The sequence below is a fragment of the Streptomyces sp. NBC_00237 genome (assembly GCF_026342435.1).
Lineage (GTDB): Bacteria > Actinomycetota > Actinomycetes > Streptomycetales > Streptomycetaceae > Streptomyces.
Genome location: NZ_JAPEMT010000001.1, coordinates 1,749,216 through 1,805,235, shown reverse-complemented (window position 1 = coordinate 1,805,235; position 56,020 = coordinate 1,749,216). Strand labels below are relative to the sequence as shown.

53 protein-coding genes, 3 tRNA genes and 2 pseudogenes (1 of these 58 running past the window's edge) are annotated in these 56,020 nt (G+C 71.3%); 26 read left to right on the top strand and 32 right to left on the bottom strand.

Going from position 1 to position 56,020, the window contains the following annotated elements; translation table 11 throughout:
• The 3 genes and pseudogenes from OG897_RS07960 to OG897_RS07950 all read left to right on the top strand — a co-directional run.
• Window positions 1-824: pseudogene (locus OG897_RS07960) on the top strand (rod shape-determining protein) (its annotated part extends 208 nt beyond the left edge of the window); the annotation flags it as partial.
• Window positions 825-1,104: 280 nt separating this feature from the next.
• A complete protein-coding gene (locus OG897_RS07955; protein ID WP_266654209.1) occupies window positions 1,105-2,685 on the top strand; it encodes a GAF domain-containing protein in 1,581 nt (526 codons plus the stop codon).
• 44 nt (window positions 2,686-2,729) lie between these two features.
• A complete protein-coding gene (locus OG897_RS07950; protein ID WP_266654207.1) occupies window positions 2,730-3,356 on the top strand; it encodes a LysE family transporter in 627 nt (208 codons plus the stop codon).
• Between the two features lie 187 nt (window positions 3,357-3,543).
• Here OG897_RS07950 and OG897_RS07945 read toward each other — a convergent pair whose 3' ends face one another.
• From OG897_RS07945 to OG897_RS07910, 8 genes are read right to left on the bottom strand one after another with little or no spacing between them, the layout of a single operon-like run.
• Window positions 3,544-4,401, bottom strand: a complete 858-nt coding sequence (locus OG897_RS07945; protein WP_266654205.1) for an amidohydrolase — start codon at window positions 4,399-4,401, stop codon at window positions 3,544-3,546.
• Window positions 4,398-5,366, bottom strand: coding sequence for an aldo/keto reductase (locus OG897_RS07940; RefSeq protein WP_266654203.1), 969 nt, complete (start codon window positions 5,364-5,366; stop codon window positions 4,398-4,400). Before OG897_RS07940 ends, OG897_RS07945 begins: the two co-directional genes overlap by 4 nt.
• Window positions 5,363-6,139, bottom strand: a complete 777-nt coding sequence (locus OG897_RS07935; RefSeq protein ID WP_266654201.1) for an SDR family NAD(P)-dependent oxidoreductase — start codon at window positions 6,137-6,139, stop codon at window positions 5,363-5,365. Before OG897_RS07935 ends, OG897_RS07940 begins: the two co-directional genes overlap by 4 nt.
• On the bottom strand, window positions 6,136-7,503 hold the full coding sequence (locus OG897_RS07930; RefSeq protein WP_266654199.1) for an L-fuconate dehydratase: 1,368 nt from the start codon (window positions 7,501-7,503) through the stop codon (window positions 6,136-6,138). Before OG897_RS07930 ends, OG897_RS07935 begins: the two co-directional genes overlap by 4 nt.
• An 18-nt stretch (window positions 7,504-7,521) precedes the next feature.
• Window positions 7,522-8,376, bottom strand: coding sequence for a fumarylacetoacetate hydrolase family protein (locus tag OG897_RS07925; protein ID WP_266654197.1), 855 nt, complete (start codon window positions 8,374-8,376; stop codon window positions 7,522-7,524).
• 50 nt (window positions 8,377-8,426) lie between these two features.
• Window positions 8,427-9,431, bottom strand: a complete 1,005-nt coding sequence (locus OG897_RS07920) for an ABC transporter permease (RefSeq protein WP_266656663.1) — start codon at window positions 9,429-9,431, stop codon at window positions 8,427-8,429.
• A gap of 31 nt (window positions 9,432-9,462) precedes the next feature.
• A complete protein-coding gene (locus OG897_RS07915; protein ID WP_266654195.1) occupies window positions 9,463-10,989 on the bottom strand; it encodes a sugar ABC transporter ATP-binding protein in 1,527 nt (508 codons plus the stop codon).
• On the bottom strand, window positions 10,986-12,068 hold the full coding sequence (locus OG897_RS07910; RefSeq protein WP_266654193.1) for a sugar ABC transporter substrate-binding protein: 1,083 nt from the start codon (window positions 12,066-12,068) through the stop codon (window positions 10,986-10,988). Before OG897_RS07910 ends, OG897_RS07915 begins: the two co-directional genes overlap by 4 nt.
• Before the next feature lie 198 nt (window positions 12,069-12,266).
• Here OG897_RS07910 and OG897_RS07905 point away from each other — a divergent pair, with 198 nt between their 5' ends.
• On the top strand, window positions 12,267-13,007 hold the full coding sequence (locus OG897_RS07905; RefSeq protein ID WP_266654191.1) for a FadR/GntR family transcriptional regulator: 741 nt from the start codon (window positions 12,267-12,269) through the stop codon (window positions 13,005-13,007).
• A 154-nt stretch (window positions 13,008-13,161) separates the two neighbouring features.
• Here the strand turns inward: OG897_RS07905 and OG897_RS07900 are convergent, their stop codons facing one another.
• Window positions 13,162-13,833: a DUF4097 family beta strand repeat-containing protein gene (locus OG897_RS07900; RefSeq protein ID WP_266654189.1), complete on the bottom strand. Its 672-nt coding sequence runs from the start codon at window positions 13,831-13,833 to the stop codon at window positions 13,162-13,164.
• 269 nt (window positions 13,834-14,102) lie between these two features.
• Here OG897_RS07900 and OG897_RS07895 point away from each other — a divergent pair, with 269 nt between their 5' ends.
• On the top strand, window positions 14,103-14,837 hold the full coding sequence (locus OG897_RS07895; RefSeq protein WP_266654187.1) for a helix-turn-helix domain-containing protein: 735 nt from the start codon (window positions 14,103-14,105) through the stop codon (window positions 14,835-14,837).
• 65 nt (window positions 14,838-14,902) lie between these two features.
• Here OG897_RS07895 and sigJ read toward each other — a convergent pair whose 3' ends face one another.
• The gene (sigJ, locus tag OG897_RS07890) at window positions 14,903-15,811 is read right to left on the bottom strand and encodes an RNA polymerase sigma factor SigJ (protein ID WP_266654185.1); all 909 of its coding nucleotides are present in this window, start codon (window positions 15,809-15,811) and stop codon (window positions 14,903-14,905) included.
• 99 nt (window positions 15,812-15,910) lie between these two features.
• On the opposite strand from sigJ, the gene OG897_RS07885 reads away from it, so the two are divergent.
• Window positions 15,911-16,348 carry a hypothetical protein gene (locus OG897_RS07885; RefSeq protein ID WP_266654183.1) on the top strand — a complete coding sequence of 146 codons (438 nt, stop codon included), beginning with the start codon at window positions 15,911-15,913 and terminating at the stop codon, window positions 16,346-16,348.
• Window positions 16,349-16,373: 25 nt separating this feature from the next.
• On the opposite strand, the gene OG897_RS07880 is transcribed toward OG897_RS07885, so the two are convergent.
• Window positions 16,374-16,853 (bottom strand): DinB family protein, encoded by a 480-nt coding sequence (locus OG897_RS07880; protein ID WP_266656661.1) that lies wholly within the window; start codon window positions 16,851-16,853, stop codon window positions 16,374-16,376.
• A gap of 257 nt (window positions 16,854-17,110) precedes the next feature.
• Here OG897_RS07880 and OG897_RS07875 point away from each other — a divergent pair, with 257 nt between their 5' ends.
• Window positions 17,111-17,617 (top strand): DinB family protein, encoded by a 507-nt coding sequence (locus tag OG897_RS07875; protein WP_266654181.1) that lies wholly within the window; start codon window positions 17,111-17,113, stop codon window positions 17,615-17,617.
• A 67-nt stretch (window positions 17,618-17,684) separates the two neighbouring features.
• The gene (locus OG897_RS07870; protein ID WP_266654179.1) at window positions 17,685-17,930 is read left to right on the top strand and encodes a hypothetical protein; all 246 of its coding nucleotides are present in this window, start codon (window positions 17,685-17,687) and stop codon (window positions 17,928-17,930) included.
• A gap of 142 nt (window positions 17,931-18,072) precedes the next feature.
• On the opposite strand, the gene OG897_RS07865 is transcribed toward OG897_RS07870, so the two are convergent.
• The 4 genes from OG897_RS07865 to OG897_RS07850 all read right to left on the bottom strand — a co-directional run bounded on the left by OG897_RS07865 (window position 18,073) and on the right by OG897_RS07850 (window position 19,106).
• The gene (locus OG897_RS07865; RefSeq protein WP_266654177.1) at window positions 18,073-18,327 is read right to left on the bottom strand and encodes a hypothetical protein; all 255 of its coding nucleotides are present in this window, start codon (window positions 18,325-18,327) and stop codon (window positions 18,073-18,075) included.
• A 329-nt stretch (window positions 18,328-18,656) separates the two neighbouring features.
• Window positions 18,657-18,730: transfer RNA gene (locus tag OG897_RS07860), tRNA-Ile, on the bottom strand.
• A 225-nt stretch (window positions 18,731-18,955) separates the two neighbouring features.
• Window positions 18,956-19,028: transfer RNA gene (locus OG897_RS07855), tRNA-Asn, on the bottom strand.
• Between the two features lie 5 nt (window positions 19,029-19,033).
• A tRNA-Asn gene (locus OG897_RS07850) sits at window positions 19,034-19,106 on the bottom strand.
• A gap of 181 nt (window positions 19,107-19,287) precedes the next feature.
• Here OG897_RS07850 and OG897_RS07845 point away from each other — a divergent pair.
• From OG897_RS07845 to OG897_RS07830, 4 genes are all read left to right on the top strand, one after another.
• On the top strand, window positions 19,288-19,602 hold the full coding sequence (locus OG897_RS07845) for a YtxH domain-containing protein (RefSeq protein WP_266654175.1): 315 nt from the start codon (window positions 19,288-19,290) through the stop codon (window positions 19,600-19,602).
• Window positions 19,603-19,720: 118 nt separating this feature from the next.
• Complete coding sequence (locus OG897_RS07840) at window positions 19,721-21,175, top strand: FGGY family carbohydrate kinase (protein WP_266654173.1); 1,455 nt, start codon at window positions 19,721-19,723, stop codon at window positions 21,173-21,175.
• Window positions 21,176-21,742: 567 nt separating this feature from the next.
• On the top strand, window positions 21,743-23,476 hold the full coding sequence (locus OG897_RS07835; protein ID WP_266654171.1) for an ABC transporter ATP-binding protein: 1,734 nt from the start codon (window positions 21,743-21,745) through the stop codon (window positions 23,474-23,476).
• Complete coding sequence (locus tag OG897_RS07830; protein ID WP_266654169.1) at window positions 23,473-25,410, top strand: ABC transporter ATP-binding protein; 1,938 nt, start codon at window positions 23,473-23,475, stop codon at window positions 25,408-25,410. Before OG897_RS07835 ends, OG897_RS07830 begins: the two co-directional genes overlap by 4 nt.
• A gap of 207 nt (window positions 25,411-25,617) precedes the next feature.
• On the opposite strand, the gene OG897_RS07825 is transcribed toward OG897_RS07830, so the two are convergent.
• The 5 genes from OG897_RS07825 to OG897_RS07805 form a co-directional block, all read right to left on the bottom strand.
• Window positions 25,618-26,787 carry an RNA polymerase sigma factor gene (locus OG897_RS07825; protein ID WP_266656659.1) on the bottom strand — a complete coding sequence of 390 codons (1,170 nt, stop codon included), beginning with the start codon at window positions 26,785-26,787 and terminating at the stop codon, window positions 25,618-25,620.
• A 215-nt stretch (window positions 26,788-27,002) separates the two neighbouring features.
• Window positions 27,003-28,910, bottom strand: a complete 1,908-nt coding sequence (gene dnaG, locus OG897_RS07820) for a DNA primase (RefSeq protein ID WP_266654167.1) — start codon at window positions 28,908-28,910, stop codon at window positions 27,003-27,005.
• Window positions 28,911-28,952: 42 nt separating this feature from the next.
• Window positions 28,953-30,233 carry an NAD(P)/FAD-dependent oxidoreductase gene (locus tag OG897_RS07815; protein ID WP_266654164.1) on the bottom strand — a complete coding sequence of 427 codons (1,281 nt, stop codon included), beginning with the start codon at window positions 30,231-30,233 and terminating at the stop codon, window positions 28,953-28,955.
• Between the two features lie 115 nt (window positions 30,234-30,348).
• Window positions 30,349-31,632, bottom strand: a complete 1,284-nt coding sequence (locus OG897_RS07810) for a deoxyguanosinetriphosphate triphosphohydrolase (protein WP_266654162.1) — start codon at window positions 31,630-31,632, stop codon at window positions 30,349-30,351.
• A 55-nt stretch (window positions 31,633-31,687) separates the two neighbouring features.
• A complete protein-coding gene (locus OG897_RS07805; protein ID WP_266654160.1) occupies window positions 31,688-31,939 on the bottom strand; it encodes a hypothetical protein in 252 nt (83 codons plus the stop codon).
• A gap of 280 nt (window positions 31,940-32,219) precedes the next feature.
• On the opposite strand from OG897_RS07805, the gene OG897_RS07800 reads away from it, so the two are divergent.
• Window positions 32,220-32,930 (top strand): vancomycin high temperature exclusion protein, encoded by a 711-nt coding sequence (locus OG897_RS07800; protein ID WP_266654158.1) that lies wholly within the window; start codon window positions 32,220-32,222, stop codon window positions 32,928-32,930.
• 75 nt (window positions 32,931-33,005) lie between these two features.
• Here the strand turns inward: OG897_RS07800 and OG897_RS07795 are convergent, their stop codons facing one another.
• On the bottom strand, window positions 33,006-33,335 hold the full coding sequence (locus tag OG897_RS07795) for an I78 family peptidase inhibitor (protein WP_266654156.1): 330 nt from the start codon (window positions 33,333-33,335) through the stop codon (window positions 33,006-33,008).
• A 443-nt stretch (window positions 33,336-33,778) separates the two neighbouring features.
• Between OG897_RS07795 and OG897_RS07790 the strand changes: the two genes are divergently transcribed.
• Together OG897_RS07790 and OG897_RS07785 are read left to right on the top strand one after the other, a co-directional pair.
• Complete coding sequence (locus OG897_RS07790) at window positions 33,779-34,531, top strand: hypothetical protein (protein WP_266654154.1); 753 nt, start codon at window positions 33,779-33,781, stop codon at window positions 34,529-34,531.
• The gene (locus OG897_RS07785; protein WP_266654152.1) at window positions 34,528-35,817 is read left to right on the top strand and encodes a HAMP domain-containing sensor histidine kinase; all 1,290 of its coding nucleotides are present in this window, start codon (window positions 34,528-34,530) and stop codon (window positions 35,815-35,817) included. Before OG897_RS07790 ends, OG897_RS07785 begins: the two co-directional genes overlap by 4 nt.
• Before the next feature lie 49 nt (window positions 35,818-35,866).
• On the opposite strand, the gene OG897_RS07780 is transcribed toward OG897_RS07785, so the two are convergent.
• From OG897_RS07780 to OG897_RS07770, 3 genes are read right to left on the bottom strand one after another with little or no spacing between them, the layout of a single operon-like run.
• Entirely contained in the window at window positions 35,867-37,762 is a 1,896-nt protein-coding gene (locus OG897_RS07780) for an ABC transporter ATP-binding protein (protein ID WP_266654150.1), read from the bottom strand.
• Window positions 37,759-39,510: an ABC transporter ATP-binding protein gene (locus OG897_RS07775; RefSeq protein ID WP_266654148.1), complete on the bottom strand. Its 1,752-nt coding sequence runs from the start codon at window positions 39,508-39,510 to the stop codon at window positions 37,759-37,761. Before OG897_RS07775 ends, OG897_RS07780 begins: the two co-directional genes overlap by 4 nt.
• A 45-nt stretch (window positions 39,511-39,555) precedes the next feature.
• Window positions 39,556-40,158, bottom strand: a complete 603-nt coding sequence (locus OG897_RS07770) for an NADPH-dependent FMN reductase (RefSeq protein ID WP_266654146.1) — start codon at window positions 40,156-40,158, stop codon at window positions 39,556-39,558.
• A gap of 169 nt (window positions 40,159-40,327) precedes the next feature.
• Here OG897_RS07770 and OG897_RS07765 point away from each other — a divergent pair, with 169 nt between their 5' ends.
• From OG897_RS07765 to OG897_RS07755, 3 genes and pseudogenes are all read left to right on the top strand, one after another.
• Window positions 40,328-41,116, top strand: a complete 789-nt coding sequence (locus OG897_RS07765; protein WP_266654144.1) for an aminotransferase class IV — start codon at window positions 40,328-40,330, stop codon at window positions 41,114-41,116.
• Between the two features lie 318 nt (window positions 41,117-41,434).
• Window positions 41,435-42,193 (top strand): hypothetical protein, encoded by a 759-nt coding sequence (locus OG897_RS07760; protein WP_266654142.1) that lies wholly within the window; start codon window positions 41,435-41,437, stop codon window positions 42,191-42,193.
• Between the two features lie 361 nt (window positions 42,194-42,554).
• A pseudogene (locus OG897_RS07755) lies at window positions 42,555-43,151 on the top strand (class F sortase); the annotation flags it as partial.
• Window positions 43,152-43,206: 55 nt separating this feature from the next.
• Here OG897_RS07755 and OG897_RS07750 read toward each other — a convergent pair.
• Complete coding sequence (locus OG897_RS07750; protein WP_266654140.1) at window positions 43,207-43,989, bottom strand: TSUP family transporter; 783 nt, start codon at window positions 43,987-43,989, stop codon at window positions 43,207-43,209.
• Between the two features lie 142 nt (window positions 43,990-44,131).
• Here OG897_RS07750 and OG897_RS07745 point away from each other — a divergent pair, with 142 nt between their 5' ends.
• Window positions 44,132-44,452, top strand: a complete 321-nt coding sequence (locus tag OG897_RS07745) for a putative quinol monooxygenase (protein ID WP_266654138.1) — start codon at window positions 44,132-44,134, stop codon at window positions 44,450-44,452.
• Between the two features lie 120 nt (window positions 44,453-44,572).
• Here OG897_RS07745 and OG897_RS07740 read toward each other — a convergent pair whose 3' ends face one another.
• The 6 genes from OG897_RS07740 to OG897_RS07715 all read right to left on the bottom strand — a co-directional run bounded on the left by OG897_RS07740 (window position 44,573) and on the right by OG897_RS07715 (window position 48,003).
• Window positions 44,573-45,235, bottom strand: a complete 663-nt coding sequence (locus OG897_RS07740; protein WP_266656657.1) for a response regulator transcription factor — start codon at window positions 45,233-45,235, stop codon at window positions 44,573-44,575.
• 60 nt (window positions 45,236-45,295) lie between these two features.
• Entirely contained in the window at window positions 45,296-46,543 is a 1,248-nt protein-coding gene (locus tag OG897_RS07735) for a sensor histidine kinase (protein WP_266654136.1), read from the bottom strand.
• Between the two features lie 8 nt (window positions 46,544-46,551).
• Window positions 46,552-47,199: a sensor domain-containing protein gene (locus tag OG897_RS07730; RefSeq protein ID WP_266654134.1), complete on the bottom strand. Its 648-nt coding sequence runs from the start codon at window positions 47,197-47,199 to the stop codon at window positions 46,552-46,554.
• Window positions 47,200-47,336: 137 nt separating this feature from the next.
• Window positions 47,337-47,558 (bottom strand): hypothetical protein, encoded by a 222-nt coding sequence (locus tag OG897_RS07725; RefSeq protein ID WP_266654132.1) that lies wholly within the window; start codon window positions 47,556-47,558, stop codon window positions 47,337-47,339.
• Window positions 47,555-47,758, bottom strand: coding sequence for a hypothetical protein (locus tag OG897_RS07720; RefSeq protein WP_266654130.1), 204 nt, complete (start codon window positions 47,756-47,758; stop codon window positions 47,555-47,557). Before OG897_RS07720 ends, OG897_RS07725 begins: the two co-directional genes overlap by 4 nt.
• Complete coding sequence (locus OG897_RS07715) at window positions 47,749-48,003, bottom strand: hypothetical protein (RefSeq protein WP_266654128.1); 255 nt, start codon at window positions 48,001-48,003, stop codon at window positions 47,749-47,751. Before OG897_RS07715 ends, OG897_RS07720 begins: the two co-directional genes overlap by 10 nt.
• A gap of 151 nt (window positions 48,004-48,154) precedes the next feature.
• Between OG897_RS07715 and OG897_RS07710 the strand changes: the two genes are divergently transcribed.
• From OG897_RS07710 to OG897_RS07680, 7 genes are all read left to right on the top strand, one after another.
• Window positions 48,155-49,006: a helix-turn-helix transcriptional regulator gene (locus tag OG897_RS07710; RefSeq protein ID WP_266654126.1), complete on the top strand. Its 852-nt coding sequence runs from the start codon at window positions 48,155-48,157 to the stop codon at window positions 49,004-49,006.
• Window positions 48,982-49,197 carry a DUF397 domain-containing protein gene (locus OG897_RS07705; protein WP_266654124.1) on the top strand — a complete coding sequence of 72 codons (216 nt, stop codon included), beginning with the start codon at window positions 48,982-48,984 and terminating at the stop codon, window positions 49,195-49,197. Before OG897_RS07710 ends, OG897_RS07705 begins: the two co-directional genes overlap by 25 nt.
• 22 nt (window positions 49,198-49,219) lie before the next feature.
• Window positions 49,220-49,435, top strand: a complete 216-nt coding sequence (locus OG897_RS07700) for a DUF397 domain-containing protein (protein WP_266654122.1) — start codon at window positions 49,220-49,222, stop codon at window positions 49,433-49,435.
• Window positions 49,436-49,663: 228 nt separating this feature from the next.
• Window positions 49,664-50,842, top strand: a complete 1,179-nt coding sequence (locus OG897_RS07695) for an FAD-dependent monooxygenase (protein ID WP_266654120.1) — start codon at window positions 49,664-49,666, stop codon at window positions 50,840-50,842.
• A gap of 146 nt (window positions 50,843-50,988) precedes the next feature.
• On the top strand, window positions 50,989-52,281 hold the full coding sequence (locus OG897_RS07690) for an ABC transporter substrate-binding protein (protein ID WP_266654118.1): 1,293 nt from the start codon (window positions 50,989-50,991) through the stop codon (window positions 52,279-52,281).
• Window positions 52,282-52,487: 206 nt separating this feature from the next.
• Entirely contained in the window at window positions 52,488-53,390 is a 903-nt protein-coding gene (locus OG897_RS07685) for a carbohydrate ABC transporter permease (RefSeq protein ID WP_266654116.1), read from the top strand.
• Between the two features lie 147 nt (window positions 53,391-53,537).
• A complete protein-coding gene (locus OG897_RS07680; RefSeq protein ID WP_266654114.1) occupies window positions 53,538-54,359 on the top strand; it encodes a carbohydrate ABC transporter permease in 822 nt (273 codons plus the stop codon).
• A 130-nt stretch (window positions 54,360-54,489) separates the two neighbouring features.
• Here OG897_RS07680 and OG897_RS07675 read toward each other — a convergent pair whose 3' ends face one another.
• Entirely contained in the window at window positions 54,490-55,464 is a 975-nt protein-coding gene (locus OG897_RS07675) for a helix-turn-helix domain-containing protein (RefSeq protein ID WP_266656655.1), read from the bottom strand.
• Between the last annotated feature and the right edge of the window lie 556 nt (window positions 55,465-56,020).

Here is a 56,020-nt window from a genome sequence, read left to right as displayed (position 1 = left end):
GCCCCGTCTCCGGCGGCACCGTCGTCGACATCGAGATGGCGCAGCGCATGCTCCGCAGCCTCCTGGGCGACAAGCTCCGCCGCCAGCTGCGCCGCAAGCCCGGCCTGCGGGCCGCCGCCTGCACCCCGCACGACGCCGACCCGCTCGCCCAGCGTGCGGCCGTCGAGACGCTGGTCGGGATCGGGGCCCGCCGGGTGGAGCTGGTGGACACCCTCATCGCGGCGGCCGTCGGCTGCGGCCTCCCCGTGGAGCAGCCGTCCGCCACCATGATCATGGTGTGCGGGGCGGCGACCACCCAGGTGGCGGTGCTCTCGCTGGGGTCCATCGTGGCGGCGGAGCGCATCCCGGTCGGCGGCAACGCCATCGACCACGCCGTCGTGCAGCACCTGCGCCAGGCGCACGAGCTGATGCTGCCGTCGCAGTCGGTACGTCCCCTCCAGCTCGCGCTGCGCTCCAGCGGGCTCGCGGCGGGCGGTCCCGTGTCGACCGAGATCCACGGCCGGGACGTGGCGACGGGCCTGGCCCGCTCCGTGCACGTGGACACCGCCGCCGTGCAGCGGGCCATCCACACCCCGCTGACCGCCGTCCTCGACGGCATCGGGAAGATCCTGCGGACCTGCCCGCCGGACCTGGTCGCCGACCTCGGCGAGGCCGGAATCATGATGGTCGGCGGGAGCGCACTGCTGCCGGGCCTGGACCAGATGCTGCGGGACGCGACGGGCATGCCGGTGCGGATCGCCGAGCGGCCCGACGTGTGCGCGGTGCTGGGGCTCGGGGCCATGCTGGAGGGCCACATCGAACCGCTGGCGCTGGACCCGATGGCGGAGTCGCGGGCGGCCAGGAAGGCGGACTCCCGGGCAAGCCGCCGGGCGGACTCCCGGGCGGGCCGGAAGACGGCCCCCACCACGGACCCCACCACCGACCCCAGCACGGCCCCCGCCACGGACTTCCGGCTGGACACCGACCGGGCCTCCGCCGAGACCGCCGAGGCCCGGTCGGTGTCCTAGCCGCTCCGCAGGGCCCCGCCCCCCTGCGGAAACCCCGCACGCCTGGTTAAGGTCGTACAAAATCGGCACGTACCCGGCGAGAAGGAATCCGAGCCCGATGCACCAAGAGGGACGCGCGGCCCCCGGACTGCCCCGCCTGCTCGACGCGGTGCTCAGCGTCGGCGCGGACCTGGAGCTGCGCGGCACCCTCCAGCACATCGTGGACTCGGCCGTGGAACTCACCCGGGCCAGGTACGGGGCGCTCGGCGTGCTCGACGCCGAGCGGACCGGGGTCAGCGACCTGTACACGGCGGGCCTCGACGACGGGGCCCGGGAGCGGATCGGGCGGCTGCCCGACGGGCACAGCGGGCTGCTCGGCATCCTGGTGCAGGAGCCGCGCCCGCTGCTCGTGCCGAGGATCGGCGCGGACGTCCGCTCGGTGGGCTTCCCCGAGGGACACCCTCCGATGGACTCCTTCGTCGGGGTGCCGGTGCGCGTCGACGCGCTGGTCTTCGGGAACCTCTACCTGACGGACAAGCAGGACGGCACGTCGTTCACGCCCGACGACCTGTCCCTGCTGCGGGTCCTCGCCGCGCAGGCCGGAATCGCCATCGGCAACGCGCGCCTGTACGAGACGGCCCGTCTGCGCGAGGACTGGATCGAGGGCGCCGCCGCCGTCACCACGGCCCTGCTCAACGGCGGGACGTACGACGACGCGCTGATGACGGTGGCCGACAAGGCGCGGACCCTGTCCAAGGCGGCGGCCGGGATCATCCTCCAGCCGACCGCCGACGGCGGCATGGAGATCGTCGCGGCGGCCACCGGGCCCGGCGACGACGCGGCCGACTTCCTCGGTACGGAGATCGCGGCGGGCAGCCCCGTACTCGATCAACTCCTCGGCGGGGAGCCGGTGTTCGTGGACGACTCGGCGACGGACGACCGCATGACGACGGCCGTGCGGACCCGCTTCGGGCCCAGCATGCTGCTGCCCCTCCAGAGCGGCGGCCAGCTCATCGGCACGCTCGCCCTGCCCCGCCGGCCGGGCGCCGCGCCGTACACGGGGGTCGAACGGCTCCTCGCCTCGCAGTTCGCCTCGCAGGCGGCCCTCGCGATGGTGCTGGCCGACGGGCGCGAGGCCCGCGAACGGCTCGCGGTCTTCGAGGACCGTGACCGGATCGCCCGTGACCTGCACGATCTCGTCGTACAGCGGCTCTTCGCGACGGAGATGATGCTGGAGTCGACGCGTCGGCGGGCCGCGAACGGATCGGCGGCCGTCCCGGGGATGGACGAACTGCTCGGCCGGGCCGTCGACGAGCTCGACTCCACCATCCAGGAGGTCCGCACCGCCATCTTCGCCCTCCAGCAGCCCCCGGCCGACGCGCCGACGACCGTACGGGGAAAGGTCCTGCGGGAGACGGCGGGCGCGGCGGCCCTGCTCGGGTTCGCGCCGTCGGTGCACTTCGAGGGCGCGGTCGACGCACTCGTCCCCGACCCGGTGGCGAAGAAGCTGGTGGCGGCCCTGCGCGGGGCCCTCGCCGCCGCGCACCGCAGGGCGGGCGTCACGGCGGTGAAGGTGCGGGTCGACGCGAAGGCGGTGCTGGAGGACGGGCGGGAGGGCGTACGGCTGTCCGTGGCGGACGACGGGGAGGGCGAGGACGGGGGCCGGGGGAACGCCGTCACGTGGCAGGCACCGCTGTGAAACCCGGTCGCGCGCCGGGGCCCTGACCCCCGACAGTGGGCGCCATGAGCGAGCTGATGGCGCCCGCGCTGGCCGGTGCGGCGGCGGGTCTGGGAGTGGCGGTACCCGTCGGGGCGATGGGCGTCCTCCTCGTCCAGGAGGGCATGCGTGACCGCCGTGACGCCGTGGCCGCAGCGTCCGCCGTCGCGGTGGTCGACCTCGCGTACGCGGCCGTCGCCACGGCGCTGGGGCCGCTGGTCGCGGCGGCGCTGAGCGGGGTGGAGGCGTGGGTGCGGCTCGTTTCGGCGGGCGTGCTGATGGTGATCGCGGTACGGGGGCTGTGGGGGGCGCGGCGGTCCGTGGAGGCGGCTCCGCCGCGTCCGGGCGGCGCCGGGGGTGGTGCGGCCAGGACCTTCGCCCGTTTCGCCGCCCTGACTCTCGTCAACCCGACGACCGCCCTGTACTTCGCCGCCCTCACCACCGCGCAGGGGGCGGCGCTGGACGGGCCGGGGGCGGGGGGTCTCTTCGTGGCGGGGGTCTTCGTGGCGTCGCTGTGCTGGCAGCAACTGCTGGTCGCGGCGGCGGGGTTCGCGGGGGCCCGGATCTCGCCGGGGGTGCGGGCGTGGACGTTCCGGGTGGGGTTCGGACTGGTGGCGCTGTACGCGGTGAAGGTCGCGGTGCCGTTGCCGTGAGGGCGTGAGGGGTCAGGTGTGGTGCCGTGGGTCCGGTGCCGGGTCCGTGGCCAGGCGTGCGTGGGTGTGCATGTCGGCGTACTCCCCCGGGGCGGGCAGCGGCATCGCGCCACGGGCCACGCCCCCGGGGCGTAACCCGTGCGCAGGGCCACTTCGACGGGACCCGCACCCGTGGCTGAGCGCGCCCCTAGGTTCCGTATGTTCTCGCGGCGGTTCCGGAGAAGACGGCGGTTCGCTCGGGGGCGGAAAGGGATGCCGTCAACTCCCTTGCTGTGTCCAGGACTTCCGCATAGGTGGCGGCCAGGCGGCAGACCGGCCAGTCGGAGCCGTACATCAGGCGGGTCGGGCCGAAGGCGTCGAGGGCCACGTCCGCGTAGGGGCACAGGTCGGACACCTGCCAGTGGTCCCAGTCGGCCTCGGTGACCATTCCGGAGAGCTTGCCGACCACGTTGGGGAGGGCCGCCAGCTTCCGGACCCACCCCGCCCAGGGCTCCAACTCGCCCCGCACCATGGGTGGTTTGCCCAGGTGGTCGAGGACGAAGGTCAGGCCCGGGTGCGCCGCCGCCGCCTTCCTCGCGGCGGGGAGCTGGGAGGGCGTGACGACCAGGTCGTAGGCCAGGCCCGCTGACGCGACGGCAGCGAGGCCCCGGGCCACGTCGTCCCGCAGCAGCCATTGCGGGTCGGGTTCCGACTGGACCTGGTGGCGGATGCCCACCAGTGCGGATCCGCCCGGGAGGGAGCGCAGGCGGGCCAGTTCGTCGGCGACCCCGTCCGCCGTGAGGTCCGTCCAGCCGACGACCCCCGCGATCAGCTCGTGCGTGTCCGCGAGGGCCAGCAGTTCCGGGGTCTCGTCCGGGACCGTCACCGTCTGGACGACGATCGAAGCGGTCACGCCTGCCGCCGCAGCCTCCGGGAGGAGGTCGGCGAGGAGGAAGTCGCGGCGCAAGGGGGCAAGTTGGGGGCCGGTGATCCAGTCCTGGTCCCGTACCGACAGGTCCCACACGTGGTGGTGCGCGTCCACGATCCGCTCGGTCGAGGAGGTCACGGCGTCAGCAGCCCTTCGTCCTTCAGCTCGTCCCACAGGTCCGACGGTACGTCCCGCGCCAGCATCGCCGCAGCGTCCGCGGCCTCCGCCGCCGACCGCATCCCCACCAGCACGCTCGCCACCGCCGGGTGGCGGAAGGGGAAGTTCAGGGCCGCCGCGCGGAGCGGCACGCCGTGGGCCTCCGTGATGGACTTGATGCGCAGGGCCCGGCCCAGCAGGTCGACGGAGGCCGCCTTGTAGTCGTACGTCGCCCCGGGCTGCGGGTCGGCGAGGAGGCCGGAGTTGAAGACTCCGCCGATCACCACGCTCCGGCCCCGGCGCAGGGCTTCGGGGAGCAGGGAGAGGCCCGCGCGCTGGTCGAGGAGGCTGTAGCGGCCCGCGCACAGCACCACGTCGGCGTCCGTTTCGGTGACGTAGCGCTCCAGGGGCGCCACGTGGTTCATGCCCGCGCCGATCGCGCCGACGACGCCCTCCGCGCGGAGCCGTTCCAGGGCGGGATACGCCTCGCGGAGTGCCTGTTCGCCGCCGTCGCCGCACGCGTCCGCGTCGTGGAGGTAGACCACGTCGATGCGGTCCACGCCCAGCCGGGTCAGGCTGTCCTCGATCGACCTGCGCACCCCGTCCGCGCTGAAGTCCCAGACGCGGTGCTGGTCGGCCGCGACCACGAAGCCGTCGTCGAGGGAGGCCGGACCGCCGGGACCGCCCGGTTCGAGGAGTCTGCCGACCTTCGTGGAGAGGGTGTACGCGTCCCGGGGGCGGCCGCTCAGGGCCAGGCCCAGGCGTCGTTCGGACAGGCCGAGGCCGTAGTGCGGTGCGGTGTCGAAGTAGCGGACGCCCGCCTCCCAGGCCGTGTCGACCGCCGCGTACGCGTCGTCGTCGGTGACCTCCCGGAAGAGGTTGCCGAGCGTGGCGGCCCCGAAGCCGAGCGCGCTCACCGGGACCTTGCTGCCGCGGAGGGTCTTCACCGCGCCTCCGGGCGCAGTCGCAGTCCCTGCATGCCGCCGTCGACGGCGAGCGAGGCACCGGTGACGGAGGAGGCTGCCGGGCTCGCCAAGTAGGCGACGGCTGCGGCGACTTCGTCGGCGGTGACGAGGCGGCCCATGGGTTGGCGGGCGTGGAGCGCGGCGCGTTCGGCGGCCGGGTCGTCGGCCGCGTCCAGGAGGCGGCCGACCCACGGGGTGTCGGCGGTGCCGGGGTTGACGCAGTTGACCCGGATGCCTTCCCGTACGTGGTCGGCGGCCATCGCGAGGGTGAGCGAGAGGACCGCGCCCTTGCTGGCGCTGTACAGGGCGCGCTGGGGAAGGCCCGCCGTGGCGGCGATGGAGCAGGTGTTGACGATGGAGGCGTGCGCCGAATCCCGCAGGGCGGGGAGCACGGCGCGGGTGACCCGGACCATGCCGATCACGTTCACGTCCAGGACCCGGTGCCACTGGTCGTCGTCGTTGTCCTCGACCGTTCCGGCCGCGCCGATGCCCGCGTTGTTGACCAGGATGTCGAGGCCGCCGAGCGCTTCGAGTGCGGCTGCCGCCGCGGACCGTACCGACGCGTCGTCCGAGACGTCGGCCGTGACACCGAGCAGCGGGGCCCGCGCCCCCGACGGGTCCAGATCCAGTACGGCGACCTGCGCGCCCCGCGCGGCGAGCAGCCGTGCGGTGGCCAGGCCGATGCCGGAGGCTCCCCCGGTGACCAGCGCCTTGAGTCCTGCGAGTTCGGCTTCCGGCACGTCCGTCCCGCTCATGCGACGACCTCCTCGGTGATGCGTGCACCGCTCTGTGCGGCGGCGGCCAGGTCGGCGGCCCAGAACTTCCCGCCGGGGTAGGTGAATGCGGCGATCGACTCCGCGCGCATGGTCGCCGAGAAGCCGGGTGCGGTGGGGGCCGTGTAGTGGCCCTCGCGCATCACGACCGGCTCGGTGAAGTGCTCGTGGAGGTGGTCGACGTACTCGATGACGCGGTTCTCGGTGGTTCCGGTGAGGGCCACGTAGTCGAACATCGACAGGTGCTGGACCAGTTCGCACAGGCCGACCCCGCCCGCGTGCGGGCAGACCGGCACCCCGAACTTGGCGGCGAGGAGCAGGATCGCCAGGTTCTCGCCGACGCCGCCGACGCGGGCCGCGTCGATCTGGAGCACGTCGATGGCCCCGGCCTGGAGGAGCTGCTTGAAGACGATGCGGTTCTGGACGTGCTCGCCGGTCGCGACCTTGATGCCGGGGCCGAGGGCCTTGCGGATCGCCGCGTGGCCGAGGACGTCGTCGGGGCTGGTGGGCTCCTCGATCCAGTACGGGTCGAACGCGCCCAGCGCCCGCGTCCACTCGATCGCCTCGCCGACGTTCCAGCGCTGGTTGGCGTCGATGGCTATCCGGATGTCCGGGCCGACGGCGGCGCGGGCGGCCCGCATCCGCCGTACGTCGTCGGCGAGGTCCGCACCGACCTTCAGCTTGATCTGGGTGAACCCGTCGGCGACGGCCTGGTGCGCGAGGCGGGTGAGCTTCTCGTCGGAGTAGCCGAGCCAGCCGGGCGACGTGGTGTAGCCGGGGTAGCCGCGTTCGCGCAGCTCGGCCTCGCGTTCGGCCGCCCCGTGCTTGCCCGTGCGGAGCAGGTGGAGGGCGTCGGCGGGGCTCAGGACGTCGGCGATGTAGCGGAAGTCGATCTGCTGGACGAGCCACTCGGGGTCGGCGTCGGCGAGGAGCTTCCAGAGCGGCTTTCCGGCCCGCTTGGCGGCGAGGTCCCAGGCGGCGTTGACGACCGCGCCGATCGCCATGTGCATCACTCCCTTCTCCGGGCCGAGCCAGCGGAGCTGGCTGTCTCCGATCAGGGCCCGGCCCAACGTGCCGGGGTCGGCGCAGAGCTCGTCGACGGACCTGCCGATCAGGTGGGGCTTCAGGGCTTCGACGGCGGCGACCTGGACGTCGTTGCCGCGTCCGATGGTGAAGGTGAAGCCGTGCCCCTCGATGCCGTCGGGGGCGTCCGTACGCAGGATCAGGTACGCCGCCGAGTAGTCCGGGTCGGGGTTCATCGCGTCGGAACCGTCGAGCTCGCGCGAGGTCGGGAAGCGGATGTCGTACGTATCAACTGCCGTGATACGCGCGGTCGTTCTGGTCATGGTCACGTAGCGGGCCTCTCACGCCTGGGCGAAGGTCTGACGCTGGCTGCCGAGGCCGTCGATGGACAGCTCCACGGTGTCACCGGCACGCAGATAGGGGTTCTGGGGCAGGCCCAGGGCGACTCCGGCCGGGGTGCCGGTGTTGATGACGTCGCCGGGTTCCAGGACCATGTACCGGCTCAGGTACGCGACGACGTCGGCCACGCGGAAGATCATGTCGGCGGTGTGGCCGTCCTGGCGCTTGACGCCGTTGACGTTCAGGTGCAGCCGCAGGTCCTGCGGGTCGGCGATCTCGTCGGCGGTGACGAGCCAGGGGCCGAGCGGGTTGAAGGTCTCGCAGGACTTGCCGAGGTCCCACTGCGAGGAGAAGTCGAGCTGGAACTCGCGCTCGGAGACGTCGTGACTGACCGCGTACCCGGCGATGCAGGCCAGGGCCTCCACCGGCCCTTCGAGGTAGCGGGCGCGGCTGCCGATGACGACGCCGAGCTCCACTTCCCAGTCGGTGCGGGTGGAGTCGCGGGGGATCAGGACCTCGTCGTACGGGCCGACGACGGTGGACGGGTCCTTCATGAAGACGACCGGGCGGGGCGGGATGGCGGCCCCGGTCTCCTCGGCGTGGTCGCGGTAGTTGAGCCCGATGCAGACGACCTTGCCGGGGCGGGCGACCGGGGCTCCGGTACGGAGGGCGGCCGCGCCTTCGAGGAGGGGCAGGCCGCCGTTCTCGTACGCGGTGCGGACGCGGGCGACGCCGCCGCCCGCGAGGAAGGGGCCGTCGATGTCGGGCGTGATCCCGGAGAGGTCGTACACCTGGCCGTCTTCGGCGAGGAGGGCGGGGGTCTCCTGCCCTCGTTCGCCACGTCGCGTCAGTTTCATGGGGGTTGCTCCTCTGTAATCGTGCGCTGCGGGTGCTCGTGCGGTACGCGTCAGTCCTGGGCGCGGCCGGTGGTGACGCGGGCGATCATCAGGGCGATCAGGATGATCCCGCCGTAGATGGCCTGGATCCAGAAGGACGGCACCTGGGCCAGGGTCAGGAGGTTCTGGACGACGCCCAGCAGCAGTACACCTGTCAGCGCACCGAACATGGTGCCCTTGCCGCCGTCCAGGCTGATCCCGCCGATGACGGCCGCGGCCATCACCGTGAAGATCATGTTCTGCCCCTGGTTGGCGTTGATCGCGCCCACGTAGCCGGTCTGGATGAGCCCGCCCAGCGAAGCCAGCACACCGGCCGTGACGAACACCCCGAGCATGACCCGGTCGACCCGGATGCCCGCTGCCCTGGCCGCCGCCGGATTGCCTCCGATCGCGTACAGCGCCCGCCCCACCCGGTGGTACTTCAGGACGAAGCCCGCGATGCCGAAGCACAGGGCCGCGATCCACACGGACAGCGGGATGCCGACGAAGGTGGAGGTGGCCAGGGCGAAGAAGGCGTCCGGCATGCCGAACAGGGTCTTGCCCTCGGTCGCGCCGACGAGCAGTCCGCGCAGCACGATCAGCATGGCCAGCGTCACGATGAACGCGTTCAGCTTGAGCTTCACGACCAGCGAGCCGTTGAACGCGCCGATGAGCGCGCCGACCAGCAGGATCACCAGGATGCCGACGAACGTGGGCAGTTGGGTGCCGAACCCGGAGTTGAGCGCGGGCAGCACCAGCAAAGCGCCCATCGCGGGCGCGATGCCGACGACCGACTCCAGCGACAGGTCGAACTTGCCGGTGATCAGCACCAGCGACTCCGCCAGCACCACCATCGCGAGCGCGGCGGACGCGCCCAGGACGGAGATGATGTTGCCGCTGGTGAAGAAGGTCTCGTTGGTCAGCGCGCCGACCAGTACCAGCACCAACAGGGCGGGAACCAAGGCGAGTTCACGGGCCCGGCTGAGCAGCAGGGACTTCCTCCGGTCCGCGGCCGGCGCAGCTGTCCCGTCGAGCACCGGGCCCGCCGCCTTCGAGGCCGTCGTCGTGTCAGCCACGGTCTACTCCTTCTATGGATGCGATCAGCTCGTGGTCGTTCCAGCCGGCCGCGTGGTCGGCGACGACGCGGCCGTGGAAGAGGACCAGGACGCGGTCGCAGCGCCGCAGGTCGTCGATTTCGTCGGACACGACGAGCACCGCCGTGCCGTCCTCGCGGGCACTGTCCATCCGGGCGAGGAGGGACTCCTTGGACTTCACGTCCACGCCCGCCGTCGGGTTGATGAGGACGAGGAGGCGGGGGTCGGAGGCCAGGGCCCGCGCCATGACCACCTTCTGCGCGTTGCCCCCCGACAGGTCGGACACGGGCTGGTGCGGGCCCTCGGCGTGGATGTCGAGGCGCCGGATCAGCTCCTCGGCGACCGTCCGCTTCCTCTCCGTACGCACGAATCCGTACGATCCCAGCCGCCCCAGGACGGTCATCGTGGCGTTGTCGCCGATGCTCATCCCGGAGACGAGACCCTGGTCGTGCCGGTCGCGCGGCACGCACGCGACACCCGCCTTGAGGGCCGCGGGCACGTCGCCGAACGGCAGGTCCTGCCCGTCGAGTCGGGCACTCCCCCGCTCCGGTGCGTACAGCCCCGCGAAGGTCTCGGCCAGCTCGATCTTGCCGCTGCCACTCGTCCCGGCGAGGCCGACGACCTCGCCCTCGCGGACCGTCAGGTCGATGTCCCGGTACGCGGCCGAGCCGAGCCCGGTGACCTTCAGCCGCACCGGAGCGTCGGCCGTGACGTCCGAGCGGGCGGCGCTCTCCGCAGCAGTCACGGCCTCCCCCGCCATGGCCTCCACGAGGGCGGCGCGCGGGAGTTCGGCGACGGGTGCGGTGGTGATCCAGCGGGCGTCGCGCAGCACGGTGACCGTCTGGCACACCTCGTACACCTCTTGCAGGTGGTGCGAGATGAAGAGGAAGGTGACGCCGGACTCCTGGAGGGTCCGCATGCGGGCGAAGAGACGCTCGATCTCCTTGTTGTCGAGCTGCGCGGTCGGCTCGTCGAGGACGATGAAGCGGGCTCCGAAGGACAGGGCGCGCGCGATCTCGACCATCTGCCGGTCCTCGACCTTGAGGTCGGCCGTCCGGGCGTCGGGGTCGACCCTCACGTCCCAGGTGTCGAGCAACTCGGTTGCCTGCGCACGCAGTTGCTTCCACTTGATGACTCCGCCGAAGCCGGTGGGCTGGCGGTGGATGAAGAGGTTCTCGGCGACGGACAGCTCGGGTACGACGGTCGGCTTCTGGTACACGCAGGCGACCTTGCGCCGCCAGGCGTCCCGGTCGGAGAGTGCGGGTGCCGCTTCTCCGTCGAAACGGACCGTTCCCGCGTCGGGGGCCTGGAGCCCGGTGAGGACGGTCACGAGGGTGGACTTGCCCGCGCCGTTGCGCCCCACCAGGGCGTGCGACTCGCCGGGCATCACGGTCAGCCGGCCGTCCTTCAGGGCGGTCGTGGGACCGTACCGCTTGGTGATCCCGGACGCCTCGACCAGCGGTTTCAGGTCAGAGGCGTCGGCGCGGGTCACGGTGCTCACGTGACGTTGTTGCCCCAGAGGGCCTTGTCGTCGACGTTCTCCTTGGTCACCAGCGGAGCGGGCAGCTGGTCCTCCAGGAGACCGCTCGGGTGCTTGACGATCACCGAGCCGTGGTCGGTCGGGCCCTCCTTGAAGGTCTCGCCCGCCATCGCCTTCTTGATGTAGTACATGCCGTACTTGGCGTAGGTGTCGGCGGGCTGCGAGACGGTCGCGTCGATCTCGCCCTTGCGGATGGCGTCGAACTCCTGCGGGATGCCGTCGTTGGAGACGATCGCGATGTGCTTCGGGTCGCCGACCGGCTTGAGGAGGCTCTTGGACTTCAGGGTCTGGAGGGCGGGGGCGAGGTAGACGCCGCCTGCCTGGAGGTAGATGCCCTTGATGTCGGGGTTCTGGTTGAGGAGGGTGTCCAGCTGGGACGCCGCCGCGTCCGACTCCCACTTGGCGGGGATCTCCAGGACCTTCAGCTGGGGGAACTTCTCCTTGGCGCACGTACGGAACGCCTCCGAGCGCTCGCGTCCGTTGACCGATGCCAGGTCGCCCATGATCTGGACGACCTTGCCGCTCTGGAACTTCGAGCCGAGGAACTCGCACGCCTTCTGCCCGTACGCGACGTTGTTCGCCCGCACGATCATCGCGACCTTGCCCTTTTCGGGGGCCACGTCGACGGCGACGACCGGAACGCCCTTGCGCTCGGCCTGGTCGAGCCCGGCGGCGATGGCGGCGCTGTCGAGGGGGGCGACGACGAGGCCCTTCACACCCTGGTTGAGCTGGTTGTTGATGTCGGTGATCTGCTGTGCCGGGTCGGAGTTGGAGTTGACGGTCTTCAGAGCGTCGACCTTCTCCTCCTTCGCCATCTTCGGCACGTAGTCGTTGTACGACTGCCAGAACGGCGAGGTCAGCAGGGGCAGTACGACGCCGACCTTGCCCTCGCCGCCGGCCGTGCCCGCCTTGCCCGCGTCCTTGGTGCTGCCGCACGCGCTGAGCGCGAGGGCGGCGCACGCCGCGAGGGCCGCCACCCGTAGCGGCCGCGTCCTGATCGTCCCGGTCGTCCTTGTTGCCCTGCTCGCTGCCCTGCCCATGCTGACGGCTCCTCGGCTCCCTGCTCGAACGAACGGATTGCGCGCGCCGAATATTTATCAGACCTATCCGGGCCCACAACACCCCTCTGAGCCGATTTTCCCGAGAAAGAAGGCCAATTGGTCCGATCACTTGGATGATCGGGCAGAGTGAGCGGGGACGGCACCCGCCGCACCAGACACCCCCGCCGGAGGAGCCCCATGGCCACGTCCACCCCCGAAGCCACCCCCGAACCGGAGTCGGACGCCGCCCCCCTGAAGGGCGGTTCGGTCACGCAACGGGCGATCGAAGCCATCAAGTCCATGATCACGGACGGCGAGCTGGCACCCGGCCAACGTCTGCCCACCGAAAGGGACTTGGCGGTACTGCTCGGCATCTCGCGCAGTTCGATGCGCGAGGCGATCCGGGCACTGACCGTGCTCGGCGTGCTGGAGTCGCGGCACGGCTCGGGCATCTACGTCACGAGCCTGGAGGCCGTGGACCTCCTCGACACCTTCGGGATCGTCGCCGAGATCTCGCCGCAGCCCCGCCTGGTGGAGTTCCTGGAGGTGCGCCGCATCCTGGAGTCGGCGGCCACGGCGCTGGCGGCGGCCCGTATCAACCACTCGCAACTCGCGGACGTGGCAGTCCACTTGGCGGCCATGCAGGAGACGGACGACACGGAGGCGTTCCTCGCCGCCGACATGGCGTTCCACCGCACGATCACCCACGCGGCGGGCAACGAGGCGCTGGCCGCGATCGTGGAGGGCCTCTCCTCGCGCACCTTCCGGGCCCGGGTGCGCAGGGGCCACCAGGAGGCGGACGCGTTCGCCCGCACCCGCGAGGACCACGCGCGGATCTACCAGGCACTGGTGAGCCGGGACCCGGAGGCGGCCAGGGTGGCGGCGGCCTCGCACGTGGGGGCGGTGGAGGACTGGCTGCGGGGGCAGTTGGACGAGTAGCGCGGGCCCTCGTGCGCCCGACGCGGTGCGGGCCGCGCCGGATTCGGCGTGGCCCGCTGCGCGTACCCGTGACTCCGCTCATTCCTCGGACTCGGCCTCCCCGCTGCCGGACACCTCGCTGACGAGGGCCGTCGTCGGCTCCCGCATCCCGCGATCAGTTGCTGCGGGCGGCGATGTTGCCGTACGAGGTGGTGGCGTGGATGTTCAGCGCCGCACCGGAACCCGCGGCGTTCTGGAGGGTGTTGGAGATGCGGCCGTACGCGGTGCCCGCGTCGAGGGTGGCGGAGGTGCCGCGAGCGGCGCCGACCGTGATGTCCCCGGCCTCGGTGCGCAGGACGACCTCGCCCGCCACCGCCTCGGCGACCGTCAGGTCACCCTTCGCGGTGGTGATCCGCGCCGCGCCGCCGAGCAGTCCGACCTGGATGTCACCGGCCTGGAGGCCGATCCGCGCCCCGGCGGTCTCGTCGAGCTTCACCGAACCGTGGGCGCTGTCGTAGGTGACGTCCCCGAGGCGGCCGACACCCCGGAACTCGGCGGTCGCGGTCTTGCCCTCGACGTGCGAACCGGCCGGGAGCTGAACGGTGACCTCGACGGCCCCGGTGGAGCCGAAGACCTGGTTCCTGGGGGCGGGGGCGGTGATCCGCAGGACACCGTCCGCGTAGTCGACGGTGGTCTCCTCGGCGGCCTTGACGTCGCGGCTCTTGGAGGGGTTCGCGGGGCGGACCTCGACGGTGGCGTCGGCGCGGTCGGCGGCGATGAGGCGGATGCTGCCGGCGGGGATGTCGAAGTGGGCGGCGACGGCGGCGGAGGTGGCGAACTTCTGCATGATGGCGTCCTTTGTGTTGGCCGGTACTGCGTTTGGTCGGGCAGTGCGTCCGGCTCGTTCTTTCCGATGACCTGAACGCTACGTTGCCTTCACGATCCGAGCAACAACTTCGTTGCACTCGATCCCTGTTAATGCAGGCCAGGGGAACATTTTCGTTGCAACGTCCTACAACCTAACGCAACAAGACCCACTCTCCCCATTGCAATGATTTGGCGGTGAACGCTATGGTGGCCCCGGCAGACAGGACGAACCGCACGAAGGAGACCGCGATGCCGGGAGGCAGACTCACCCAGCAGGAACGCCAGCAGATCGGGCTGGGTCTGGCGGACGGCCTCGCGTACGCGGAGATCGCCCGCCGCCTCGACCGCCCGACCTCGACCGTCACCCGCGAGGTCATGCGCAACGGCGGCCCCGCCTCCTACCGCGCCGACCTGGCCCACCGCGCCACCGAACGCCGCACCCAGCGCCGCAAGCCCTCCACCGCCACGCCCCGCGGGCCCCAGACGGCACCGCAGCCGTTCGGCCGCGATCCCGAAGCGGTGCGTACGTACGAGGAGTTGTTCACCACCGTCCAGATGGCGTCGGGCATGCCGCAGATGATGGCCCGGGTGATGGCCTGCCTCACGCTCACCGACTCCGGCAGCCTCACCGCCGCCGAACTGGCCCAGCGGCTCCAGGTCAGCCCGGCCTCGATCTCCAAGGCGGTCGCGTTCCTCGACGAGCAGGGCATGATCCGCCGGGAGCGGGACGAGCGCCGCCGCGAGCGCTACATCGTCGACGACGACATCTGGTACCAGGCGATGATGGCCAGCGCCCGCTCCACCGCCAAGATGATGGAGACGGCGCGGCAGGGCGTCACGGTCCTGGTCCCGGGCACCCCGGCGGCCACCCGCCTGGAGAACGTGGCCCGCTTCCTGGACTACGTGTCCGAGGCCATCGGGCGGGCCGCCGAACAGGCCCGCGACATCCTCCACACGAAGCCGGACGACACTCCGACTCCCTGACTTCCAGGGGGAGTCAGCGGGACTCGGCGGGAGTCAGCGGGAGTCACGGAGGAGCCGGGCGGGCGTCAGGCCACCCACGCCCCCAGCTTCTCCGGATTGCGTACCGCCCAGATCCGTACGACGCGGCCGTCCTCACCGATCTCGAACGAGGCCACGGTCATGACGGCCCCGTCGTGCGCCGCCACCAGTCCCGGCACGCCGTTCACACTCCGCACGAGCAGTTCGAGCCCGGGCACCTTGTCGGCGATGGCGACCATGTACGAGGCGATGTCCGCACTGCCCTCGACGGGCCGCAGCACCGTACCGACCAGTCCGCCCCCGTCGGCGGTCATGACGGCGGCCGGGTCCAGCAGCCCGACGAGCGCCGCGACGTCCTTCGCCTCCCACGCCTCCTTGACCCGCCGTACGGTCTCCAGCTGTCCCGCGACCAGCACGGACGACCCGGCGTCCCGCACGCGCCTGCGGCCTGAGGCGGCAAGCTGCTTGCAGGCGGCGGGAGTTCGCCCGACGATGGCGCCGATCTCGGCGAAGGGGTACCGGAAGACGTCGTGCAGGACGAACGCCACGCGCTCGGCGGGCGTCATCGCCTCCAGTACGACGAGGAGGGCCATGCTCACGGACTCGTCCAGCACCATCTGATCGGCGAGGTCGCCCCCCGAACCGCCCCCACCGCCGTGCCCCCACTCGGCCCGGTCGGGCAGCGGCTCGGGCAGCCAGGCCCCCACGTAGCGCTCCCGCCGGGCCCGCGCCGACCCGAGCACATCGAGGCAGATGCGGCCGGTCACGGTCGTCAGCCAGGCCGCCGGGACCTGGATCTCGTTCCGCTTCCCCGGCGTCAGCGCGTACCAGCGCGCGAACGCCTCCTGCACGGCATCCTCCGCCTCGCTCAGGGAGCCGAGCAACCGGTAGGCCACATTGATCAGTTGCCGCCGCTCGCCTGCTACGACGTGGATGTCCGCCCCTACAGCCGCCATGCCCCGACCACCCCTCGCCTTACCTTTCGCGGGCCCGTCTCGTCGGGCTGTCGAGACCTTATCGATCTACCGCCCCCGGGCGGGAAAGGGGCCCGCGACATGGCCATCCAGGCACCTCGGCCGACGGCACCCGGAACGACGGCAACCGGAGCGACGACGGCGGCGGAGCACGGCGGCGGATCCACCAGCGGCGGATCCACGTTCCTCCGCGTCTCGATCGCCCTCCAGACCCTGACCATCTTCCTCCAGGCCCTCTCCTCGGGCCTGTTGATGACCACGTCGTACGGGGAGGTGCTGCACGGCGTCGGAGCCCGCGTGATGTACGGGGCGACCATGATCTACGTCCTCGCGGCGGTCCTGGCCTGGAAGCCGGGCGGGGGCTCCCCGCGCCCGATCCTCCACGCGACCGGCTTCCTGGTGCTCGCCTCGGTCCAGGTAGCGGTCGGCATCGCGCACATCCCGGCGGTCCATCTCCCGCTGGGCGTGCTGATGTTCGGCCTGAGCGTGCTGGCGCTGACGCTGACGCGGCGACGCTGAACGCGGGGGCGGGGGCGGGGGCGTCTCACGCCATGCTCTGCGCCCCGTCCAGGGTTTCCCGGAGGATGTCCGCGTGCCCGGCGTGCTGCGCCGTCTCGGTCCCGATGTGCAGCAGCACGCCCCGCAGCGACCATTCCGTACCGGGCTCCGTCCACGGCGCCTCGGGGAGCGGCCAGGTGACGCCCAGGTCGGGGAGGGTGCGCACGAGTTCGTCGGTGGCGTCCGCCGCTTCCTCGTACGCCTTGAGCACACCCGCCAGCGTGTCGCCGGGCAGCATCCGGAAGCCGTCCTCGCGCTCGGCCCTGCCCTCCTCGGTCTCGCCTGCGGCGTCCTTCACCGACGCGGGCCCTTCCACGATGAAGGCCGCCCAGCCGCGTTCGACGGCGGTCACGTGCTTGATGAGGCCGCCGATGCAGAGTGCGCTGGCGGTGGTGCGCAGTCCGGCCTGCTCGTCGGTGAGGTCGCGGGCGGTGTGCCGCAGGAAGTAGCGGCTCTTGGCCAGCATGGCAAGAAGGTCGGCACGCTCGCCGGTGGGGTCCGGGACGGGGGCCTGGGTGGTGGCGGGGCTGGTGGACTTCGACTCGTCGATCGCCTTCATGACGTACGCCTGCCTTCTGCTCTTCCGGAGTTCTTCCTGCTGACAGCAGACTAGAACTCATCTAGGCCAGGCTGTGTCCTACTGGGGCGCCGCCTTTCGGGCCGTCCCTGGGCCCGTCGAAAATGTCTCGACACCTGTACCGGCCGTCCGCCAAGCTTCGCGCGATGACGAGAATCAGCGACACACCGACCGCGTGGGACGACCGCACGCAGCTCACCACGTGCCTCGACTACGCCCGTGACACGACCCGCGCCAAGTGCGAGGGCGTCTCGGCGGAGAACGCCCGCAAGGCGATCCTGCCGACCTCTCCCCTGATGACCCTGAGCGGGATCGTCAACCACCTCCGCTGGGTGGAGTACTACTGGTTCCAGGTGGTCTTCCTCGGCGAGAAGGACGAGGGTCCCTGGACCGAGGAGGACCCCGACCGCGAGATGCGCATCGCCGTCGACTTCCCCCTCCCGCAACTACTCGACGAGTACGCACAACAGAGCGCGCGCTACCGGACGTTGGTGGCGGACAACGACCTCTCCACGCGGGCCGAGGGAGCCGACCGGCACGGTGTCCACGTCGATCTGCGCTGGATCCTCCTGCACCTCACCGAGGAGACGGCCCGCCACAACGGCCACCTGGACATCCTGCGCGAGCTGCTCGACGGCACGACCGGCAGCTAGGGCCTGCCCGCCGGGCCGGACCGACGGGGAACCGCCGGTCCGGCCCGGGCGCCACAGCGCCACGACCGTGAGACCCCGGCGATGCGCCGCCGCTGCCGCAGTGGCCACCCACGGCGGCATCCGCGAGGCCCGTATCGGCGCGACGTACTTCGCGGCGGAGACTCCACTCGACGACGTCTCGGGGAACCCGCCCGAGGGGTGGGGCAATCCCTCCCGGCCCGGGACGATGACCCTGCTGTCCGAGACCGAGGCCGTCTTCACGGACGGCGCGGCACACGAGGTGACGTTTTCGGGTGCGGTTCGGGCACCGTGACCCGCCACCCGAACTCCCCCCAGCGGAAGGCCCACTTCAAGAGCAGAAGGCCCCCTGGGCACCTGCAAGCAGCCCGGCCCCCGCTCGGGCACTCCGGCGTTCCGGCACGCGGACGCAGCGCCGGAGCGGGGACGAAGGGCTCCTACTGCACCGGCCGGTCCGGGGTGATGCGCTGCCCCCGGTGCTGCCGCCGGTACCTCCGGTCCCACTTGTCGCGCTGCTCACGCCGGGCCCGGTACTCGTCGTACCCGCCCCGCTGGGCACCACCACGCCCGGCGGCGCCCCTTCCGTAACGGAGGGCGAGGTAGACCAGGGCCCCCGCGGCCAGCCACCAGACCGGCTGGGAGAACCCCATGACCACCAGTACCACTACACAGATCCCCAATAGAACGACCATCACAGGCCCCCTCTGGAATCCCCGCTCGCACCCAGTCGGCAGGAGTCGGCTCAACTCGTGCCGGGGGCCGGGGCAGGGCCAAGCCTAGACCCGCGCGACACCCTGCGACAGGGTCGTGAAGGCACTTGGGCGCCCACGGCTTACGACGGTCCGGGCCCCTCCCCGGAGCCGGGACCTACCGGGTGACTCGCCTCGCCGCGACCACCCGCCCGCACCGGCTCGCCCCGGACGCACGCCCGGACATGAGTGAGGGCCCCCGTGATCTCTCACGAGGGCCCTCACTGTGACTGCCGTGCAGCTCAGAACGTTTCTGCCCTGTCCTGCTGCGGTGGGGCGGGTGGGACTCGAACCCACGGCCGACGGATTATGAGTCCGCTGCTCTAACCGGCTGAGCTACCGCCCCCACACGGCGTGGCGCGTACACATGTACGCGCCGTCTGCCGCAGCATAGCCGGTCATACGATCTCCCGCCTCGGATGCCCGGCAACACATGACCATGAGGACTTCCGTGCTGCCCGGACGGTTCCCCAACGTGCCGCACACCACACGAAGAGGGTCCGGAAGAGGTTCGTACGCAGGACGCGGGAACGGAAAAGAGGGCCTCCGAAGAGGCCCTCTTTTCTTCCTGCTCCCCCGACTGGACTCGAACCAGTAACCCTCCGGTTAACAGCCGAATGCTCTGCCAATTGAGCTACAGGGGACCGCGCTCCCCCGACTGGACTCGAACCAGTAACCTGCCGGTTAACAGCCGGCTGCTCTGCCAATTGAGCTACAGGGGATTGCTGCGGTTGCACCGAATGCACCTCCCACCGGTCTTCCCGGGGGCGTGCGCTCGCTGCGAGACATACATTAGCGCAAGCAGGGGGGTGCTTAGCCAATCGGTATCCGCCGGGATGATCAGCGGGCGGTACGGGTAGGCGATCGGCACACCGACACCGTTGCAGGAGAAGGGTGGCAGCCATGCGCTACCGGCTCACGTTCGTCGCCGGACTGGCCCTGGGATACGTGCTCGGCACCCGGGCCGGGCGCGAGCGCTACGAGCAGATCAGGAAGTCCGCCCGGCGGATCTCGCAGAACCCGGCCGTGCGGAACACCGCGGAGTCGGCGGCCCAGAGCGGACGCGAGTTCGCGGGCAAGGCCATGCACACCGTCACCGAGAAGGTGGGCGACAAGGTGAGCGGCCGGGTGCCGGAGTCGGTCGCGCAGCGGGTGCGCTCGCTGCGGGAGCGCGGACAGGGCGGCGGCGAGGACGACTGGGGCACGAGCAACACCTGAGTGGGGTCGGGTACGGGCAACACCTGAGCGCGTGTGCGGGCGGGGCGGCCCTTTCGTCCTGCCACAGGTTTCACGGCTGCCGCATTCCGCCTCGGCGGGGTGCGGCAGAATCATGCGCATGGGCATAGTCGCGGGGTTGGACAGTTCCTCCGGTTTCACACACGTCGTGGTCTGCGACACGGACACGGGTGCCGTGCTGCGTGAGGGGTACGCCCCCCATCCGATCGAGGAGCGGTCCACCGAGGCCGATCCGCAGGCGTGGCTGCTGTCGCTGGGCGAGGCCGCCGCAGACGGGCTGCTCGACGACGTACAGGCCATCGGTGTCTCGGCGCAGCAGCACGGTCTCGTGCCGCTGGACGTGAACGGGCAGCCGGTGCGGCCCGCGCTGCTGGGCAACGACAAGCGGGCGCAGGTAGCCGCGGCGGACCTGGTGGAGGGGCTCGGCGGCAGGCAGGCGTGGGCGCAGGCCGTCGGTTCGGTGCCGACGTCGCCGCAGCCCCTCGCCAAGCTGGCGTGGCTGGCACGGCACGAGCCGGAGAACGCGGCCAGGATCGCTTCCGTGATGCAGCCGCACGACTGGCTGGTGTGGCAGTTGCTGGGGCGTCCGGCCCGCCGGACGACCGACCGGGGTGCCGCGTCGGGGACCGGGTACTGGTCGGCCGCCACGGGGGCGTACCGGCCGGATCTGGTGGAGCTGGCGCTCGGGCACCAGGTGATGCTGCCGGAGGTGCTCGGTCCTTCCGATGCGGCGGGTACGACGCCGGAGGGGCTGCTGATCTCGGCGGGCACCGGGGAGACGATGGCCGCGGCCTTCGGTCTCGGGGTGGCCGTCGGCGACGCGGTGGTGTCGCTGGGTGCCTCGGGGTCGGTGATGGCCGTGCACCACGAGGCACTCGCCGACTCGACCGGGATGATCACGTCGTTCGCTGATGCCACGGGCATGCACCTGCCGGTCGTCCACACGTCGAACGCGGTGCGGGCGCTGCGGGGGACGGCGGAGCTGCTGGGTCTGGAGGGCGGCCTTGAGGAGCTGTCCGCGCTGGCGATGAAGTCGACGCCGGGGTCCTCGGGACTGGTGCTGCTCCCCTACCTGGAGGGCGAGCGGACACCGTGGCTGCCGCACGCGGCGGGGACGCTGTTCGGGCTGCGGCGGGAGTCGATGAAGCCGGAACATCTGGCGCGGGCCTCCTTCGAGGGGATGCTGTGCTCGCTGGCGGACGCGATGGACGTGCTGCGGGGGCGGGGTGTGCAGGTGCGGCGGGTGTTCTTGCTGGGGGCCGCAGCTGAGCTGCCCGCGGTGCAGGCGATGGCACCGATGATCTTCGGTACGCAGGTGGTGGTGCCCGCTCCGGCGCAGTACGCGGCGCTGGGGGCGGCACGGCAGGCGGCGTGGGCGCTGGGGGTCGCGCAGGGTTCGCTCTCTGCGGAGGAGCCGCCCGCTTGGCGGGGGGCGGTGACGCAGGTGCTGTCGGCGGGGGAAGAGGTCGCTGTGGGTGGGGCGGTGCGGCAGCAGTTCGGGGCGGCGCGGGAGCAGGTGCATCCGGGGGCCTTCGAGGGCGGCTCACTCCTTTAGGGGCGCGGGGCTGTGTGACTGTGCGGCTCGGCCGCGCGGACGCGCCCCTTAGGGGCGCGGGGAACTGCGCGCCCAGCCCCAACGCGCCCGCACGTCCGACCCCCAAGCCTCGCGAGTTTAGGTGAAGGATGGGGTCTCCCCTGCTCGAACGAAGTTGAGAGCTTGGGGAAGGGTCTGGGGCGGCCCGCCGCAGGCGCACCCTGGTGCGGCGCACCCATAGGCGGAGGTAACAACGGGCGGCACCGGGGTGGGCCCGGAGCGAGGGGGGCCGCCCCCTTGCCCGCCCGTTCCGCCCCCGGGGGGCGGCCCCGCCGCCCAAGGAGGCTAGGCGGAAGCGGAAGGGGCTGGGCCAGCCGCCCAAGGAGGCTCGGCGGAAGCGGAGGGGCGGAGCCCAAGGGGGCTAGGTGGGGCGGCGCCCAAGGAGGCGAAGCAGGGCGGCACCCGAGGGGGCGGGGCCCGAAGGGGGCGAGGCTTGACCGGGGTTTGGGGTAAACCCTTGGGCACGGTGGAGGTGGGTGGCGCAGGATGGAGGGCGATTCCTCTCCCGCCGTCGACGAAAGACCGCGTGTGCTTCTCAAGCTGCTGCGGGCCCACCTCGGCCCGTACAAGAAACCCATAGCACTGCTGGTGCTGCTGCAACTGTTGCAGACCAGCGCCGCCCTCTACCTCCCCACCCTCAACGCCGACATCATCGACAAGGGTGTCGTGAAGGGGAACACGGGCTACATCCTGGAATTCGGCGCCTTCATGGTCGCGGTGAGCGTCGTGCAGGTCGTCTGCAACATCGGGGCCGTCTTCTACGGGGCCCGCACCGCCGCCGCACTCGGCCGGGACATCCGGGCGGCCGTGTTCGGGCGGGTGCAGAGCTTCTCGGCGCGCGAGGTCGGCCACTTCGGCGCACCGTCCCTGATCACCCGCACGACGAACGACGTCCAGCAGGTGCAGATGCTGGTCCTGATGAGCTTCACGCTGGTGGTGGCCGCCCCCATCATGTGCGTCGGCGGCGTGATCATGGCGCTCGGCCAGGACGTGCCCCTGTCGGGCGTGCTGCTCGCGGTGGTGCCGGTGCTGGGCATCGCCGTCTCGCTGATCATCCGCAGGATGCGCCCGCTGTTCCGCTCCATGCAGGAGAAGCTGGACACCGTGAACCGGGTGCTGCGCGAGCAGATCACCGGCAACCGGGTCATCCGGGCCTTCGTGAAGGACGACTTCGAGAAGGAGCGGTTCAAGAGGGCCAACGAGGACCTCACCGAGGTGTCGCTGGCCACCGGCAAGCTGATGGCTCTGATGTTCCCGATCGTGATGACGGTCGTGAACGTGTCGAGCGTCGCCGTGGTGTGGTTCGGCGCCCACCGCATCGACAGCGGTGGGATGGAGATCGGTGCGCTGACCGCCTTCCTGGCCTATCTCATGCAGATCGTGATGTCCGTGATGATGGCCACCTTCATGTTCATGATGGTGCCGCGCGCGGAGGTGTGCGCCGAGCGCATCGAGGAAGTGCTGGGCACGGACAGCAGCGTGGTGCCGCCGCTCGCACCGGTCACCGAGCTGCGCCGCCACGGTCAACTGGAGCTGCGGGGAGTCGAGTTCAGCTACCCCGGCGCCGAGGAATCCGTACTGAAGGACATCGCGCTCAAGGCCCGCCCCGGCGAGACGACCGCGATCATCGGGTCGACGGGCTCGGGGAAGTCGACACTTCTGGGGCTGGTCCCCCGGCTGTTCGACGCGACGGGCGGCGAGGTGCTGGTCGACGGCGTGAACGTGAGAACCCTCGACCCCACGCTGCTCGCGAAGACGGTGTCGCTCGTCCCGCAGAAGCCGTATCTGTTCTCCGGGACGGTCGCGAGCAATTTGCGTTACGGAAATCCCGACGCCACGGACGACGAACTGTGGGCGGCGCTGGAGACGGCGCAGGCGAAGGACTTCGTGGAGCGGCTTGAGGGAGACCTCTACGCCCCGATCTCGCAGGGCGGCACGAACGTGTCCGGCGGCCAGCGCCAGCGCCTCTCCATCGCGCGCACGCTCGTCCAGCGCCCCGAGATCTACCTCTTCGACGACTCGTTCTCGGCACTGGACTACGCGACCGACGCGGCCCTGCGGGCGGCGCTGGCGCGGGAGACGGCGGAGGCGACCGTGATCATCGTGGCGCAGCGGGTGTCGACCATCCGTGACGCCGACCGGATCGTCGTACTGGACGAGGGCCGGGTCGTGGGCAGCGGACGGCACCACGATCTGATGGAGACCAATGAGACCTACCGGGAGATCGTGCTCTCCCAGCTGACGGAGGCCGAGGCGGCATGAGTGGGCCTGCTGGACGCATGATGGGACCCCCGGCCGAGAAGTCGATGAACTTCCGTGGGTCGGGGAAGCGGCTGGTGAAACAGCTGGCACCGGAGAAGGTCACCCTGTGGGTGCTGTTCGTGGCGCTGGTCTTCAGCGTGACGCTCTCCGTGATCGGCCCGAAGATCCTCGGCTCGGCGACGGACCTGCTGTTCGCGGGCATCGTCGGCCGGACGATGGAGCCGGGCATGACGAAGGCGCAGGCCGTCGAGGGGCTGCGCAAGGGCGGTGAGGACGGGTTCGCGGACATGCTGTCCGGGGTCGACTTCACGCCGGGGCAGGGCATCGACTTCGGCGCGATCGGCACCGTACTGCTGATCGTGCTGGCGGTGTACGTGGGGGCCGGGCTGCTGATGCTCGTCTCGACGCGGATGGTGAACCGGGCGGTCAACCGCACCGTGTACCGGATGCGCCAGGACGTCCAGGCGAAGCTGTCCCGCCTGCCGCTCGCCTACTTCGACAAGGCGAAGCGCGGTGAGGTGCTGTCGCGGACGACGAACGACATCGACAACATCGGTCAGACCATGCAGCAGACGATGGGCCAGCTCATCAACTCCGTGCTGACGGTGATCGGCGTCCTGGTCATCATGTTCTGGATCTCGCCGCTGCTGGCGGCCGTGGCGCTGGTGACGGTGCCGCTGTCGGTGGTCGTGGCGGCGAAGGTCGGCAAGCGGTCGCAGCCGCAGTTCGTGCAGCAGTGGAAGACGACGGGCGCGCTGAACGCGCACATCGAGGAGATGTACACCGGTCACTCGCTGGTGAAGGTCTTCGGTCGTCAGCACGAGTCGGCGGAGGGTTTCCGCGAGCAGAACGACCTGCTGTACGAGGCGAGTTTCAAGGCGCAGTTCAACAGCGGGATCATGCAGCCGCTGATGATGTTCGTGTCGAACCTGTCGTACGTGCTGGTGGCGGTGGTGGGCGGTCTGCGCGTCGCTTCGGGGACGCTGTCGATCGGCGACGTCCAGGCGTTCATCCAGTACTCGCGGCAGTTCTCGATGCCGTTGACGCAGGTGGCGTCGATGGCGAACCTCGTGCAGTCGGCGGTGGCGTCGGCCGAGCGGGTCTTCGAACTCCTCGACGCCGAGGAGCAGGCACCGGACGCGAAGGACGCGCCGGGGCTGCCGGTGACGGGTCCGGACGAGCTGCGGGGCGCGGTCGAGCTGGAGAACGTGTCCTTCCGGTACGAGGCCGACAAGCCCCTGATCGACGACCTCTCCCTGCGGGTCTCCCCCGGCCAGACGGTCGCGATCGTCGGGCCGACGGGCGCCGGGAAGACCACGCTGGTCAACCTCCTCATGCGCTTCTACGAGGTCACGGGCGGGCGGATCGCCATCGACGGGGTCGACATCGCGAAGATGTCCCGCGAGGAACTCCGCTCCGGGGTCGGGATGGTGCTCCAGGACACCTGGCTCTTCGGTGGCACCATCGCGGACAACATCGCGTACGGAGCTGCTGGTCCGGTGACGCGGGAGCAGGTCGAGGAGGCGGCGCGGGCGGCGCACGCGGACCGTTTCGTGCGGACGCTGCCCGACGGGTACGACACCGTCATCGACGACGACGGGGCGGGGGTCAGCGCGGGTGAGAAGCAGCTGATCACGATCGCCCGGGCGTTCCTGTCGGACCCGGTGATCCTGGTGCTCGACGAGGCGACGAGCTCGGTGGACACGCGGACGGAGGTCCTGATCCAGAAGGCGATGGCGCGGCTCGCGCACGGCCGCACGTCGTTCGTGATCGCGCACCGGCTCTCCACGATCCGGGACGCGGACGTGATCCTGGTGATGGAGAGCGGGGCGATCGTGGAGCAGGGTTCGCACGAAGAGCTGCTGGCGGCGGAGGGGGCGTACGCACGGCTGTACGCGGCCCAGTTCGCCCAGGCGGTGGTGGAGGTGGAGTAGGGACTCCATGGGGCGGTACGGGGGTGGGGTGGGGCTCCGTGCACGGTGCGGGGCCTCGGGGTGGGGCGGGGCCAGCACCGGGGTGGGCCCGGAGCGAGAGGGGCCGCCCCCTTGCCCGCCCGTTCCGCCCCCGGGGGGGCGGCCCCGCCGCCCAAGGGGCTAGGCGGAGGCATTGAGGGGCGCGGGGAACTGCGCAACCCGGCGGAATCAATCCAGGTAGCCTCGGAGCTGGTCCGCAAAGGCATGGTCGCGGAGCTTGTTGAGGGTCTTGGACTCGATCTGGCGGATGCGTTCACGGGTGACCCCGAAGATCCGCCCGATCTCCTCGAGGGTGCGCGGCCGCCCGTCCGCCAGCCCGTAACGCAGCTGGACCACCTTGCGTTCGCGCTCGCCGAGCGTGGAGAGGACCGCCTCCAGGTGCTCCCTCAGCAGGAGGAAGGCCGCGGACTCGACGGGTGAGGTCGCGTCGCCGTCCTCGATCAGGTCACCGAGGGCCACGTCGTCCTCCTCCCCCACGGGCGCGTGGAGCGAGACGGGCTCCTGGGCGAGGCGCAGCACCTCACCGACCCGCTCGGGCGTCAGGTCGAGCTGGGCGGCCACCTCGTCGGGCGTCGGCTCGTACCCCCGCTCCTGGAGGAGCCTGCGCTGGACCCGTACGACACGGTTGATGAGTTCGACGACGTGGACCGGGACCCGTATCGTCCGGGCCTGGTCGGCGAGCGCCCGGGACATGGCCTGCCGAATCCACCAGGTGGCGTAGGTCGAGAACTTGTACCCCCGCGCGTAGTCGAACTTCTCGACCGCCCGGATGAGCCCCAGATTCCCCTCCTGCACCAGATCGAGCATCGTCAGCCCCCGCCCGACGTACCGTTTCGCCACGGAGACGACGAGCCGGAGGTTCGCCTCGATGAGGCGGCGTTTCGCCATCCGCCCCCGTACGACCAACTTGTCGAGATCGAGGGCCAGTTGGGTGTCCAGATCGGTCGATCCAGCGAGCCTCTCCTCGGCGAAGAGGCCCGCTTCGACACTGCGGGCCAGTTCGACCTCGTCGGCGGCGGTGAGGAGCGGGATGCGGCCGATCTCCCGTAAGTACTGGCGGAAGAGGTCGGAGGAGGGGCCGGAGGTGTCGGCGCGGGCGGGACGTTCGGGCGGGTCGGGCCGCTCCTGCTCCTGGTCCGGCCCCCGTTCCTCCCGGTCCGGCCCCGGTCCCTGTTCGCGTTCTTCCATCGCGTCCTCGACGGACTCCGGGGCCTCGGTGGCCTCGGTGGCCGCCGCGACCTCCGAGGGCGCTTCCTGAGGACGTGCGGCGCGGTTCTGCGCGGGTACGGCCGCGACCAGATCGGTCAGGGTCTGGGTCTGCACGGGGGCGACCTCCAGGGTGAACGCTGCCGGGTCGGAGCCTCAAGCACGGGCCACGCACGGGTTCGGCCCCTCGTGCGGCCCCCGCGTTCGGGCCGCCATCACGGGCCACAAGCACCGCACCCAGTGTGGGGTGCGACACACGGCCGCCGCGAGGGGCGTGCGGGGACTTTCTGAGTCCGGTCCGTGACCGAGCGGTTACCCGGCGGGGTTCCAGGAGCGCTACAGGGGCCCTACAGGGCAGCCGCACCGTGGTTGCGCAGGGACTGCGCGTACTGCTGGAGGACCCACAGCTCGTTCTGTACGGCGGCCAGATGGGCGGGGTCGCCGTGCCCGCCGAGCCGGGCCAGGGAGCCCTGGACTTCGAGGATGCGGCGGTCGACGGCGCGCAGGCGGACCTGCACGAGCTGGACGCCCGCGTAGACCTCGTCGATGGACTTGGCGTGCAGGGCCTCGACGGCGAGTTCGGTGACCATGGCCCTGACCTGGTCGTCGATCGCGCACTCGCGGACCGTGGCGAGGTAGTCGGCGGGTGCCTGCGCGCCCAGCTCGGCACCGCCCGCCTCCTCGATGGTCTGCCGTACGGCCGCGTACGGAGGGGCCGTGAACTCGTCGGCGCCGTACGCGTCGAAGGCCGGGGAGACCAGGTCGGGCCGCTGGAGGGCGAGCTTGAGGAGCTCGCGCTCGGTGCGGTGGACGGGGCTGCGGAGGTTGAGGGCGGGGCCGCTGACGACGGGGGCGGCGGGGCCCGAGGGGTAGTTCTGCTGTCGGCGCGACTCCGGTCCCGAGGAGGGCCCGCGCCCGCCCCGGTCCTTCGCCCAGCGGGCGAGCTGCGCGATGCGCTTGACGACGAACTGGGTGTCGAGGATGCCGAGCATGCCCGCGAGCTGGACGGCGACCTCGTGCTGGGAGGCGCTGTTCTTGATGCGGGCGACGACGGGGCCCGCCTCGTCGAGGGCGGCGGCGCGGCCCCCCGGAGTCTCCAGGTCGTAGCGCGCGATGATCTGGCGCAGCGCGAACTCGAAGAGCGGGGTGCGGGGCTGCGTGAGGTCGGCGACGGCCTCGTCGCCCTTGGCCAGGCGCAGGTCGCAGGGGTCCATGTTGTCGGGGGCGATCGCGATGTACGTCTCGGCGGCGAACTTCTGGTCGTCCTCGAACGCGCGTAGGGCGGCCTTCTGACCTGCGGCGTCACCGTCGAACGTGAAGATCACCCGGGCCGAGCCGTTGTCCATCAGCAACCGGCGGAGGATCTTGATGTGGTCGCCGCCGAATGCCGTGCCGCAGGTCGCGATGGCGGTGGTGACTCCGGCCAGGTGGCAGGCCATGACGTCGGTGTAGCCCTCGACGACGACGGCGCGGCTGGACTTGGCGATGTCCTTCTTGGCCAGGTCGATGCCGTACAGGACCTGGGACTTCTTGTAGATCGGGGTCTCGGGGGTGTTGAGGTACTTCGGCCCGTTGTCGTCGTCGCGGAGCTTGCGCGCGCCGAAGCCGACGACCTCGCCGCCGATGTCGCGGATCGGCCACATCAGACGGCCCCGGAAGCGGTCGATGGGGCTGCGGCGGGACTCCTGGGCGAGCCCGGACAGGAGCAGCTCCTTGTCGGAGAAGCCCTTGCCGCGCAGGTAGCGGGTGAGGTGGTCCCAGCCCGCCGGGCTGTAGCCGACGCCGAAGTGGGCGGCGGCGGTCTGGTCGAAACCGCGCTCGGCGAGGAACTTCCGGCCGATCTCCGCCTCGGGGCTCTCCAGCTGCTGGATGTAGAAGTCGGCGGCGGCCTTGTGGGCCTCGACCAGGCGGGTGCGTTCGCCGCGCTGGGTGGAGGGGTTGTAGCCGCCCTCCTCGTACCGCAGGGTGATGCCCGCCTGCGCGGCGAGGCGCTCGACCGTCTCCGCGAAGGTGAGGTGGTCGATCTTCATCACGAAGGCGATCGTGTCGCCGCCTTCCTGGCAGCCGAAGCAGTGGAAGAGACCCTTGCTCGGGCTGACCTGGAAGGACGGGGACTTCTCGTCGTGGAAGGGGCAGAGGCCCTTGAGGTTGCCGCCGCCCGCGTTGCGGAGCGAAAGGTATTCGGACACGACGGCGTCGATCGGGAGCGCCTCCCGGACCGCCTTCACGTCGTCGTCGTTGATCCTGCCTGCCACGCGTGAAGTGTACGGGGAGGGTCGGACACTCTGCGGCGGCGGCTACGCGATCAAGGAGTCCAGGGGGACCGAGGGGTCGGCGAGGGCGTGCTGGTCGACTTCCGTGCCGCTCCTGATCAGGCGCTGGATCGACTCGGTGACGTCCCACACATTGACGTTCATGCCCGCGAGGACGCGGTGGTCCTTCAGCCAGAAGGCGATGAACGTGCGCTTCCCGGCGTCGCCGCGCACGACGACCTGGTCGTACGTGCCCGGGGGCGCCCAGCCCGAGTATTCGAGACCGAGGTCGTACTGGTCGGAGAAGAAGTACGGGACGCGGTCGTACGGCGTGCCCCGGCCGAGCATCGCGCGGGCGGCGGCGGGGCCGCCGTTGAGGGCGTTGGCCCAGTGCTCGACGCGCAGGCGCTGTCCGTGCAGGGAGGTGCCGGGGAGGTGCAGGGGGACGGCGGCGACGTCGCCGGCGGCGAAGACGTCGGGGTCGTTGGTGCGGTGGTGTCCGTCGACGGCGATGCCGCCGCCGTGGGCGCGGTCGACGAGGGCGAGCCCGGAGGACTCGGCGAGGGCGGTGCGGGGGGCGGCGCCGATGGCTGCGAGGACGTCGTGGGCGGGGTGCTCCTCGCCGTCGTCGGTGCGGGCGGCGAGGACCAGGCCGTCCTGGCCGACGATCTCGGTGAGGCGGGCCCCGAAGTGGAAGCGGACGCCGTGCTCGGCGTGCAGGTCGGTGAAGAGCTGGCCGAGCTCGGGGCCGAGGACGGAGTGCAGCGGGGTGGGCTCGGCCTCGACGACGGTGACCTCGGCTCCGTACCCGCGTGCGGCGGCGGCGATCTCCAGCCCGATCCAGCCTGCTCCGGCGATCACGAGGTGGCCGTTGTCGCGGCCGAGGGTGGCGAGGACTCCGCGCAGGCGCTCGGCGTGGGAGAGACGGCGCAGGTGGTGGACGCCCGTGAGGTCGGTGCCGGGGATGTCGAGGCGGCGGGGTTCGGAGCCGGTGGCGATGAGGAGCTTGTCGTACTGGATGAGGGTGCCGTCGTCGCCGAGGCGGACGGTGCGGGCCTCGCGGTCGAGGTGGACGACGGTCTGGCCGAGGTGGAGCTCGATGTCGTGGGCGGCGTACCAGGCGGCGTCGTGGGTGAAGACGCTGTCGCGGTCGGCCTTGCCGGTGAGGAGGCCCTTGGAGAGGGGCGGGCGTTCGTAGGGGTGGTCGCGTTCGTCGCCGATCAGGATCACCCGGCCGGTGAAGCCCTCGGAGCGGAGGGTCTCGGCGGCTTTCGCGCCGGCGAGTCCGCCGCCGATGATGACGAATGTCTGATCTGCGTCGACCACTTGATGCCTCCATTGTGCGTGTGCGCGTGGGCTTTTGAGCGTCCCGCACGGAGGGGTGCGGGGGAAGAGGGGGGCGGGGTACGGGGCTCCCGGGCGGGGCCGGAGCGAGAGGGGGCTAGCGGTTGGCTGTCAGGCGGGCGTGGAGGGAGCGGGCGGAGGAGTCGGTGAGGGAGGCGATCTGGTCGACGAGGACGCGTTTGCGGGCGCGGTCGTCGGGGGCCGTGTCGTAGAGGGCCCGGAACTGGGGGTCGAGGCCCTCGCCGGGGGCCCTCAGGGTGAGTGCCTCGGCGAGTTCGGCGATGACGATGCGCTGGTCGGCGCGGAGACGCTCCTGCTCGTCGCGCTGCATGACGTACCGGTCGGCGACCGCCTTCAGCACCGCGCACTCGTTGCGGGTGGAGCGGGGGACGACGAGTTCGGCGGAGTAGCGGGTGAGGCGGCCGGTGCCGTAGGCGCCGCGCGTGGCGCTCTCCGCCGCCAGGCAGAAGCGGCCGATGAGCTGGCTCGTGGCGTCCTTCAGGCGGGCCTGGGCGAGGGCCGAGCCGTCGTACCCGTGCGGCCACCAGTCCTGGTCCATGAGGCGGTCCAGCGCTGCGGCCAGTTCGGCGGGGTCGGTGTCCTCGGGGACGTACCGGCCGACGGCCACCGCGTAGATGTCCTGCCGTTCGGGTTCGGCGAAGAGGAGGTTGGGGTCGATGTGGCCCGCGTGCAGGCCGTCCTCGAAGTCGTGGACGGAGTACGCGACGTCGTCGGACCAGTCCATGACCTGGGCCTCGAAGCACTTGCGGAAGTCGGGGGCGCCCTCGCGGGCCCAGCGGAAGACGGGCAGGTCGTCCTCGTAGACGCCGAACTTCACCGAGCCGGGGTCGGTGGGGTGACTGCCGCGCGTCCAGGGGTACTTGGTGGCCGCGTCGAGGGCGGCACGCGTCAGATTGAGCCCGACGCTGACCAGCTCGCCGCTCTCCGCCGAGCGCACGAAGCGCTTGGGTTCGAGGCGGGTGAGCAGGCGCAGCGACTGGGCGTTGCCCTCGAAGCCGCCGCAGTCCTTGGCGAAGTCGTTGAGGGCCTGCTCGCCGTTGTGCCCGAAGGGCGGGTGGCCCATGTCATGGGAGAGGCAGGCCGCTTCGACGAGGTCGGGGTCGCAGCCCAGCGCCGCCCCCAGCTCCCGGCCGACCTGGGCGCACTCCAGGGAGTGGGTGAGCCGGGTGCGGGGGCTGGAGTCCCACACCTGGCTCCGCGAACCGGGGGTGACGACCTGGGTCTTGCCCGCGAGGCGGCGCAGTGCGGCGGAGTGCAGCACGCGCGCGCGGTCGCGCTGGAACGCGGTCCTGCCGGGCCGTTTGTCGGGCTCGGCGTCCCAGCGCTGCGTCGCGGCCGAGTCGTATGCGGTGCTTTCCATACCGATGACCGTAACCGCACCCACTGACAACCCGCCCCACCCACCGGGTGGCAGGTCAGGCGGGCGCGGGCGTTCCGGACCCCGTACGCGCACCGGCACGGGTGCCGTTGCGGGTGCCGTTGCGGGAGACACAGCCGAGTTGGGTGGAGAGCTGGGCGGTGATGCGGGTGAGGAGTTCGGCGGTGCTGTCCAGGGGCAGGGAGTGCGAGGCGGCCAGGGACGGGGACGCGGACGGGGAGCGGGACTCGCCGGGCGTGCGCGCGGGGGTCCCGTGTGCTTCTCGCGGTGGAGCCGACTCGTACGTCATGTCCCTGATCCTCCCGGCCGGAAGTTGCCGGGGCGTTGCGCGAGGGTGACGGCTGACGCCCGCCCCCTCTCCCGCGAACCCGCCCTCCCCTACCGCTCTTTCAGGAGGAAGACGTCGTCCGCACGCACCCGCAGCAGGTGGGTGCGGCCGAGGGTGGTGGGTGCGGCCAACGGAATTCCGTCGCGCTCGCGGCGCGCGCGAAATGCCCGCTCGGGAACCTTCGCCCCTGTTCGGACGTCGGAAGGGGCAGGAAGCAGAACGCGGCACCGGGGGAGAAACCATGCGGTTGAAGAGGGTCGGCGTGAAGTGGCCCCGGCTGCTGCCCCGGCTGCCCGAGGGGCGGCGGGGAAAGCGCCGCCTCGTGCAGGCCGTGATGGCGGGGTGCGTGCTGGCGCTGCTGCCCTCCACGTGGACGTACGCCTCGACGAGCAGCCGCGTCGGCGAGGTCGCGGACGCCCCGGCGCGGGAGGTGGCGATGGTGTTCGGCGCGGGCCTGTGGAAGGGCGAGCCGACTCCGTACCTGGCCCGCCGCCTGGACGCGGCGGCCGAGCTGTACCGGACGGGGAAGGTCAAGGTCGTCCTGGTCACCGGGGACAACAGCCGTGAGGAGTACGACGAACCGGACGCGATGCGCGCCTACCTCGTCAAGCACGGGGTCCCCGACGGGCACGTCGTGAGCGACTACGCCGGTTTCGACACCTGGGACTCGTGCGTACGGGCCAAGAAGATCTTCGGCGTCGACCGGGCGGTGCTGATCAGCCAGGCGTTCCACATACGGCGGGCCGTCACCCTGTGCGAGGCGGCCGGGGTGGACGGCTTCGGGGTCGGTGTCGACGACGAGCACGACGCGACCTGGTACTACGGCGGGGCCCGCGAGGTGTTCGCGGCGGGCAAGGCGCTGCTCGACGCGACGTTCCGGCCGGATCCGCACTTTCTCGGTGAGCGGGAGAAGGGGGTCACCGAGGCGTTGGCAGGGGGCGTGGCGCGCTGACACACGGGCCGCCGTACGCGGTCGGTGCCCGGAGGCGGGCCCTGGGGCCTGCCTCCGGGGCGGGCCCCTGGCGGGTCAGCCGAAGTGGATGCGGGTGATCCGGTTCTGGTCGTCGACGTGGACGTTCAGGCGGTCCGGCAGGTACTCCTGCGTCAGGATCGCGCCGGGCCTGACGATCCGGTACGGCTTGGGGATGTCCCGCTCGTGGACGAGGTGGTCGGCGGGGGCGCCGGTGGGGTCGGTCTCGCCGGTCCGTACGAGGGTCTTGCCGATCCACTGGTCGTAGTCGGGTGCGACGGCCACCGCCGGCTGGTGCTCGGCGGCGTGGGACTCACCGGCGGGGGCGAAGAAGGTCGCCGCGAGGGCCGCTGCCGTGAACAGGGTCTTGAGGTGGGAGCTGTGCATGCAGGGCACCTTGCTATCGGCGGGGGCCAACTTTCAAACGAGGGGCACTCGTTCGGGTGTATCGCGTGTTGGGTACGGGGGGTGGGCGGGGGCCCTGTGGCGGTGCGGCCGGTAGTGGGGTGGGGCGGGGGTGCTCCGGGGTGGGCCCGGAGCGAGAGGGGCCGCCCCCTTGCCCGCCCGTTCCGCCCCCGGGGGGCGGCCCCGCCGCCCAAGGGGGCGAGGCGGAAGCGGAGGGGGCTGGGCCCGCCGCCCAAGGAGGTTAGGTGGAGGCCCTGCCGCCCAAGAGGGCTGGGCGGGGGCGGCGTACGCGTGGTTGTTACAGAATGTCCGGGTTCTCGTGATGCGCGGTACATAAGGTCGTGGGAGTCATGCCCCGTCCCCCGAGCACCTCTCGCAGAGCCGTTCCGGTCCTCTCGGCCGCCACGGCCGGTTGTGCTGCGCTCGTGGCCGGGCTCAGCGGCTGCGGCGCACCGAACGGCCTCGGAGACGCGGAGCCCGCCCCCTCCGCCACTGCCCAGCCCCGCCCCCAGACGCTGTGGCCCGCCTGGTCCCCCGAGTCGTCCTCGCCCTCCGACGCGGTGACCGACCCCGAGCTTCAGGCCGCCCCCGAGCCGCTCCCCGGCTCCCCCGCCGTCCCGGCGGGCGGGCTCGCCGCCATGGAGCAGACGGACGTCCTGCGCGCCGACCCGCGCATGCGGCGGCTGACCCGGCGCGGCCCCGTCGACAAGCCGGGGAGGCCCGGCATCCGCCCGGCCGTGCTGCACGACCTGACCGGCGACGGGAAGCCCGAGCTGATCAGCGCGGTGGACCTGGAGAGCGGCCGGGTGGTGATGGCCGCGTACACGGTGCGGGACGGGAAGATCGTGCCGATCCTGTACACCAGCGGCGTACGGCCGGTCGTCGAGGCCATCGGGGTCGACCTCGTCGTGCGGGGTTCGGCGACCGACGGCGGCGAGCAGTCGATCCGCTACCGCTGGGACGGCAACCGGATGATCACGGTCAGCGAGGTGCGGAGCTTCCGCTCGGACGGCGACAGCGGCGAAGGGCAGGACTCCGACCCCGGGCAGAAGTCCGGCCGGGAACCCGGCGCTCCCCAGGACGGCGTCCCGCGGAGCGTGGCCCCACCGACCGTCAAGACCCCCGCCCCCGAGACTCCCGAGATCGAAACCCCCGAGACCCCCGGACCCACCCCGTGATCCGCCGGGCCGCCCGCCGGGTGCGGGGCTTCGTCGCCGGGCTCAGCCTCCGCTGGAAGATCGCCGCGCTGCCCGCCGCAGGCGCGGCCCTGGTCGCGCTGGCCATCGGGGTGCTGATCCACCAGGCCCGTACCGCCCAGGTCGCGGAGACCGCCCGGGAGTCGGCCGTCGCCGAGCTGTACCGGGTGCGCCAGCTGTACGAGCTGACCGGGCACGTCGATCCGCAGGACACCGGTGCCGCCCTCGACTCCCCCGAGCTGCCCGCCGCGCTGGACGCCAACGCCAGGGCGGGCAGCCGCAACACGTACCTGGACCTGTCGGGCCCGACGCCCAGCGTGTGGGCGGCGCGGCCGATCGGGGACCAGGTGCTGTCGGTCCGGCTGCCGCTGGGTGCGCAGCGCGCCGAGATCGGCGACCTGGACCGCAGCCTGGTGATGTGGGGCGCGGTCGTCGTCGCTCTGGCCGCACTGGCCGGGGCGGCGCTGGCGTCCCGGCTGAGCAGGCGGCTGCGGTCGGCGGCGGCCACCGCCCGCCGGATCAGCAACGGCGACCTCGACGCCCGGATCGCGATCCGCCCCGGCGGCCCCCGGGCGACCAAGGACGAGGTGGCGGAGCTGTCCGCCGCCCTCAACACCATGGCGGCCTCGCTGCAACGGCGGATCGAGACGGAGCAGCGGTTCACCGCCGACGTGGCGCACGAGCTGCGCACACCGCTCACCGGGTTGCAGACCGCCGCCGAACTGCTGCCGCCGTCCCGCCCGACCGAGCTCGTACGGGACCGGGTGAACGCCCTGCGCACCCTCACCGAGGACCTCCTGGAGGTCGCCCGGCTGGACTCGCACGCGGAGGAGCCGGATCTGTCCACGCATCCGCTGGGCCGTCTGGTGCGGAGCATCACGGAGCGGCTGGGCTGCCCGGCACAGGTGTCCGCACCCGAAGCGGCGGAGACGTACGTGCGCACGGACGCCCGCCGCCTGGCGCGGATCGTCACGAACCTGCTGGTCAACGCGCGCAAGCACGGCGGGGACCCGGTGGAGGTCCGGGTCGAGGGGCCCCGGGTCGTGGTCCGCGACCACGGTCCCGGTTTCCCGGAGAAGCTGCTGGCCGACGGCCCGCAGCGGTTCCTGACGGGGGCCGCCGAGCGCGGGCAGGGCAGCGGCCTCGGGCTGACGATCGCGTTCGGTCAGGCACGGGCGATCGGGGCGCGGGTCGAGCTGGCGAACCATCCGGACGACGGGGGCGCGGTGGTCGTGGTGACGCTTCCCACGACGCCGGAGGAGGGATGAGCCGGACCCGTGAGGTCCCGGCCCACCCCTCCTCGTACCGTACGCATTCCTAGGCCGCGGCGGCGAACTGCGACGCGTAGAGCCGGGCGTACGCCCCGTCCGCCGCGAGGAGTTCGTCGTGCGTGCCCTGTTCGACGATGCGGCCCGCCTCCATCACCAGGATCACGTCCGCGTCGCGGATGGTGGAGAGCCGGTGGGCGATGACGAACGAGGTCCGGCCCCGGCGCAGGGAGTTCATGGCCCGCTGGATGAGGACCTCGGTGCGGGTGTCGACGGAGCTGGTGGCCTCGTCGAGGACCAGGATCGAGGGCTCGGTGAGGAAGGCGCGGGCGATGGTGATGAGCTGCTTCTCGCCCGCGCTGAGGTTGCCCGCCTCCTCGTCGACGACCGTGTCGTAGCCGTCGGGGAGGGTGCGGATGAAGCGGTCGGCGTACGTCGCCATGGCCGCCTCGACGACCCGCTCGCGGGAGGTCTCGCCCTCCACCCCGTACGCGATGTTGTCGGCGATGGTCCCGCCGAAGAGCCAGGTGTCCTGGAGGACCATGCCGGTGTGGGCGCGGAGTTCCTCGCGGGGCAGGGTGGCGATGTCGGTGCCGTCGAGGGTGATGCGGCCGCCGGTGACCTCGTAGAACCGCATGAGGAGGTTGACGAGGGTGGTCTTGCCCGCGCCGGTCGGGCCGACGATCGCGACGGTCTGGCCGGGGTCGACGGTGAGGGTGAGGTCCTCGATGAGGGGCTTGTCCGGCTCGTACCGGAAGGCGACCTTCTCGAAGGTGACGCGTCCCCTGGCCCGCTCGGTGCTGCCGCTGTGCGGGGGTTCGGCGGACTCCTCCTCGGCGTCGAGCAGGTCGAAGACGCGCTCGGCGGAGGCCACCCCGGACTGGAGGAGGTTGGCCATGGCGGCGATCTGGGTGACCGGGCCGTTGAATTCGTACGAGTACTGGACGAATGCCTGGATCTCGCCGATGGTCAGGGTGCCGGAGGCGACGCGCAGGCCGCCGACGACGGCGATCAGGACGTAGTTGAGGTTGCCGATGAAGGACATCGCGGGCTGGATGACGCCGGAGATGAACTGGGCCTTGAAGCTCGCCTCGTAGAGCTCGTCGCCGAGGGCGTCGAAGGTGGCGATCGCCTGCTTCCTGCGGCCGAAGACCTTCACCAGGGAGTGCCCGGTGTACATCTCCTCGATGTGCCCGTTGAGCTTGCCGGTGACCGCCCACTGCTTGACGAACTGGGGCTGGGCGCGGCGGCCGATCAGGTACGCCCCGTACACGGACAGCGGGACGGTGGCGAGGGTGACCAACGCCATCAGGGGCGAGATCCAGAACATCATCACGAGGACGCCGACGAGGGTGAGCAGGGCGCGCACCATCTGTCCGGATGCCTGCTGGGTGGTCTGGACGACGTTGTCGATGTCGTTGGTGGTGCGGGAGAGGACCTCGCCGCGCGGCTGGCGGTCGAAGTAGGAGAGGGGCAGGCGGGCGAGCTTGGTCTCGGCGCGTTCGCGGAGCCGGAAGCCGAGGCGCTGGACGACGACCATGGCGATCCGCACCTGGATCCAGGTGAACAGGGCCCCGCCGACGGTGAGTACGAGGGCGAGGAGGAGGACCCGGGCGACGGCGTCGAAGTCGATGCCCGCTTCGCTCTTCGCCCCGCTCACCACGAGGTCGGTGGCCTCGCCGAGGATCTTCGGGGACAGCACGGCGAGGGTGACGGCGAGGACGCCGGAGGTGAGGACGGCCGCCACGAGGTGCTTCTCGGGGCCGAGCATGCGCAGCAGGCGCAGGCCCGAGCGGCGGAAGTCGAGGGAGCGTTCCAGCGGCGGGGGGCCGACGACTCCGGGACCGCGCTGCGGGGGCGGGCCCTTGCGCTCGGGGACCTTTCCGGTGGGGGCCTGCCCCGTGGGGATCTTCCCGGTGGGGGCCTCCTCCTGGGTGGTGCTCATGCGGCTTCCTCCTCGGTGAGCTGGGAGAGGACGATCTCCCGGTAGGTCTGGTTGTCCCGCATGAGCGACGTGTGGGTGCCGGTGCCGACGACGCGGCCCTCGTCGAGGACGACGATGGAGTCGGCGTCGCGGATGGTGGAGACGCGTTGGGCGACGATGACGACGGTGGCCTCGGCGGTCTCGGCGGCCAGGGCGCGGCGCAGGGCCGCGTCGGTGGCGTAGTCGAGGGCGGAGAAGGAGTCGTCGAAGAGGTAGATGCCGGGGCGGGTGACCAACGCCCGTGCGATGGACAGGCGTTGGCGCTGTCCGCCGGAGAGGTTGGTGCCGCCCTGGGCGACGGGGGCGTCGAGTCCCTCGCCAGGTCCTCCGCCGAGGGACTCGACGAAGTCGCGGGCCTGGGCGACGCCGAGGGCGTGCCAGAGGTCGGCGTCGGTGGCGTCGGGGTTTCCGTACCGGAGGTTGGAGGCGACGGTGCCGGAGAAGAGGTACGGCTTCTGGGGGACGAGGCCGACGGTGCGGGACAGGAGGTCGGGGTCGATGTCGCGGACGTTCGCGCCGCCGACCACCACCTCGCCGCCCGTGGCGTCGAAGAGGCGCGGGATCAGGTGGAGGAGGGTGGTCTTGCCGCTGCCGGTGGAGCCGATGATCGCGGTGGTGCGGCCGGGGCGGGCGGTGAGGGACACCCCGCGCAGGACGGGCTCCTCGGCGCCCGGATAGCTGAAGTCGGCGTCGCGCAGAGCGAGTTGGCCGCGTCCGAAGAGTTCACGGACGGGAGTGGTGGGCGGTACGACGCTCGGCTCGGTGTCCAGGACCTCACGGATGCGTTCCGCGCTGACCTCGGCGCGCGGCACCTGCATCATCAGGAACGCGGTCATCATCACCGCCATCAGGATCTGCATCAGATACCCGAGGAAGGCGATCAGCGAGCCGACCTGCAACGACCCGGAGTCGATGCGCTGACCGCCGGCCCAGATGACGGCGATGGTGGCGAGTTCCCACACGATGAGGATGGACGGCATCAGCAGGGCCATCAGTCGGCCACTGCGCAGCGCCATCTGCATGAGCTCGGTGTTGGCCCGGGCGTACCGGTCCTGCTCGTGCTGGTCGCGGACGAAGGCGCGGACGACCCGGATGCCGGTGATCTGTTCGCGCATCATGCGGTTGACGCGGTCGATGCGCTCCTGCATGCGCCGGAAGAGGACGGGCATGCGGTGGACGATCGTGCCGACGACCCCGCCGAGGACGGGCACGAAGACGAGCATCAGCAGGGCGAGCGGCACGTCCTGGCTCAGCGCCATCACGATGCCGCCGAGGCACATCAGCGGGGCGGCGACCAGCATGGTCAGCAGCAGGACGGTCAGCATCTGGACCTGCTGCACGTCATTGGTCGTCCGGGTGATGAGCGACGACGCCCCGAACTGCCCGACTTCCCTTACGGAGAAGTCCTGTACGCGGGAGAAGACCGCGGAGCGCAGGTCGCGCCCGATCCCCATGGCGACCCGTGCCCCGAACCAGACGGCCGCCGCGGCGGCGGCCACCTGGACGACGGTCACGGCGATCATGCGCCCGCCGGAGGACAGGACGTATCCGGTGTCACCGGTGAGAACACCCTTGTTGATGACGTCGGCGTTGAGGGTGGGCAGGTAGAGGGTCGCGGCGATCTGGGCGAGCTGGAGCGCCACGACAAGGGCGAGGGTACGGCGGTAGGGGTGCAGGCGGGGGCGGAGCAGGCCGAGGAGTGCGCGCATGGCGGATACCGGTCCTCAAAGTCGTCGGGCGGTCGTCAGGCAGCCTCAGGCCGAGAAGGGGCGCACGGTCTTGGCGTCGCGCAGGGCGTGGGCCCACCAGCTCAGCTTGTCCAGGAGGGCCTTGGCGGCGGTGTTGGCGCTCTCGGGGTCGAGGTGCTGCCCGTCGGCGTCGAACTGGCCCCACGGCCCGTGGAAGGAAACGGTGTCGCGCAGGGTCACGGCGTGCAGCTCGGCGAAGACCTGCCGCAGGTGCTCGACGGAGCGCAGTCCGCCGGAGAGGCCGCCGTACGAGACGAAGCCGACGGGCTTGGCGTGCCATTCGGGGCCGTGCCAGTCGATGAGGTTCTTCAGCCCGGCCGGGTAGGAGTGGTTGTACTCGGGGGTGAGGACGACGAAGGCGTCGGCGGCGGCCAACCTGCCGCTCACCTTGCCGAGTTCGGCCTTGACCGCGTCGGAGGGGTTGAAGGAGAGAGCGGTCGGCAGCTCGGCCTCGGCGACGTCGACGACGTCCACTTCGAAGCCGCCGAAGTCCTCGGTACGGGAAAGGAACCAGTCGCGGATGACGGGTGCGAAGCGGCCCTCACGGTTGCTGCCGACGATGACGGCGACGCGGAGGGGAGCGGGTGCGGAGGCGTTGTTGATGTCCATGCCGAGAAGGTTCGTACGTCAAGCACACTTGAGGTCAAGCACAGTTCAGACTTCTTGGGGCGCGGGCCCAAACCCGCCGGAGGCGGGCCGGGGGCCCGGGGGCGGAGCCCCTGGGCAGTGACCCCAGCCCCCACCCACCCGCACAGAACCCCCCGCATACCGTGGTCGCATGACCACCCTGCACGCAGAGCTCGACGGCCACATCCCCACCCCCGCGGAACTCAACGACCTCCTCCCCCAACTCATGGGCGGATACGGCCACTTCACCGCCGCCCAGGTCCGCGACACCCGCATCCAGGGCCTCGACCTCCACCTCTCCCGCCTGGACGCCGCCTCCCGCGAGCTCTTCGGCACCCCCCTCGACGGCGACCGCATCCGCACCCTGATCCGCCAGGCCCTCACCCGGTCGGGCCACCGCGACGCCTCCCTCCGCGTGTACGGCTACGGCTGGCAGGGCACCCTCTCCACCGTCGTCACGGTCCGCCCGCCCGCCACGCCCCCCGAGCACCCGGTGAGCCTGCGCCCGGTCCCGTACGTCCGCCCCTTCCCCCAGGTGAAGCACCTCGGCGGCTTCGCCCAGACCCACTACACGCTCCTGGCCGAGCAGGAGGGCTACGACAGCGCCCTCCTGACCGGCCCCGACGGGACGATCTCCGAGGGCGCCGTCACCAACATCGGTTTCTGGGACGGGACTTCGGTCGTCTGGCCGAACGCACCCGCCCTCCAGGGCACCGTCCAGTCCCTCCTGGAACGGCACCTCCCCGACCCCGGCGGCCTGCCCTCGGCCCGTCGGCACCTCACCCTGGACGGCCTCGGCCCGTACCGCGCGGCCTTCGTCACCAACTCGCAGGGCATCGCGGCGGTGCACCGCATCGGCGACACGGACTTCCCCGTCGACGAGGACCTGATGAAGACGCTGGGCGCGGTGTACGCGGCGGCGCCCTGGGACGAGGTCTGAGGGGCACGAGGTCTGAGGGGCACGAGGTCTGAGGGGCACGAGGTCTGAGGGGCACGCCCGGAACACCCCCCGACCCCGCACGGGCCCCGGCATCACCCATTCGGTCCGGCACCCGCCCCGGCCCGCACGCCGGTCCCCGTAACCCCCGTTGACCTGGCAGAACACACTGGCGTACGGGTGACAGGGCACGCGCCCCACCACCCGCCCCGGCCGGTTCTCGGGAGGCGGTCCGGGGGGCGTACCGCTTATCTCGGAGCAGTGGAGCAGTCCGCGCAGCAGCAGGAAGCACGAGAGGTACGCCCCCGAAGGAGCCCCGCCATGCCCCGCAGCACCGCCCGCCCCCGCAGCGCCCGGCCGACGACCGGCGCCGCGCTGGCCGCACTGGCCGTCGCGGGGCTCGCGCTGGGTACGGGAGGGGTGGCGCGGGCGGACGTTCCCGAGCCTGTGGAGGACGTGGTGTCCTCGACGGTGCAGGACGTGCCCTCGGTCCAGGACCCGCTGTCCGATGCCGGGGCACTGCCGGATGCCGACGTGCCCTGGCCCGAGGCAGACGCAGTCGCCGCCGCCGACGCCCCGCTCCCCGGCCACCTCTCGATCACCCCGGAGCACATCGCCCCCGGCACCACCGTCGTCGTCCACACCACCGCCTGCGGCCCGGACGACAAGGGCACAGGCAACGCCTCCTCGCTCGGCGTCGGCGACTTCGCCCTGGGCGGCGGCGACAGCCAGCAGGCCCTGGCGGGCGAGTTCACGGTGCCCGCCGCCACGACCCCGGGGACGTACGGAATCAGCGTCTCCTGCGCCGACGGCAAGAGGTCGGCGAGGGGCGACGTCGTGGTGAGGGCGGCGTCGGACACGGCCACGATCCCGAGCGCGACCCCCAGCCACACACCCAGCCACACGCCCAGCGCCCCTCACCCCACCCCCACCACCCCCACCGGTCATGTCCGTACCGGAGTCGGCGGCAGTGTCTCTGCCCTCGACACCCCCCAGATCGCGGCGGGGTCGGCCATCTTGGCCGCGTCCGCCGTGGGCGGCACCTGGCTGCTGCGCCGCCGGGCGAGCGGCTCGCGCTAGCAGCCGTGCGGCCTGTGCGGGAGCACAAGCCGCGACGGTCGTTGCCACCGTCCCGCGTCCCCGCCCATCACCATGAGTCCCGGGCGGGGGCGGGGGACGCAGCCACCCGTACGCGAGGGGAGGAGGGAGAAGAGCCGTGCCAACGACTCCCGGGATGCCGGACGTCCCCCGGCGGAAGCTCCGCGCCCCGAAACTCCGCGTACCGAGGCTCCACGTACCGAAACTCCGCGCCCCGAAGCTCCGTACGCCGGAGGCCCCTACGCCGAAGACGGCAACGCCGAGGCTCCCCCGCCGCCCCTCCCTCCCGCCCGAAATCGCCCCCGCCGACTCCGCCCGGTTCCGCACCCACTGCGCCGTCCTCGTGCTCGCCGTCCTCACCGGTGCGTGGCTGATCCAGGGCGGCACCTCCGCGTCCACGGCACCGCCGCAGCCGTCCGCAGCCGAGGCGTTCGCCCCGGGGCGGGCCGACCGGGCGGGCGACAGGGCGGGCGCGGTGGCCCCGCTCCCCGCCTCCGAGCCCGTACGGCTGCGCATCCCGCAGATCCGGGTGGACACACCGGTGATGCGCCTGGGCCTGGACGCGGCGGGCGGCCTCGACGTACCGCCGGAGGGGAATCCGAACATCGCGGGCTGGTACCGGGACGGCACCCCGCCCGGCACCCCCGGGACCGCCGTCGTCGCAGGTCACGTGGACAACGCCGAAGGACCGGCGGTCTTCTACCACCTGGGTTCGCTGCGCAAGGGCCACACCGTCGAGGTGCTGCGCAGGGACGGCCGCACCGCCGTCTTCACGATCGACGCGATCGAGGTGTACGACGCCGCCGACTTCCCCGACAGCAAGGTGTACGGGAAGGCCGCGCGGCCCGAGCTGCGGGTGATCACCTGCGGCGGCGGCTTCGTCGAGGGCAAGGGCTACCGGGGCAACGTGGTGGTCTTCGCGCACCTCACGGGCGTACGGGCCATCACCAGGAGCACCCCGCCCACCGACGAAGCCGTCCCGCCCGCCGACGACCTCACGCCACCCACTGGTCGTACGCCAGCTTCGCGACCAGCGTGAAGACCACGACCAGCAGCACGACCCGGACGAACCCGCTGCCCTTCTTCAGCGCGGTGCGCGCCCCGATCAGACCCCCGGTGAGGTTGAACGCGGCCAGCAGCAGGGCGAGTTGCCACAGCACGTACCCCTGGAGCGCGAAGGTGACGAGCGCGCCCGCGTTCGTGCACACGTTGACGATCTTCGCGGTGGCGGAGGCGTTGACCATGTCGAAGTGCAGGATCGCGGTCAGCGCGAGGACCAGGAACGTCCCGGTGCCGGGGCCGAACAGCCCGTCGTAGAAGCCGATGCCGCAGCCCGCGAGGAGGATCGCGGCGAGGATGCGCTGCTTGGTGGCGGGGCCGGTCGCGGGGGCCGTGCCGAAGGCGGGGCGGAAGATGACGAACGCGCCGACGCACACCAGCACCACCATGATCATGGGCCGCAGGACGGCGTCGCTGATCCCGGCGGCGAAGAGCGCTCCGGTCATCGAGCCCGCGAGGGCGGCGATCCCGACCTTCAGCGCGATCTTCACGTCGATCGGGGCCTTGCGGACGTACGTGATGGCCGCGCCCGTCGTGCCGACGATGGCGACCGCCTTGTTGGTGCCGAGCGCGAAGGTGCCCGCCATGCCCGGGGGCAGCCCCATGACCAGGGCGGGGAGCAGGAGCAGCCCGCCGCCGCCCACCACCGCGTCCACCCATCCGGCCATGGCGGCGGCGACGCAGAGGAGCAGGACTGCGGTGATCGAGATGTCGGGCATGAGCACGACAGTACGGAGCGCACACCCCCTGGGCCACTTACTTCCCGGAAACTTGAGCGAATTCTGAGGTCGCCACCCGCATCCGGTCGGGGGCGGGCGGAGCGGCCAGTTCCTGTTACGGGCGCGGCCCTAGAATGGCCCAATGATCTTTATTGTCGTGAAGTTCCCCGTAAAGCCCGAGTACGCCGAGTCCTGGACGGAGCACGTGGCGGCGTTCACGAACGCCACCCGCGCCGAGCCGGGCAACCTCTGGTTCGACTGGTCGCGCAGTGTCGAGGACCCGAACGAGTACGTCCTGGTGGAGGCGTTCCAGGACGACGCCGCCGAGGCACACGTGAACTCGGACCACTTCCGCGCGGGCCTGGAGACCATGCGCCCGCTGCTGCGCCGTACGCCGGAGATCGTCAGCACGAGCATCGCCGGGGCGACGGGGTGGAGCGAGATGGGCGAGCTCCAGCTCTAGGAGCGATCCGGGTGCGGTCCGGCTTCGGGTGCGGTTCAGGCCGGGGGCGCTGCCCCCGGACCCCCGCTCCTCAATCGCCGGAGGGGCTGAGATCGTCAAACGCCGGAGGGGCTGAGATCGTCAAACGCCGGACGGGCTGGAATCGTCCAGGTACCTGAGGACTGCCAGCACCCTTCGGTGGCCCCCCTCCCCCACCGCGAGCCCCAGTTTGGCGAAGATGTTCGCCACGTGCTTCTCCACCGCCCGCTCGGAGACCACGAACCGCTCCGCGATCGACTGGTTCGTCAGCCCCTGCGCCATCAGCCCGAGCACCTCCCGTTCCCTCGGCGTCAGCGCGTCCAGGGCCGAGCCCCGGCGGCTCGCGCCGAAGAGCTGCGCGACCACCTCCGGGTCCAGGGCGGTCCCGCCCGCCGCGACCCTCCCGAGCGCGTCCACGAACTCTCCGATGTCCACGACCCGCTCCTTGAGCAGGTAGCCGACACCCCCGCCCCCGCCCCCCAGCAGCTGCGCCGCGTACTTCGTCTCCACGTACTGCGAGAAGATCAGCACCCCGGTGCCGGGCCAGGTCCGCCGGATCTCCACCGCCGCCCGCAGCCCCTCGTCCGTCTGTGTCGGCGGCATCCGCACGTCGACGACCGCCGCGTCCGGCCCGTGCTCGGCCACCGCAGCCAGCAGCGCGTCCGCGTCGCCCACCGCAGCGACCACCTCCACGCCCCGCATCCCCAGAAGCTGCGCGAGCCCGTCCCGCAGCAGTACGGAATCCTCGGCGATGACGACCCGCAGCGGCGGCGCGGGCGCGGGAACAGGCACGGACATGACGGAGTGGACTCCCTCTGGAGATCTCTAGCGGTACGGCAGCACGACGCGCACCACCGTAGGCCCGCCCGCCGGACTGTCGCACTCCAGCGTCCCGTCGACCGCCCCGACCCGCCCGAGCAGCCCCCTCAGCCCGCTCCCGGCCCCTACGATCGCCCCACCGCGCCCGTCGTCCCGTACGACCACGCTCAACACCCCTCCCCCGCCCACCACTTCGACGTCCACCGCGTCCGCCCCACTGTGCTTGGCCGCGTTGGCGAGCAGCTCGGCCACGCAGAAATAGGCGATGGCCTCGATCGCCGGGGACGGCCGCTCGCCGACCCCCACCCGCACCTCCACCCGCATCGGGCTGTCCGCCGCCAGGGTGGCCAGCGCGACGTCCAGCCCCTGGTCCAGTACTGGCGGATGGATCCCCTTGACCAGGTTCCGCAGATCGGCGACGGCCTGCTTGGCGTTCCCCTGCGCGGTCTCGACCACGGCCAGCACCTGCTCGCTCGAAGCCCCTGCCGCCACCAGTTCCCGGATCATCGTGAGGTGCATGCCGAGCCCGACGAGGCGGGCCTGCGTCCCGTCGTGCAGGTCGCGTTCGATGCGCCGCAGGGTGGCGGCGGCGTCCTCGACGGCCTGGGCACGGGTCTCCTCCAGGGTGCGGATGCGCCGGTCGGCGGCCCCCGGCCCGAGGAGGGCGCGCAGGACCTTCTCGTACGGCAGGAGGGCCAGCCGTACGAGACGGGGTGCGACGGCGATCATCAGCGCACCGGCCGCCACCACGGCGAGCCACCTCGGCCAGGTGTCCATCTGGGTACCGAACCAACTCAGCGAGACGTGCTGTTCGCTGCCGTCGGGGGCCAGGACCGTGGTGTAGTTCACGTGCCGGAGCAGCGGGTGCAGGAGGAACAGCGCCCCGTACACGTACCCGTTGAAGGCGACCACCAGGCCCGGCAGCGCGAGCACCGGGGCCAGGCACACCCAGCCGACCGCCCGCCAGGACCGCTGGTCGGCGAGTACGGCCCGCCGCCAGCCGAACGGCCCGGGAGCAGCGGCCTGAGCGGCCGGAACCTCGACCTTCACCCCCAACAGACTCTGCGCCAGGGCCCGTTGTACGGAAGCCAGACCGCTCGCCCCGCGCAGGGTCGCGGCGATCAGCCAGGGCCCCAGGGCGGTGACGGACAGCGCCGCCCCCGCCAGCAGCCCGACGAGTACGAGGAGCGCGCCCACGAGGGCCAGGGGCGGGGCGAGGAAGGAGTGGAGGAGGGCCTTGAGATGACGTCGCACGGCGTCCACTAAAGCTGATGGATGATCGGTACCGACAACAGTCCGCACACCGCGACGACCCCGAGCGCGAGCCCGAGCACCCTCCCGCGCCCGCGCCGGTCCCGCCCGAGCAGCCCGGCGGCGAGCCTCGTCTGGAGCGCGGCGAACCCCTTGGCGACCCATGGTGTGACCAGCAGGAACCCCACCGCTCCCGCGCCGTGCACCGCCCAGGCCCCGGCCATGGTGGGTCCGCCCCACGCACCCGTGGGGTCGCTGTCAGGACGCAGCGGGTACCCCAGGTTGATGACCACGACGAACCAGAAGAAGTACGTCGCCACGACGGCGACCAGACTCAACGGCACCCCGGCCAGGGCGTACACCACCGCGAGCACCCCGCCCCGCTCCCGCGCCTCGAACTCGGCACCCAACAGCCTGTGCTGCAAGCCGAGTTGGAACCGCCCGACGGGTCCGCCCACGAGTGCGAGCGGCACACACAGCACCGCCACGGGCGGCGCGAGCAGCAGGTACAGCGTCCGCCGCCAGGTCTCCCCCCGGAACGGCTCCCGCAGGATCCCCCGCCACCCCCGCCACCCCCGCCACCCGGGCCCCTCGCGCCCCTCCGGCACGGTCCCGGCGAACTCCCCTTGCCGCTGCGCGGCCACACCGATGTCGTCCATGCCTCAAGGCTGCCGAGACCGAACCCCCCGCACGATCGTGCCAGCACGGAACCCGGGGGTGGGGTAAACCGAACCACCGCTCCCGCGATCTCCGCAACCACCACGCGCACGGACCGCCTGATCCACCAGGGTCATCGTCATCCGCCCACCTGTAGCGCGCACTGGTCCCTGCGCCGCACGTCCGCGTGCACCATGTGCCGCAGCTCGGCCATGCACGTCTCGCAGCCGTACATGTGGCCCGTCGCGTCGGTGACGTGGACGGGGCCGATCCACAGGACCGGAACCCCCTCGCGTCGGCAGTAGAGCCAACAGAGGCCCTCCACCCAGTTGTTGCCGTCGCCGACGTGCGGAGTGCTCATGTCAGCCTCACGTCGTCCGGGGACACCGTCCACTCGACGCCGCCGCCCTCGGGCCGCAGAAACGCCGTAGGGCGCTTACGGCGCCTGCCGGGAGGATCGCCGGGGTCCGCGTAGTCCGGGATCACGTCGCACAGGATGCCGATACGCCCCTGCGCGTCCTCGACGCGCTTCCCGATGTCCGCCGCCGTGATCACGTCCACCCGCCCCCGACCTCCCGAGGGTCGAACATCCGGGCGTTGGCGACCCTGACACCCGCGCTCAGCCGTTCCTCCACCGTGACCGGACGGACGCGGCCGGGTTCCGCCTGCCACGACTGCCCGCCGCCGATGGGTCCGAGAAGGACGTACGCGGCCGTGATCTCCTCGACCTTGCCGACCTCGCCCGTGATCTCGTCTATGGCGTACCCGCCAACCGCCGCAGCGGGAATGCCTGTCCGGTCTGCCATGGCCGTCGCTCCGTACGTATCTTCGAGTCCAACTCCGTTCTGTGGACCCGTGGTTACGAGCATGTACGGCGGGGGAGGCTCGGGAACCTGTGGCTCCGAAACGGCCCACGGGTCCGGACAGTTGCCCCACAAACCCCACAGAGGAGCTTCGATGCCGCTACGACGGCCGGTGTCCGGCCGTAGCCAGTCACCGCGAGCCCGCTATGCGCAAGAGCTGGTGTTCCTTCGCAAGCAGAAGGGCGTTTCCCTGCGCGCCCTGGGCGACGCCGTGCGCAGCGATCACAGCCACTTGGGGCACATGGAGCACGGAACCAGCCTGGGGGGCCCGGAACTTGCCCAGGAACTGGACCGGTACTACGGCACGACACATCTCGCGGTCCTGTGGGAACTGGCCATGCGGGACCCGACGCAGTTCCGTGAGCGATACCGGCGTTACATGATGCTGGAGGCGGAGGCGACGGGGCTTCAGAAGTACGCCCTGAGCGTCGTCCCCGGACTGCTCCAGACTCCGGCGTACGCGCGTGACCTGCTCAGGGCAGCCGGGCGGATGGATGAGGAGGCGTTGGCCCGGAACGTCGCAGCGCGGATGGGGCGGCAGGAACTCCTCAGCCGCGACGATCAACCACAGTTCAGGGCTCTCCTCGACGAGTCGGTCCTGCGCCGCCCGCTGGCGGACCCGGCGGAGTGGCGCGCGCAGTTGGCCCATCTGATCCACATGGGGGACGAGTTCCCCAACGTCACCGTCCAAGTGGTCCTGTCCTCCGTCGGTCTGCACGGGCTGACCAACACGGACACCATGTTCCTGTGGCTGCCGGACGGCCGTACCGTGGCCTACGTAGAGACCGGCTACTCCGGTGATTTGGTGGAGGAGACCAGGGACGTGGACCGGTTGCGCAAGGCATACGATCACCTTCGTGATGTCGCACTGTCCCCGCGCGAGTCACGCGAGTTGATCACTCAGTACATGGAGGAGTCCCCATGCGAGCCCCCCGAGTCGACGTGAGCGCCGCACAGTGGCGCAAGTCCAGCTACAGCAACCAGGACGGGGGCGAGTGCGTCGAGGTCGCCGACAACTTCCCCACCGCCGTCCCGGTCCGCGACTCCAAGGACCCCCAAGCCCCGGCACTCGTCTTCGAGTCGGCCGTATGGACGTCCTTCGTCGCCGCCGTCAAAGGCGGAGATCTCTCCATCTGAGCCCCGCGAGCGAGGAGTCCCCATGCGAGCCCCCCGAGTCGACGTGAGCGCCGCACAGTGGCGCAAGTCCAGCTACAGCAACCAGGACGGGGGCGCCTGTGTCGAGGTCGCCGACAACTTCCCCGCCGCCGTCCCGGTCCGCGACTCCAAGGACCCCCACGGCCCGGCACTCGTCTTCGAGTCGGCCGTATGGACGTCCTTCGTCGCCGCCGTCAAAGGCGGGGAACTCCCCGCCTGAACCTCACCAGCAGCCCCAGGTGACCGGCCCTCGCCAAGCGGCGGGGGCCGTCTCCATGAGCATCTCCGTGAACATCTCCATGAGCGAGCAGCGGGCCCCCCTTTGCCCGATGCGGAGCCGGACTTGAGCGTTCCTATACGTGAAACTTGAGCGTTCCCATACGTGAAAGGGATGGACACCGTCGACACTTGACGCCGATCTTCCCGCCCCCTCCGAAAGGGAACTCCCTTGTCCAGCACCCCGTACGCCCCGCGCATCCTCGTCTCCGGCGCCAGCATCGCCGGTTCCGCCCTCACCTACTGGCTGAAGCGGTACGGCTTCCGGGTCACCGTCGTCGAGCTGACGCCCGGCTTCCGCCCCGGCGGCCAGTCCATCGACGTGCGCGGGTCCGCCCTGAAGGTCCTGGAGCGGATGGGCGCCCTAGAGACGACGCGCGCGAGACGGGTCCGTATGCAGGGCATGTCGGTGGTGAACCCCGACGGCGAGGAGCTGTTCCGCTCCACCGAGCAGACGCTGAGCGGCGGCGAACTGGCCAGCCCGGACATCGAGATACTCCGCGACGACCTGTCCTCGGTCTTCGTCGAGGCGACCGCCGCCGTCGAAGGACCCGAGGTGGAGTACCTCTTCGACGACTCCATCGACACCCTCACCCAGGACGCCACCGGCGTCCACGTCACCTTCAGGAACAGACCGGAGCCCCGCACCTTCGACCTCGTCCTCGCCGCCGACGGCCTGCACTCGTCCACCCGCGCCCTGGCGTTCGGACCGGAGTCGGACTTCGTCACCCACATGGGGACGGTCCTCGCCGTGTGGTCCGCACCCAACTTCCTCGACCTCGACGAGTGGCAGATCGCCTTCCACGCGGACGGCTTCGACTGTGGCGGCCTGGTGACGTCCGTACGCGAGAACAAGGAGTTGCGCGTCTACCTCGGCTTCGAGCACGACCCCGACTTCTCCTACGACTACCGCGACATAAACGCCCAGAAGCAGCTGATGGCCGACCAGTTCAAGGACGGGGGCTGGGTCTTCCCGACCCTGCTGGACCACATGTGGCAGGCCGACGACTTCCACCTGGACTCGATGGCCCAGGTGAAGATGGACTCCTGGTCGAACGGCCGGGTCGCCCTGGTCGGCGACGCGGGCTACTGCGGCTCACCCCTGTCCGGGCAGGGCGCCAGCATGGCGATCGTCGGCGCGTACGTCCTCGCGGGCGAGCTGAAGGCGGCGCAGGGAGACCACGCCTCGGCCTTCGCGGCGTACGAGAGCGAGCTGCGCGGCTTCGTCACCGCGAGCCAGGAGCTGGCGTACATCAACAAGGCGCGGGGCAAGGCACAGCAGACGGGTGAGGCGTTCGAAGGACCCGAGATGTCCGTGGTGGCCAACGCGTACGGGGTGAAGGACTACTGAGCGGAGCGCCGTCCCGCAGGACGACACAGCGCCGCAACACGCTGGCCGTAATCCCCACGCATGGTTGATCGTTGGGCCATCCGCCTGCACGATGGCCCGGTCCGACGGCCAACCACTGGGCGACCACATCACTGGGGGAACACGTCATGTCGATCAGCCGCCGCAATCTCCTCGTCGCCGGTTCCGGCCTCGCCCTCACAGGAGCCCTGACCGGAGCCCTGACCGCCTGTGGCTCCAACACCGGCCGTGGGGAGGGAAGTTCGGGAGGCGGCGGAGATGCGGGAGGCCCCGGCCTCGCCCAGTGGTACCACCAGTACGGCGAGCCCGGCACCGAGCAGGCGGTGCGCCGCTACGCGGCCGCGTACAAGAAGACCAAGGTCACCGTCCAGTGGCGACCCGGCAACTACGACCAGCAGACCGCCGCAGCCCTCCTCACCTCCGACGGCCCCGACGTGTTCGAGGTCAACGGGCCCACCCTGGACCAGATCCAGGGCGGCCAGGTCGTCGACCTCACCGACCTCTTCGACGGCGTGAAGGACGACTTCAACCAGGCCGTCCTCGCCCCGAAGACGTACGAGGGGAAGATCTGGTCCGTCCCCCAGGTCGTCGACATGCAGCTCCTCTTCTACCGCAAGAGCCTCCTCAAGGCGGCGAATGTCGCACCCCCGCAGACCCTCGACGAACTCGTCGACGCGGCAAGGAAGTTGACCGACAAGAAGACCAAGGGGCTCTTCCTCGGCAACGACGGCGGCGCGGGTTCCCTCGGCGGCACCCCGCTCTACGCCGCCGGGCTCTCCCTCGTCACCGACGACGGCAAGGTCGGCTTCGACGACCCGGCCGCCGCCCGCGCGCTCGGCAAGCTGCGCCAGCTGTACGCCGACAAGTCGCTGCTGCTCGGCGCGCCCACGGACTGGTCCGACCCGTCCGCCTTCATCCAGGGCCTGACGGCGATGCAGTGGTCGGGCCTGTGGGCGCTGCCCGCCGTGCAGAAGGCCCTGGGCGACGACTTCGGCGTCCTGCCCTTCCCGAAGGACGGGGCAAGCGGGAAACCCTCGGTGCCGGTCGGGGCGTACGGGGCGGCGGTCAACGCCCGCAGCAAGCAGAAGGCCGCCGCGAAGGACTACATCAAGTGGCTCTGGATCGAACAGGCAGCCTTCCAGAGCGACTTCGCACTCTCCTACGGCTTCCACATCCCGGCCAGGACCTCCCTCGCCAAGAAGGCGGACAAGCTGAAAGAGGGCGCGGCGGCGGACGCGGTGAAGTACGCCACCGAGAACGCCTACGCCCAGCCCCTCCTGTGGACCCCCGCATCGGCGACCGCGTACCAGGACGCGCTGAGCCGCGTCATCAAGGACGGCGCGAACCCGGACACCGAGCTGAAGAAGGTGGTCCGCAGGACGAACGAGGAGCTGGAGCGCGTGAAGAAGAAGTCCCGGTGAGCGAGCGCCTGCCGGGGAAGCCCCCGGGTGGGCCTCCGGGTGGGGCCCCGGCGAAGCGGCCCCTGCGGAGGCCCCGGCTGGGGACCTCACAGGGACCCCGCCGGGGAACCTGGCCGGGGACCTCACAGGAACCCCAGCGGGGAACCTGGCTGGGAACCCTGCGGGAGACCTCGCGGGGAGCCCTGCGGGGGACCTCGCGGGGAGCCTTGCTGGGGACCCAGAACCGCACGCTCTGGTTCTGGGTCTTCGTCGGCCCGTTCGCGATCGGCCTCGGCCTCTTCACGTACGTACCGCTGCTCTGGAGCCTCTACCTCAGCTTCTTCGACGCCCACAACACGGTCTCGCCCACGGACTTCGTCGGCCTCGGCAACTACGGGGCGATGCTGCGCGACGAGGCGTTCACCGACAGCCTCACCACCTTCGTCCTCTTCACCGCCTTCATCGTCCCGGCGACGTACACCCTGTCCCTCGCCCTCGCGCTGATGGTGAACCGCCTCCGCCTCTTCCAGGCGTTCTTCCGCTCGGTCTTCTTCCTCCCGGCGGCCTGCTCGTACGTGGTCGCCGCCCTGATCTGGAAGATGTCGATCTTCAACGGGGTGCGCTTCGGCCTGGCGAACACGGTCCTGGGCTGGTTCGGCGCCGACCAGACCGCCTGGCTCTCGACCACCTCGCCCCCCTGGTACTGGCTGGTCATCGTGACCGTACGGCTCTGGCTCCAGGCGGGCTTCTACATGATCCTCTTCCTGGCCGGGCTGCAACGCATCTCCCCCACCCTCTACGAGGCGGCGGCCGTCGACGGAGCCCGCCCCGGCTGGCAGGTCTTCCGCAACATCACCTTCCCGCTGCTGCGCGCCACCTCCGTGGCCGTCGTCCTCCTCCTCGTCATCAACGCCTTCCAGGCGTTCGACGAGTTCTACAACCTGCTCTCGGACTCCCGCGGCTACCCGCCGTACGCGCGCCCGCCCCTCGTCTACCTCTACTACACGGCCCTCGGCCAGGGGCAGGACCTGGGCCTGGGCAGTGCGGGCGCGATCATCCTGGCGCTGATCATCGCCATCGTGACGATCTTCCAGGCCCGCTTCTTCGGCCTCGGCAAGAAGGAGGACTGAGCCCCCATGCCCAACCCTCACGACACGGGCAACACGAATGGCCCTCACGGCGCAGACGCAACGCAGGACACGGGCAACACGGATGGCGCGCGCAACACGAGCGGCACCTCCGGCACGCACAGCGCGGGAGGCACGGACGATGCTCTCGTGCGCGTGGGACGCGCCCTGCGGGCAGTCCTCCTCGTCGCGCTCGCCCTTCTCTTCCTCGTCCCCTTCTACCTCCTGGTCCGCAACGGCCTCTCCACGGACGCCGAGATCACCTCCCCCGACTGGACGTTCTTCCCCTCCACCCTCCAGTGGGGCAACGTCACCGAACTCTTCTCCGACACCTCCATCCCCTTCGCCCGCACCCTCCTCAACTCGGCCCTCATCGCCGTCGCCACCACCCTGGGCACGCTCCTCCTGGCCGCCCTCGCCGGTTACGGCCTGGCCCGCATCCCGTACCGCCACTCCAACAAGGTGTTCTACGCGATCCTCGGCACGCTCATGGTCCCGGCGGCGGTCACCTTCGTCCCGAGCTTCGTGCTCGTCTCCTCGCTCGGCTGGATCTCCACTCTCCGGGGCCTGATCATCCCGACCCTCTTCTCCGCCTTCGCCTGCTTCGTCTTCCGCCAGTACTTCCTGGGCTTCCCGCGCGAACTGGAGGACGCGGCACGCGTGGACGGGCTCGGATACTGGCGCACCTTCTGGCAGATCGTCGTACCGAACTCGCGCCCGGTGTTCGCGGCAGTCGGCACGATCGTCTTCATCGGCGCCTGGAACGCGTTCCTCTGGCCCCTGGTCATCGGCCAGGACCAAACCTCCTGGACCGTCCAGGTCGCCCTCTCCACCCTGAACACGGCCCAGACGGTCAACCTCCACGAACTCTTCGTCGCGGCCGCGGTCTCGATCCTCCCCCTCCTGCTGGTCTTCCTCTTCTTCCAGCGCTGGATCGTCGCAGGCGTGGAACGCTCCGGAATCGACGACTAGGTCGACGACGAGGAGGGGGCGGGGGCGGGGAGGGGCCAGAACCCGCCAAAGGCGGGCCGGGGGCCCGGGGGCGGAGCCCCCGGCATGAACAGCAACCACCCACCCGACCCGCGCGAAAGGCCCCCGCCCCCTACGGGTACACCGCTCCGCCCCTCAACAACGCCACCCCCAACGGCGTCAACGAATGCAGCACCGCACTCCCATGCCGCAACGTCACCACCAGCCCCGCCTCCCGCAACACCCCCGCATGCTGACTCGCCGACGCCATCGACACCCCCGCCCGCCGCGCCAGCTCACTCGTCGTGCACCCGTGGTCTATCGCCCTGAGCACCGCCGACCGCGTATGCCCCACCAGCCTCCCCAACGAGGGCCCCTCCCCCCGCCGCACACCCGCCGGAGCATGCGCCACCGGATACACCAGCACAGGCGGCAGCCCCGGGTCGTAGAGCATCACCGGCGCCCCCTGGCAGAAGAACGACGGCTGCAACCTCAGCCCCCTCCCTTCCAGCCACACGTCCCGTTCCACCGGATAGTCCGCCTCCAGCACGGGCGACCGCCACCTCAGCACCGGCGGCAAGGAGGCGAGCAGCGCATCGGCCCCACCATCGAGCAACGCCCGCCCCCGAGCGGCCCGGTCCGCCTCGACCCGGGCATGCACATGCGGCCACACGGGAGCGACGGCAGCCCGGTGGTACCCCACCAACGCGTCCACGAGCCCCCCGAGCTCCACCTCCCCACCCAGCGGTGCCGCCTCCCCGCCGGCCGTCGGCTCCTCCCCCTCCAGCACCGCCAGCTCGGCCCGCACCCGCTCCTCGGGCGTCCCGCGGACCGCCTCCAGCCCCTCCTCCCACCCCGCCGCGCCCTCCTCCGGGGTGAGGAAATCCGGAAAGTACCCGCGCGTCGGTACGACGGACCTCAGCAGCCGCCGCTGCCGCCCGCTGGCCGCCCAGCCCGCCCGGGCCCGGTCACGCCATTCGCCGTACACCCGACCGCCCCGCCGGTCCCGCAGCCGGTGCAGGCTCAGAACCGTCTCCCACAGGGCGTCCGGCCGGGCGGCAAGCCGCACGCGAGCAAGATCCTCCCCCGTGAAGTGGATGCGCAGCACCACCGGTCCAACTCCCCACCCTCGACCGCCGGTTGCACACGCAACCGTCTCGTCAACGAGTATGCACGTCCTCACACCCCGTCACCACGGCCTTTCGGCCACACTTGAAACGCCTCGCGAAAACGGAACCCCAAGCACGAAGCTGGGCGGTGTCGGACACCGACCGCCCCGCATGCCGATGGGGTACGACGAAGGCCGTGGGGGGCTTCGCCGCACTTGACGGCGGCATACGGAGCAGGGGAATTCGGAGTCCGTCCGAGGCGTCTGGGCGCGAGTGGCAGGTGGGGATCTGCGGCTCGCGCCCGGCGCCGCCCGGTGGAGATCACCAGAAGACACCGGAAGTCACCAGAAGCCCTCGGAGAACGCCGGTCAAACCCCCGGCGAACCCCGGACTGCGAAGGTCAGCTTTTCAACTGCCACTTCGCGGGCCTGGACCGACCTTCACGCTCTGATCTCAGAGGGCCACAGCGAGTACCCACCCGTACGTCGACTGCCGCGCACGCCCGCGCACCTCGCCCCCGACGGACGCACGCCGAAGCGGCGGCACTCCCGCACA

Coding starts and splice junctions, on each gene's coding strand:
- OG897_RS07900 (WP_266654189.1), bottom strand. CDS start 13,833: ATGCAGAAGTTCGCCACCTCCGCCGCCGTCGCCGCCCACTTCGACATC.
- OG897_RS07885 (WP_266654183.1), top strand. CDS start 15,911: ATGGCCATCCAGGCACCTCGGCCGACGGCACCCGGAACGACGGCAACC.
- OG897_RS07760 (WP_266654142.1), top strand. CDS start 41,435: ATGCCCCGCAGCACCGCCCGCCCCCGCAGCGCCCGGCCGACGACCGGC.
- OG897_RS07895 (WP_266654187.1), top strand. CDS start 14,103: ATGCCGGGAGGCAGACTCACCCAGCAGGAACGCCAGCAGATCGGGCTG.
- OG897_RS07910 (WP_266654193.1), bottom strand. CDS start 12,068: ATGGGCAGGGCAGCGAGCAGGGCAACAAGGACGACCGGGACGATCAGG.
- OG897_RS07935 (WP_266654201.1), bottom strand. CDS start 6,139: ATGAGCGGGACGGACGTGCCGGAAGCCGAACTCGCAGGACTCAAGGCG.
- OG897_RS07810 (WP_266654162.1), bottom strand. CDS start 31,632: ATGGAAAGCACCGCATACGACTCGGCCGCGACGCAGCGCTGGGACGCC.
- OG897_RS07865 (WP_266654177.1), bottom strand. CDS start 18,327: ATGGTCGTTCTATTGGGGATCTGTGTAGTGGTACTGGTGGTCATGGGG.
- OG897_RS07845 (WP_266654175.1), top strand. CDS start 19,288: ATGCGCTACCGGCTCACGTTCGTCGCCGGACTGGCCCTGGGATACGTG.
- OG897_RS07800 (WP_266654158.1), top strand. CDS start 32,220: ATGCGGTTGAAGAGGGTCGGCGTGAAGTGGCCCCGGCTGCTGCCCCGG.
- OG897_RS07780 (WP_266654150.1), bottom strand. CDS start 37,762: ATGAGCACCACCCAGGAGGAGGCCCCCACCGGGAAGATCCCCACGGGG.
- OG897_RS07770 (WP_266654146.1), bottom strand. CDS start 40,158: ATGGACATCAACAACGCCTCCGCACCCGCTCCCCTCCGCGTCGCCGTC.
- OG897_RS07745 (WP_266654138.1), top strand. CDS start 44,132: ATGATCTTTATTGTCGTGAAGTTCCCCGTAAAGCCCGAGTACGCCGAG.
- OG897_RS07715 (WP_266654128.1), bottom strand. CDS start 48,003: ATGGCAGACCGGACAGGCATTCCCGCTGCGGCGGTTGGCGGGTACGCC.
- OG897_RS07775 (WP_266654148.1), bottom strand. CDS start 39,510: ATGCGCGCACTCCTCGGCCTGCTCCGCCCCCGCCTGCACCCCTACCGC.
- OG897_RS07805 (WP_266654160.1), bottom strand. CDS start 31,939: ATGACGTACGAGTCGGCTCCACCGCGAGAAGCACACGGGACCCCCGCG.
- OG897_RS07700 (WP_266654122.1), top strand. CDS start 49,220: ATGCGAGCCCCCCGAGTCGACGTGAGCGCCGCACAGTGGCGCAAGTCC.
- OG897_RS07795 (WP_266654156.1), bottom strand. CDS start 33,335: ATGCACAGCTCCCACCTCAAGACCCTGTTCACGGCAGCGGCCCTCGCG.
- OG897_RS07875 (WP_266654181.1), top strand. CDS start 17,111: ATGACGAGAATCAGCGACACACCGACCGCGTGGGACGACCGCACGCAG.
- OG897_RS07950 (WP_266654207.1), top strand. CDS start 2,730: ATGAGCGAGCTGATGGCGCCCGCGCTGGCCGGTGCGGCGGCGGGTCTG.
- OG897_RS07840 (WP_266654173.1), top strand. CDS start 19,721: ATGGGCATAGTCGCGGGGTTGGACAGTTCCTCCGGTTTCACACACGTC.
- OG897_RS07730 (WP_266654134.1), bottom strand. CDS start 47,199: ATGGACGACATCGGTGTGGCCGCGCAGCGGCAAGGGGAGTTCGCCGGG.
- OG897_RS07705 (WP_266654124.1), top strand. CDS start 48,982: ATGCGAGCCCCCCGAGTCGACGTGAGCGCCGCACAGTGGCGCAAGTCC.
- OG897_RS07930 (WP_266654199.1), bottom strand. CDS start 7,503: ATGACCAGAACGACCGCGCGTATCACGGCAGTTGATACGTACGACATC.
- OG897_RS07750 (WP_266654140.1), bottom strand. CDS start 43,989: ATGCCCGACATCTCGATCACCGCAGTCCTGCTCCTCTGCGTCGCCGCC.
- OG897_RS07710 (WP_266654126.1), top strand. CDS start 48,155: ATGCCGCTACGACGGCCGGTGTCCGGCCGTAGCCAGTCACCGCGAGCC.
- sigJ (WP_266654185.1), bottom strand. CDS start 15,811: ATGGCGGCTGTAGGGGCGGACATCCACGTCGTAGCAGGCGAGCGGCGG.
- OG897_RS07830 (WP_266654169.1), top strand. CDS start 23,473: ATGAGTGGGCCTGCTGGACGCATGATGGGACCCCCGGCCGAGAAGTCG.
- OG897_RS07955 (WP_266654209.1), top strand. CDS start 1,105: ATGCACCAAGAGGGACGCGCGGCCCCCGGACTGCCCCGCCTGCTCGAC.
- OG897_RS07880 (WP_266656661.1), bottom strand. CDS start 16,853: ATGCTGGCCAAGAGCCGCTACTTCCTGCGGCACACCGCCCGCGACCTC.
- OG897_RS07925 (WP_266654197.1), bottom strand. CDS start 8,376: ATGAAACTGACGCGACGTGGCGAACGAGGGCAGGAGACCCCCGCCCTC.
- OG897_RS07690 (WP_266654118.1), top strand. CDS start 50,989: ATGTCGATCAGCCGCCGCAATCTCCTCGTCGCCGGTTCCGGCCTCGCC.
- OG897_RS07725 (WP_266654132.1), bottom strand. CDS start 47,558: ATGAGCACTCCGCACGTCGGCGACGGCAACAACTGGGTGGAGGGCCTC.
- OG897_RS07765 (WP_266654144.1), top strand. CDS start 40,328: ATGACCACCCTGCACGCAGAGCTCGACGGCCACATCCCCACCCCCGCG.
- OG897_RS07905 (WP_266654191.1), top strand. CDS start 12,267: ATGGCCACGTCCACCCCCGAAGCCACCCCCGAACCGGAGTCGGACGCC.